We start from the raw sequence: 57,671 nt of genomic DNA on the forward strand, positions 1-57,671 counted from the left end.
GGGCGGGTGCGCGGCCGTCCCGGTCCCAGCCGGGGCACCCGGATGGCGGCCAGCAGCGGGCCGAACATCGGCGAGTCCCCGCCCTGCCCAGGCCCGATCAGCACGGCCAGAGGGCGGCCGTGACCGTCGACGGCCAGATGGGTCTTGGTCGACAACCCGCCGCGGGAGCGGCCCAGCCCGTGGTCAGCCGGCTCGGCCTTCTGGCCGGGTGGTGCCGTCCCCCGCTCGATCCGGGGCTCGGGCGGCGGTGGCGCCGTGCTGGTGCACCCGGGAGATCGAGGAGTCCACGCTCACCGTCCAGTCCAGCTCACCGGCGGCATCCGCGCGGGCCTGCAGCGCGGTGAGGATCCGGTCCCAGGTGCCATCGAGGCTGAACCGGTGGTGTCGTTTCCACACCGTCTGCCACGGACCGAACTCCACCGGCAGGTCCCGCCACGCGCAGCCGGTCCGGTAGCGGAACACGATGCCCTCGAGCACCTGCCGGTGATCTCGAAACGGCCGCCCGCGCATCCCGGCCGAGCTGGGCAACAACGGCTCCAGCCGAGCCCAATCCTCGTCAGACAGCACCGCCGAGCGAGCCATCTCCAAACGATCCACCCGCATCAGGCGGCCGTTGGGAGACACGCCCTAGTCACCGAAGGCATACCGCCGGTGAGCAGCCCGCGGTCGGCCGGCTTGAGGGTGGCAGGGCGATCGCCGGATTCCTGATGTCGTTCCCGTTGCGCCGTCGACGGCTACCACGTCCGCGCGCTCAAGGGGGGCACGTCAGCCCGTCGCCGGTCAACCATGGGCGGCCCGCTTCCAACCAGCATCTGATCTGCGACGCAGCGGCATCTCGCTGGCCGTCACCCCCGACCGGCGGCAACCGCAACGACATCGCCTAGCTGATCCCGCTGCCCGATGCTGTGCCGCCGATCCGCGGGCGCCGTGGCTGGCCACGACGACGACCGCGCGAACTCGTCGCCGACCGCGGCTACGACCACGACAAGTGCCGCCGACCGCTGCGCGCCCGTGGCATCACTCCGCGAATCACCCGCCGCGGGATCGCGCACGGCTCCGGCCTGGGTCGACACCGCTGGGTGGTCGAGCGCGGCTTCGCGCGGCCGCACGCCTTCAGCGCCTGCGGACCCGCGATGAGCACCGCGCCGACAGCCACCCAAAGCCACTCCAGCTGGCAAGCGCCCTGATCTGCTACCGCCAGCCGCCGGTCAATCTGCAATGACTTCGTACGGCCGTTCGCCTGCAGTTGTCCCCTGAACAGCTCTTTCTCCTGACCGAAGAGCTGACGGAGCAGCAGTGCTCATCCCCGACGGGGGCGCAGTGACGAGCCTCACTGCTAGCAATCCGCTTGCAGGAGTTAGCACCCGGCAATCGGGGGCATGGTGAAGACATGGCCGCCAACAGCAAGATCGTCAATCAGCTGCGCGCCCTCGTACTCCTCACGAAGACCGAGGAGCAGGTCGCACGGACCCGCATCTCGCAGGCCCGGACCGACGCCGTCCGCCGCGAGCTCACGCAGAACGCCGACAACGCCGCTGTGCGCACCATCGAGATCACCGAGGCGCTCCGTTCCCTCGGCGGTATCCCGGACGTCGTCACCCCGGCCCTCGGCCGGCTCAGCGCCGTCCTCAAGGCCACCTTCGAGCAGGCGGCCCCCTTTGAGGAGGCGCTGCTCACCGACCTGTCGCTCGAGCACCAGTTGCTCGACCGCGCCACCTACGTCAAGGTCCTCGCCGAGCAGGCCAAGGAAACCCGGGTGCGCCGGCTGGCCGAGAAGCTCATTAGCGCCCACGAGGCGACCGTCGACTGGCTGACCATCGTGCTCGCGGAGGAGGCCCTCGGTGGCCCCGCGGCACTCGTCCCGACCCCGGTCCAGAAGGTCGCCGGCGGCGTGGCCCGCGCGGTCAACGCCCCGGCTCGCTTCTGGGCGAACACGGTCAACAACACCATCGAGACCGTCAAGCACGCCGGTGAGAAGACCTCCGACCGGTTCTCCGCGGGCACCGACAAGGCTGCCGACCTGACCGGCGCCGTCAAAGAGACCCTGGCCGCCGGCCGCAGCGCCTCGCTGCGTCGCGCCGAGCAGATCGCCCGCCGCGAGGGCAACAAGGACGCCGCCAAGGCTGCCAAGTCCGCCCGCGAGGAGCTCGGTGACGTCTCCGCCGACGAGCTGCCGATCAAGAACTTCGACCAGCTCTCGGTCGGCGACGCGGTGAAGGCCATCAAGGACCTCAAGGAGTCGCACGACATCCGCGTCGTCATCCGCTACGAGGAGACCCACAAGGACCGGTCGAACGTGGTCAGCGCCGCGCAGACCGCCCTGGCCGAGCTGGCCAAGGACGCGGTCGGCATCTCCAGCTGACCTCGAGCCATCCCTTCGGAAGGCCCGCATCCCTCCTGGGTGCGGGCCTTCCGTGCGTTCGGACGTCGGCGTCCGGTGCGTCTCCGCGCCCCGACGACTGCGTCCAGCGCTGTTCCGCCTGCGTTGCGGCCGGGAGCCGCTGCTCGTGGTTTGGCCCTCGGGGCATGGCGGGGGGGGCTCCGGGCATGACGACGGCGGTCCGAGGACGCACGCGACGAACTTCCCGTTTGCCGCTAGCCCGAAGCCTTCACTTCGCATGAGCTGAGCGCTGTTCAGGAGCACTAAAGGCGCCTCTGGCCTGCAAGGATGTTGCTTGCTGAGGGCAATATCCGCACGGGCCAGGAAGCACCTTTCTGATGTGGAAGCGTGGCGGTCGATACCCGCGTCCGACCGTCGACGGGAACGGAAACAGCGTTGTTTCGAACGCCGGTGCGGTGCTGCTGCTGCGCACCGCGGAGGCCGTCGGTCTCGACCTCGCCCTCTCCCGGGGCGTGGCGTCGTGGCGGCGGCCGCTGGTGATCGACGAGGACGCCACCCCGGTCACCGCGCACTCCGAGAAGGAGTGCGCGGCGCCGACGTTCAAGGCCGGCTTCCATGCGCTGTGGGCGTTCCTCGACCACGGCCCGGAGGGCACCGGAGAGCCGCTGGCGTTCGGCCGGCGTCGCTCGATCTCCGACTGCACGGTCAACCGCCGGACCTCCCGGTCCAGCGCGCCGATCCGGGTGTGCAGGCGACTGACGTCGCTGCCGGCCGGCAGATTGAGCAGGTGCCAGGGGCCGGCTGTGACGCCCTCCGCCGAGCTACGGGCCAGGCTCTGCGCCCCGCCGCAACACGGCCACCCCCACGGCGAAGGCCTCGGTGCGCACCAGACGGTCCGCGCAGGGGGGTCACCTGGCGTTCCGCGGCGGCGAAGGCCTGCCGCTACAGCCGGCTGCCCAGTGCTGTCATCGCTGGCCTACCTGCCCGGGCACCTCGACCGCGCGGCGCAGGATCTTCCCGGTGGGACCCTTGGGCAGCGAGTCGACCAGCCAGACGTGCCGCGGGTACTTGTAGGCGGCCACCCGGGCCTTGGCGAACTCGCGGAGCTCGTCGACCTCGGCGGTAGCACCGGGCTTCAGCGCCACGGCCGCGGCGACCTCCTCGCCGAGCTCGGGGTGCGCGATCCCGATGCAAGCGACCTCGGCCACCGCCGGGTGCTCGTACAGCGCCTCCTCGATCTCCCGCGGGTACACGTTGAAGCCCCCGCGGATGATCATCTCCTTCTTGCGGTCGACGATGGAGTAGTAGCCGTCGTCGTCGACCCGGGCCAGGTCACCGGTGCGGAACCAGCCGTCCGGGATGGCCTTGGCGGTGTCCTCGGGGCGCTGCCAGTAGCCCTTCATCAGGTTCTCGCCGCGGATCGCGATCTCCCCTACCTCCCCCGGGGCGACGACGTTGCCGTCATCGTCGACCAGGCGCAGCTCCACCCCGCGGATGGGCGTGCCGATCGAGCCGGGCTTGCGCTCGGCGTGCGGGTGGTTGAAGGAGGCGACCGGCGAGGTCTCGGAGAGGCCGTAGCCCTCGAGCACGATGCAGCCGAAGGTCTTCTCGAACGACCGCATCACCTCTACCGGCAGGGCCGACCCGCCGGAGACGCACAGGCGCAGGCTGGACATGTCGTGGTCGTCCCGGTTAGGGGCATGCAGCATCGCGGAGAACATCGTCGGCACGCCCTGGAACACGGTCACTCTGTCGCGCTGCACCACCGACAGTGCCTTGCTGCCGTCGAAGCGGGGGATCAGCGTGAGGCAGGAGCCGGCGAGCACGCCCGCGTTGAGCGAGCAGGTGAGCCCGAAGACGTGAAACAGCGGCAGGCACCCCATGATGACGTCGTCCGGGGTGGCCTCCAGCAGGGTCTCCTGCGTGGTCCGGGCGTTGCTGCTCAGCCCGGCGTGGGTCAGCTCGGCGCCCTTGGGCTTCCCGGTGGTGCCGGAGGTGTAGAGGATCACCGCGGTGTCCTCATCGGCCCGTTCGACTGCGGCGGGCACCTCGCCGGCCGGGCCCATCAGCTCCTGGGGCAGCGCCGCGCCGACGGTCACCGCGTCGATGCCCACGGTGGCCGCGGCCTCGGCGGCCGGCTGAGCCGAGGGTTCCACGGCCACCACCAGCCGGGCGCCGGAGTCGGTCAGGTAGTACTCGATCTCCCGGGCCTTGAGCAGCGGGTTCATCGGCACGACGACCGCGCCGGCGAGCAGCGCGCCGTAGAAGACCACCGGGAACGACAGCACGTTCGGCAGCACCATCCCCACCCGGTCGCCGGGTTCCACGCCGCGGGCGCGCAGCCCGGCGGCGACCTGGCCGGCCACGTCGCGGAACTCGTCGTAGGTCAGGGACGCGTCGTCCATCCGCAGGGCCGGTCGTTCCCCGTACTTCTCCGCGGTGTCGAGCAGGTGCTGGGCCAGGTTGCTCATCGGCGAGCCTTCCCGTCGAGTGCTGGACCCTCGCCTACCCGGCCCGAGCGGTGATCTACCGCACATTGCCCGTTACGGTGCTGCCCACGGGTAGCGCCGTCCAGCAGCGGACCGGACGCCGTCGAAGGAGCTGGCACTGGTGGCGGACCCCGGTCCGTCCGCTACTTCGGCCGGTGGCTGACCGATCGCGGCGGCCGGCGACGCTGGACGTGCTCACCCGGCACGCCATCAGCGCCTGGCCGGCCGAGCGGGCCGAGACGTGCGAGCCCTCCACGGTGGGCACCCGGCTGCGCGGGATGCGCCGGTTCTGCCGGTGGCTGGTCACTGAAGGAGAGCAGGAGAAGGCCCCCACCGACGGCATCGAGATCCCCAGTCCGCCCGACAAGCCGATCCCGATCCTCACCGACGACGAGATCACCGCCCTGCTCAAGGCCTGCGCAGTAGGCCCCGGCCGGGCGGGCGTCTTCGACCGTGCCGTCTTCCTCGGCAGCCGGGACGAGGTGGTGCTGCGGCTGCTACTCGACCCCGGCGTGCGGGTGTCGGAGCTGTGCGTACTGGAGCTGACCGACCTCGACCTTGACCGAGAACTGGCCTACGTCACCGGCAAGGGCCCCCGACCCCGGGTTGTCCCGTTCGGCGCGAGGACCGCCCAGGCCGTCGACCGCTACCTGCAGGTGCGCGCCCTGCACCCCTACGCCCGCTCACCACGGCTGCTGCTCGGCCAGCACGGCCCCATGACGCCCGACGGCGCCCGCGACGTGCTGCACACCCGCGCCGCGCAGGCCGGCATCGCCGACATCCATCCGCACCGCTTCCGGCACACCTTCGCCCACCGGTGGCCGGCTGGAGGCGGACAGGAGCGGGACCTGATGATGCTGGCCGGCTGGCGCAGCGACGACATGCTGTCCCGCTACGCCGCTTCCACCGCGGTCGAGCGCGCCCACGACGCACACCGGCGCCTCGGCCTCGGTGATCGACTGTGATTCCGCGTAGGTGGGACCGAGCCTTCGATGCGGGGCTGGACGCCGAGCACGCCGAGGCCGAAGGGTTCACGCCCTCGCAGATGTGGACCCCACGCGTCGCGGCCGGGGATGACAGCGACCACCTGAGGAGCCCCAGGCGTACGCGGGCGTCCGCCTCGGTTCGTCGACTGCGTCGGTGCAGCTCGGGTAGCGACCTCGTCGGTACGGCCGTCCGCCGCCGGCACCGGCAGCAGGCCAGGACGGCCAGCGGCGCGTGCAGTCGGCCCGGGGTCGGCCGGCGGAGCCGGGAAGATCGTTCCGTCCGACGGCGGAGCCGAGTACCGCTGTGGCCCCTACGATCGGCGCGATGCCTGACCGCTCGCACGCCCAGGCCGCTCTCGGCCAGCAGCTATACGCCGTACTCGAGCAGTGCCGCAAGCCGGAGATCCTCTGGGCGAAGCTGGCCACGGGCAACTACGACTGGCTGGGCGTCCGACGCAACGGCAAGTACGTGCTGGGCCGGCCGCGGCTGTCCGCCGTCGTCCCGGAGGAGCCCGGTACGCCACCGAACGACACCCGGGAGCCGCACCGCATCGAGGCACTCGGGCCCCTGCAGCGGGTCCCGCGGTGGGAGGCCTACCCGACGCCCGAGGAGGCCCACGACACCTTCCGCCGGCTGGCGCGGGGGGATCCGATCACCCCGCTGCGGACGTCGGGTGTCTGGCGGGCCCGCCTGGTCCTCGACGGCCGGTCGGTCGAGGAGCGGCTCGTCGTCCGCCCGCTCCCGCGGCTCTTCTGACCCGGACGGCGGCGGTGCCCGCCACCCCGACGCACTGACAGGGAGGTCGACCGCCGCGGCGCCGGCACGTCCTGGTCGTCCACCCGCACGACGACCGCCGCTGGCGGAGGGAGGACCTTGCGCAAGCCGGGCGGTCCGCTCGTTTATTGGTCGTAGATTGGTCGTAGAGCCCGGCCCCACAACCACGCCAAGCCGCTGACCTGCGGTGTTGCTCCCCCGATTGGACTCGAACCAATAACCCTGCGATTAACAGTCGCATGCTCTGCCAATTGAGCTACGGGGGACGGGCGGGCGGGGCCCGCGCACCCGTCGAGAGTACCGCACGGCCCACGGCGTCCCGCGCAGGCTCCTCCGATCGCGGACGGTCACGTGTCGCCGTAGCGTGATCACCCGGTCTCACTCGTCCCAGACACGGAGGTCCTCGTGGCCAAGTTCTCCTTCCTCCTCGGCTTCGGCGCCGGTTACGTCCTCGGCGCGAAGGCCGGCCGCGAACGCTACGAGCAGATCCTCGGCCTGTGGTCCGACGCCAAGGACAACCCCCAGCTGCAGGGGCTGGCCGGCATCGCACAGGCCCGCGCCGACGACGTCCTCGACTCGGTGAAGTCGAAGATGGGCCGCGACACCGGCTCCGACCTCCCCGCGGCGCGGTCCACCGGCACGACGACGCTGCCCCCGGCGACGATCACCGAGTCCCCCGACCTGACCGCGCTGCCGGCCGACCCGCCGCCCGTCGTCTGAGCGGGCGCGCCCGGGCGGCTCAGCCGGGCTGCTCGGCGGCCAGCGCCTCCTCGAGCTTGGCCCGCGCCGCCGCGCGGGCCTCCGGGTCGGTGCGGTCGGCGTCGTCGTCGAACACGACGGTCCACTCGCGGGCGGGCTGACCGGGCACCCGCCGCGCGACCAGGAGCACCCCTCCCCCGCCGGGCAGCGGCGACCGGCGGCTGGCCACGACCGTCTGATCCACCCGCCGGCGCACCACGGCCGGCAGCTCACCGGCGTCGGTGAGCGCGTACCGCTCGGCCGGCTCACGGGCCTGCACCCCGGGCTCGACCTCGGTCAGCGCGGTCACGGTGAACGTCCCGCCGCCGTCGTTGGTCGCCGCCCAGCGCGCCGAGCCCACCTCGTGCCAGCGCAGCACGTCGACGTCGCCGGCGTCGGCGAGCGGCAGGTCGGCCGGTACCACGCGCAGCCCCTGGCTGGTGGCCACCAGCCAGCCGCGCCCTCGGGAGAGCTCCCCCCAGGCCAGGACCCGCTCGTCGGGGTCGGCCGAGCCCTGGACGACGGCCCGCACCGGCTCGGGCGGGCGGGCGAACCGGCGGCGCAGCAGCGCGGCGACCCTCACTCGCCCAGCCCGCCGATCGCCCGCTTGCGCAGCGAGATGGCCCGCTGCTCCAGCGCCATCAGCCGGGAGAACAGGCGCATGTACTCGTCGCCCTGCTCGACCGGGTTCATCCGCTGCAGCTTGCCCTTGACCCCCGCCACCTCCCGGTTGACGTGCAGCTCCTCCAGCCGGGCCAGCACCGCCGACACGTATCCGGCGTCGGCCTCGCCCACCGAGCGCAGCGGCTCCACCGCCAGCGCGGTCAGCTGGGCACGGGCGCTCTCCCGGTCGCAGTGCGCGGCCACCTCGTCCAGCCACGCCGGTCCGGTCACCCGCGCGGCGGCCGCTCCCCCGGCCTTCGCTACGGCCGCGGCGACGCCGGCGTGGTCGGGGTCGGTGTAGGCCTCCAGCGGGACGGCGTCGAACGACGGGCCGGCGATCTCGGGCGCCTGCAGCGCCGCCTTGACCGCCTCGCGCTCGACGGCGACCGCGGCGTCGTCCGGGGTGCGCTTGGGCGCCCGCGACCGCGACCGCGACGGGCGCCCGTCGTCACCGGTGATCCGGCGGACCCGCTCGAGCACCTCGCCCTCGTCGGTGTCCCCGATGAGGCCTGCGAGACGGCGGGCGTAGGCCGGGCGCAGCGCGTGGTCCTTGACCTGCGCGAGGAGCGGCGCGGTCTTGTCCAGCGCGGCCACCCGCCCCTCGACGGTGTCGAGGTCGTACCCGGCCAGCGTGGTGCGCAGGACGAACTCGATCAGCGGCGTCCGCCGTGCCACCAGGTCGCGGACGGCGGCGTCGCCGTGCGCCTGGCGCAGCTCGCAGGGGTCGCGGCCGTCGGGCTCCACGGCGACGAACGTCTGCGCGACGAAGCGCTGGTCCTCCTTGAACGTCTTCATGGCGGCGGCCTGCCCGGCGGCGTCGCCGTCGAAGGTGTAGACGACCTCCCCGCGGAACTCGTCCTGGTCCATGAGCAGCCGGCGCAGCACGCCGATGTGCTCGGCGCCGAACGCGGTGCCGCAGGAGGCCACCGCCGTCGTCACCCCGGCCAGGTGGCAGGCCATCACGTCGGTGTAGCCCTCGACGACGACGGCCTGGTGCCGCTTGGCGATGTCGCGCTTGGCCCGCTCGATGCCGTAGAGGACGGTGCTCTTCTTGTACAGCGGCGTCTCGGGGGTGTTGAGGTACTTCGGCCCCGGGTCGTCGTCCATGAGCTTGCGGGCGCCGAAGCCGATGACGTCGCCGGTGATGTCGCGGATCGGCCAGACCAGCCGGCGGTGGAAGCGGTCGATGAGCGTGCCGCGGGAGGACTCCTTGGCCAGCCCTGCGGTGACCAGCTCCTCCTGCGTGTAGCCCTTCGCGCGCAGGTGGCGGGTCAGGCCGTCCCACCCGCCGGGGGCGAACCCACAGCTGAAGTCGACGGCGACCTGCCGGTCGAAGCCGCGGTCGGCGAGGAACTGGCGGGCCGGCGCCGCCTCGGGGCTGCGCAGCTGCTCGGCGTAGAACTCCGCGGCAGCGGTGTTGGCCGCGACCAGCCGCGCGCGCTGCCCGGCGTGCGCCCGGTCGGGGGCGCCGGTGGGCCGGCCGCCGTCGTCCTCGTACTTCAGGTCGATGTTGGCCCGCGCCGCCAGCCGCTCGACGGCCTCGGTGAAGCTCAGGTGGTCGATCTGCTGCACGAAGCCGATGACGTCACCGCCCACGCCGCACCCGAAGCAGTTGCCCGTGAGGATGTTGTCCTCGAGCGTGAACGCGTGCGTGCCGGGCACCTCGGCGCAGAAGACCTCCTCGACGCGGTCGCTCCACTCGACCGACCGGACGACCCAGCGCTTGCGCTCGTACTCCTTGCGGTTCCCGAGGATGCGCTCACGGTGGTGCGTCAGCAGGAAGAAGGACTCGGGCAGCCCCTTCGTCATGAACCGGACGTCGTAGATGTCACTCATGAGGCCGTCGATGCCGAGACGGGTCTGCTTGGCCACCCCGTAGGTGCCGATGCCGAGTCGCGTGCACAGCGTGCGGACGTACTCCAGGTCGTCCACGCGGGCCGAGTTCAGGACCGCGTCGCCGTCGTCGGCGACGCAGCCGTCCGCAGCGAAGTAGCCCGCCAGCCAGCCGAGCAGGTAGGCAGCGTCCTCGTCGAGGCTCGGCCGCTCCTCTGTGAAGTAGGCCGGCAGTCCGTAGTAGCGGGTCCCTCGTTCGTCGGACCGACTGCGGCAGCCCTCGAAGAAGCCAGCGAGCTCAGCGTCCTTCTCGCCGTGGAGGACGGCGATCGAACCGGCCCCCGCGCGGGTGCCGTCGCCGTAGACCAGGCCCCGTGCGATGCCGAACGGAGAGGGCCTCGTGGCCGGGTTCATCACCCGGCTCATCGGGAAGGACGGCGAGAGCTGCTCACCTGGCCGGAGGTCCCTGGTCAGCTTCTCGCGACGGTCCTGCCGCAGCTTCCCGGACGGCACGAACCAGCGGTGCTCGTCGGTGGCGAAGAGCTCCTTCTCCCGCCCGTTCCTCGTGACGACGATCCGCATCAGACGCTGCACGCCGTAGGAGCGGAACGGCGCCTCGACCCACCCCCCATCGCCGTTCAGCACCCGGACGGTCCGTCCAGCGAGCTGGGCGATGGGCACGACCCCGTCCTCGGTGAGGACACCGGTCTCGCCCGCGAGGCAGTGGAAGAGGTTCCGCGACGGCGTGACGTGGAAGGACGGCGACTTCTCGTCGTGGAACGGGCACAGGCCCTTGAGGCTGCCACCCCCGGCGCGCTTGAGCTGCAGGTGCTCGCCGACCACCTCGTCGATCCGGCTGCGCTCGCGCACCAGCGCGATGTCCGCCGCTCGGATGCGTCCCCGGCCGGCCATGGGCCCCCTCCGTCGTGCTGCCACGCGGGACGCCCGCGCGTCCCGCACACCGATCATCCCTCCCCGGAGGACGGGGGTGGGGAGCAGGAGTCGGCCCGACTGCAGGGTCCGGCCGCGAGCCCGCGAGCGGTGGGTGGGAGGGCCCTCCTATCAGCTGCTCCCGGCCGCGGCGCCGCCGGCGACGGCAGCACCGATCGCGGCACCGTAGGTCCGCCGCTGCAGCACCAGGACCAGCCACAGGAGGAAGACCTGCGCGTCGAGGGCGAGGTCCTGGCCGCCGGTGAGCGTGGGCCGGGGCGACCAGCTCCCGGTGCTCCCGCTCTCGGCCACCGTCACGTCGCCCGCGGTGAACCGGTAGGTGCCCCGCCACAGCGAGGCGGGCGCGACGTCGACGACCACGCCGTCGAGGTCGGCCCGCCAGGTGCCCCGCCACGCCGACACCTGCTCGGCCCGGTACCGGGCGGCGTCCTCGGGGTCGGCGGCCCAGCGGCCCACCAGCGCGCCGCCCCTGCGTCGGCCGAGGACCCACTCGCGCTCACCGACGACGGCGACCGAGCCCTCCTGCCAGAAGTCCGTCGACCGCAGCCGGGCCACCGGCTCGCCGTCGCGCAGGACGGGGACCTCGCCGGCGCTCATCTTCCCCAGCTCCAGCACTCGTTCCTCCCGCGGGTCGTCAGCCGATGCCCGGCGCCCCGGCGACGCTCTCCCCGGTCACGCGGTAGAGCAGGTAGGCGGCGGTCTCCCTCAGGATGTACCGGAACTGCGTGGCGCGCGTCTGGACGGCCGGGCCCTGGCGGGTCGGGGAGCTTTCGGCGCTGACCCCGGCGTCCTCGGCCATCCGCTCGGCGCGCATCGCGTGCCACGGGTCGGTGACCAGCACGGCGCTGGACCAGCCGCGCTCGCCGTACGCGGCGCCGACGGCGCGCATGCTCTCGAGCGTGTCGACGCCCTCGGGCACCGCCAGCAGCGACTCCTCGGGCACGCCGGCGTCGCGGAGGTAGGCGTGCCCGGCCTCGGCCTCGGTGAACTGGTCACCGGCGGCCTTCCCCCCGACGGTGACGACGACCGGTGCGACGCCGTCCTCCCACAGCGCCAGCGCGTGCTCGAGCCGGGCTTCGAAGATCGACGACGGGACGCCGTTGTACTGCGCCGACCCGAGCACCACGATCGCGTCCGACGTCGGCCGGGAGTCCTGCCGCGCCGTCCACCAGATGGCCAGCGCGGTCGAGGCGACGAGCAGCAGGGCGGCGAGGACGGCAGCGCCGAACACCCGCGCCACCAGAGCCCCTCCCCGTGTCACCGGTCATGGATAACACGGGGTCTGCGCCGCCTGTGGCAGCCGGGACCGGTGTGGCGCGGGCCCGTCAGGAGCCGCTGAGCCCCCCGCCCAGCGCCGCCCGCCCGGCCTCCAGGCGGGCGATCGGCACCCGGAACGGCGAGCAGGAGACGTAGTCCAGCCCGACCTCGTGGAAGAAGTGCACCGAGTCGGGGTCGCCGCCGTGCTCACCGCAGACGCCGAGCTTGAGGTCCGGCCGGGCGGCGCGGCCGCGCTCCACGCCGATCTCGACGAGCCGGCCGACGCCGGGCCGGTCCAGCGACTCGAACGGCGAGACGCCGAAGATGCCCTTGTCCAGGTAGGCGTGGAAGAACGCCGCCTCGACGTCGTCACGGCTGAAACCCCACGTCATCTGGGTGAGGTCGTTGGTGCCGAAGGAGAAGAACTCGGCCGAGCCGGCGATCTGGTCGGCGGTCAGGGCCGCGCGCGGCACCTCGATCATCGTGCCGATCAGCGCCCGCACGTCGATGCCCTCGTCGGCGCAGACCTGCGCCAGCACCCGCTCGCTCTCCTCGCGGATGGCCTCGAGCTCCTGCACCGCCCCGACCAGCGGGATCATGATCTCCGGCCGCGGGTCGCCGCCGGCGCGGCGCCGCTCGCAGGCGGCCTCGGCGATCGCGCGCACCTGCATGGCGAACAGGCCCGGCACCACCAGGCCCAGCCGCACGCCGCGCAGGCCCAGCATCGGGTTCTGCTCGTGCAGCCGCTGGACGGCGGCCAGCAGCCGCAGGGTCCCCTCGTCGGCGCCGCCCTTGGCCTCGGCGACGGCCACCCGCACCGACAGCTCGGTGAGGTCGGGCAGGAACTCGTGCAGCGGTGGGTCGAGCAGCCGCACGGTCACCGGCATCCCGTCCATCGCCTCGAAGATCTCGAGGAAGTCCTGCTTCTGCAGCGGCTCCAGGGCGTCGAGCGCGCCCTGCCGCTCGTCGTCGCCGTCGGCGAGGATCAGCCGCTCGACGAGCTGGCGGCGGTCGCCGAGGAACATGTGCTCGGTCCGGCACAGCCCGATGCCGCGGGCGCCGAAGCGGCGGGCCCGGGCGGCGTCCTCGGGGGTGTCGGCGTTGGCCCGCACGCCGAGGCGCCGCTGCCCGTCGGCGTGGGTGAGGACGCGGTGCACGCTGCGCACCAGGTCGTCGGCGTCGGCGGACCCGGGGTCGATCTCCCCCTCGAAGTACCGCACGACGGCGGAGTCCTCGACCGGCACCTCCCCGAGCCACACCCGGCCGGTGGACCCGTCGATGGAGATGACGTCGCCCTCGGCCACGACGGCGCCGTCGGGCGCGGTGAACCGCCTGTTCTTGGTGTCGACCTGCAGCTCCTCGGCGCCGCACACGCAGGTCTTGCCCATCCCCCGGGCGACGACGGCGGCGTGCGAGGTCTTGCCGCCGCGGCTGGTGAGCACGCCCTGGGCGGCGATCATCCCGGAGAGGTCGTCGGGGTTGGTCTCCCGGCGGACGAGGACGACCCGCTCCCCGCGGTCGGCCCACCGGACGGCCTCCTCGGAGGAGAACACCGCCCGGCCGACGGCGGCGCCCGGCGAGGCGTTCATGCCCTGGGTGAGCTGCCGGGCGTCCCCGGAGGAGGTGAACCGCGGGAACATCAGCTGCGCGAGCTGGTCGCCGCTGACCCGCCGCACCGCCTCGTCCATGTCGATGAGGCCCTCGTCGACCAGCTGGGTGGCGATGACGAACGCCGCGGCGGCGGTCCGCTTGCCCACCCGGGTCTGCAGCATCCACAGCTTGCCGCGCTCGACGGTGAACTCGATGTCGCACAGGTCGCGGTAGTGCGACTCCAGCCGCGCCATCGTCTCCACCAGCTCGTCGTAGACGGCCGCGTCGATGCGCTGCAGGTCGGTGAGCGGCACGGTGTTGCGGATGCCGGCGACGACGTCCTCGCCCTGCGCGTTCTGCAGGTAGTCGCCGTACACGCCCTGCGCGCCGCTGCCGGGGTCGCGGGTGAACGCGACGCCGGTGCCGGAGTCCGCACCCAGGTTGCCGAACACCATCGAGCAGACGTTGACGGCGGTGCCGGCGTCGCCGGGGATGCGCTCGCGGCGGCGGTAGAGGATCGCGCGCGGGGAGTTCCAGGAGTCGAAGACGGCGTTGATCGCCAGGTCCATCTGCTCGCGCGGGTCCTGCGGGAAGTCGCGGCCGGTGGAGTCGCGGACGATGGCCTTGAACCGGTCGACGACGTCGCGCAGGTGGTCGGCGTCGAGGTCGAGGTCGAGGTCGGTGCCCTGCTCGCGCTTGGCCTCGTCGAGGGCGTCCTCGAAGGCCTCGCCGTCGATGTCGAGCACGGTCTTGCCGAACATCTGGATGAGCCGGCGGTAGGAGTCCCAGGCGAAGCGGTCGCTGCCGGACTGCGCGGCCAGGCCCTGCACGGAGTCGTCGTTGAGGCCGACGTTGAGGACGGTCTCCATCATCCCGGGCATCGACGCAGCGGCGCCGGAGCGCACCGACACCAGCAGCGGGTCGCCCGGGTCCCCGAGCATCTTGCCCATCGCCTTCTCCAGCGCCGTGAGGTGCTCGGTCACCTGGTCGGCGAGGTCGGGCGGGGTGGTGCCGTGCTCGAGGTAGTAGCGGCAGGCGTCGGTGGTGATCGTGAAGCCCGGCGGGACCGGCAGCCCCAGGTTGGTCATCTCGGCGAGGTTGGCCCCCTTGCCCCCGAGCAGGTCCTTCTGGTGCCTGCTGCCCTCGCTGAAGTCGTACACCCACGTGGTCGTGCCATCGACGCTGCCCACCGCGCACCTCCGTGCTCGTCCGCTGACCGGTCTCCGCCCACCGGGGGACGGCGCCGGGAACCCCCGAGACGCCTCCGGTGGGTCCGCTCCGACCACGGCGGTGTGCGCAGACGTCCAAGACGTCTTCTCGGGGCTGGACGAGCATCGTGGCGCACCGGGCGGGGACACGCCAGACCACGTCCGGAGGACACGGGGTGACGCGGCTCACGCCGACGGCGGGGCGTCCTGCGCGGCGCGGACCAGCGCGCGGACCTCCGCGGCGCCGGTCGCGGCCAGGCACCGCCGCGCCAGCTCGACGCACGCGCCGGAGTCGAGCCGCCGGACGGCGGCCTTCGTGCCGGCCACCGCCGACGGGGCGACGCTGAGCTCCTGCACGCCGAGGCCGACCAGGACGGGGACGGCCAGCGGGTCGGCGGCGACCTCGCCGCACACCGACACCGTCGCCCGGCCGGCCGCGCGGGACGCCGTCTCGCCGACCAGGCGCAGCACGGCCGGGTCGAGCGGGTCGGCCAGGGCGGCCAGGGCGGGGTGCCCGCGCTCGGCGGCCAGCGTGTACTGGGTGAGGTCGTTGGTGCCGATGCTCAGGAAGTCGACGTGGGGCAGGAACGCCTCGACGTTCAGGGCGACCGCCGGCACCTCGACCATCACGCCCACCCGCAGCCCGGCCGGCACCGGACCGGGGGCGGCGGCCTCGGTGAGCAGCCGGCGCACCGCGAGGACCTCCTCGACGACGGAGACCATCGGGACCATGACCCGCACCGGCCCGCGCGCCGCGGCGCGGCAGACGGCGGCCAGCTGGGTCCTCAGCAGGTCGGGCCGGGTGAGCGAGAGGCGCACGCCGCGGACGCCGAGGAACGGGTTGGCCTCCGGCGGCTGCGGGAGGTAGCGCAGCGGCTTGTCCCCTCCGACGTCGAGCGTGCGGATGGTCACCGGGCGTCCGGCGAAGGCGTCGAGCACCGCCAGGTACTCGCGCTCCTGCTCCTCGGCCGTCGGGGGCCGGTCCCGGTCGAGGAAGAGGATCTCGGTGCGCACGAGGCCCGCGCCGTCGGCACCGGCCGTGGCGGCCGCCCGGGCGTCGGCGACCGAGCCGACGTTGGCGCCCACCACCACGCGCCGGCCGTCGCGGGTGACCGCCTCGCGGGGCGCCTCGGCGGCGTCCCGGGCGCGCTCGTCGGCCAGCTCCCGCTGCCGGGTGCGGTAGCCCGCCACGACGCCGGTCGGGGGGTCGACGAGGACGCGCCCGGCGGTGCCGTCGACCACCAGCGGCGTGCCGTCGGGGACGTCGAGGAGGCCGGCACCGGCGGCGACGACGGCCGGGATGCCGAGGGAGCGCACCAGGATCGCGGCGTGCGAGGTGGGGCTGCCCCCGGCGAGCGCGACGCCGAGCACCCGCCCGGGGTCGAGCCCGCCGGCCTGCGCGGGCGTGAGGTCGTCGGCGAGCAGCACCCCGTCGACGTCGACGGCCTGCACCGGGGCCTCCCCCGCGAGGGCGCGCAGCACCTGGTCGCCCACCGCGCGCACGTCCGCGGCGCGGGCGCGCAGGTAGGGGTCGGGCAGGGCCGCCCACTGCGCCTCCAGCGCCGAGACGGCCCGCGCCCAGGCGCCGGCCGCGGACACCCCCGCCTCGATGCCCGTCCTGGCCGCGCCGGTGAGCTCGGCGTCGTCGAGCAGGAGCAGGTGCGCCTCGAAGACGCCGGCCTGCCCGGGGGCGGTGCGGTCGCGGGTCCGCTCGACGTCCCGCCGCACGGCGGCGAGCGCGTCGGTCAGCCGGCGCTCCTCCGCCTCCGGCGGACCGGCGGGGCGCTCGTCGACCCGGACGGGGGCGGTCGTCAGGCGCACGGCGGGGCCGACCGCGACGCCGGGTGAGGTCGCCACCGGTCCCGCGGAGGGCGTCGTCGCGGACTCATCCGCCGCGGGCCCGGGGACGGCGACCTCGTCGAAGGACCGGGCCGCCAGGGCGAGCACCCCGTCCACGGCCGCGCGGGCCTCGCGGCCGGTCGCCGAGACCTCGACCTCGTGGCCGCGCAGCGCGCCGAGGGTGGCGACCCGGCTGAGGCTGCCGGCCGGGACGGGTCCGGCGCCGGTGGTCAGGTTGCGCAGCGCGACGTCGGCGTCGCGCCGGCGCACCTCGGCGACCAGCCGGGCCGCGGGGCGGGCGTGCAGGCCGTGGGGGTTCGCGACCACGAAGGAGCCGGTCAGGTGCCCCTCCGCCGCGGGCGCCGGCTCCTCCGCCGGGACGGTGTCGAGCTGCGTGTCCTTGGCGAGCAGGGCGGCCCGGGCCTCCGCGGCGACCTCCGCGCGGTCGGCCCCGCCGGCGGCGACGACCGAGGCCACCAGCAGCCCCTCCACCAACGGTGCCGGGGAGAGCACCACCCGGTCGCGCACCTCGTCGGGCAGCAGCTCCAGCGCCATCTCGGCACTCAGCAGCGCGCTGCCCACGTCCATGAGCACCACGACGCCGTCGCCGTCGTCCACCTCCTCCACCGCGGCGGCGATCCGCACGGCGTCGGTGCCGAAGGTCGTCTCGTCCAGTCCGGCGGCCACCGCGATGCGCGCGTCCCGACCGGAGACCATCTCCGCGGCCAGCCCGACCGCGGCCTCGGCCAGCGCCCGGCTGTGCGACACCACGACGATCCCGACGCGGGCACCGGCGGCGCCCGTGTCGGTCACGTGCTCCCCGCTGCTCCGCGACCGAGGAGGGTCTCGGCGGCCGCGGCCAGCAGGAGCGCCGCGCTCGTGGCGCCCGGGTCTTGGTGCCCGGCGCTGCGCTCGCCGAGGTAGCTGGCCCGGCCCTTGCGGGCGACCATGGCGGTGGTGGCGTCCCGGCCGGCGGCGGCCGCCCCGGCGGCGGCGGTCAGCGCCTCGGTCCACGACCGGCCCGCGGCCAGCGCCTCCTCGGCGGCGGCGACGGCCGGCGTCAGGGCGTCGACCATCGTCTTGTCCCCGGCCTCGGCGCGCCCGCGGGCGACGACGCCCTCGATGCCGGCGCGCAGCGCGGCGACCACCTCGGCGGGCGTCGCGGTCGCCGCGTCCCCGAGGGCGGTGCCGACGCGCAGGAAGAACGTGCCGTACAGCGGGCCGCTGGCGCCGCCGACCGTGGACACCAGCGTCATGCCGACCTTCTTGGCCAGCGCCCCGGGCGAGGCGGGAGGCGCACCGTCGACGGCGGCGAGGGCCGCCGTCGTGCCCCGGTGCATGTTGGCGCCGTGGTCGGCGTCGCCGATGGCCGCGTCGAGCTCGGTGAGCGCCTCCCGGTTCTCCTCCACCAGGCGCGCGAAGGCCCGGACCCAGGCGAGGAGGTCGTCGGTCGAGACCTCGCCGGCCACCGTGTCGGCCACGCTCAGATCCCCCACCGCAGGGCGGGCGTGCGCACGGGCGCGTCCCACAGCGAGAGCAGCTCGTCGTCGACCCGCAGCAGCGTGACGGAGGTGCCGGCCATGTCGAGGGAGGTGATGTAGGGCCCGACCAGGGATCGGGCGACCTCCACGCCGGCGCCGCCGAGGATCCGCTGCACCTCGTTGTAGAAGACGTACAGCTCGATGAGCGGCGTGCCGCCGAGCCCGTTGACGAAGCACAGCACCCGGTCCCCGCGGCCGAACGGCAGGTCGGACAGGACCGGCTCGACGAGCATGGCCGCGATGTCGCGCGCCGGCGCGAGCGGCACCCGCTCGCGCCCGGGCTCGCCGTGGATCCCGACCCCGAGCTCCATCTCGTCCTCGCCGAGCTCGAACGTCGGGTGCCCGACGGCCGGCACCGTGCAGCTGGTCAGCGCCACGCCCATGCTCCGCCCGGCGGCGTTCACCCGGCGGGCCACGTCGGCGACCTCGTCGAGGGAACGGCCCTGCTCGGCGGCCGCGCCGGCGATCTTCTCCAGCAGCACCGTCACGCCGACCCCGCGGCGGCCGGCCGTCCAGGTGCTGTCCTGGACGGCGACGTCGTCGTCGGTCACCACCGACACCACGCGCGCGCCGGACTCGGCCGCGGCGAGCTCGGCGGCCATGTCGAAGTTCATGACGTCGCCGGTGTAGTTCTTCACCACGTGCAGGACGCCGGCGCCGCTGTCGGCGAGCTTGGTCGCGGCCAGCACCTGGTCGGGCACCGGGGAGGTGAACACCTCGCCCGCGATCGCGGCGTCGAGCATGCCGAGGCCGACGAAGCCGCCGTGCAGCGGCTCGTGCCCCGAGCCCCCGCCGGAGAGCAGGCCGACCTTGCCCGGCCGCGGCAGGTCCGCGCGGTACACGACCCGGTTGGCGTGGTCGACCCGCAGGTCGGGGTGGGCGGCCTCGATGCCCGCGAGGGCCTCGGGCACGACGTCCGCGGGGTCGTTGATCAGCTTCTTCATGACCGGGGCTCCTCGTCGAGTCGGATCAGGACGTGCTGGTGGCAGTGCTGGTGGCAGTGGACCTCCCGCCCGCCGTCGCGCGCACCCGTCCCGACGCCGGTCACCGGCCCCGCGCGGGGGCCCGGGCGGCCGGGCCCCCGTCAGGCGACGACGACGAACCCGACGACGGCGAACAGCAGCGTCAGCACGCAGACGAGGACGCCGACGTAGAGGGTCGTGTGGTTCGCCGGCGAGGGCGGCGGCGGGACGTAGTGCGGGAACCCGGTGGCCAGCGGTCCCTGGCGGGTCGCCGCGGCCTGCTGCGGCGAGGGCGCGAACTGCGGCTGCGGCGGCAGCGCCACCTGACCCGGGAAGGCGACCTGCGTGGGTGCCGCCTGCTGCGGAGCCGGCGGGGCGGCGGGCGCCGACGGCGCGACCGGAGCCGCGGACGGGCCGCCGGAGTAGGGGCCGGCCGGTGCGTAGGGCGCGGGCTGGGGGGACGGCTGCGACAACGGGGTTCCTCTCGAGCGGGCCGCGGCGGCTCCCCGCCGGGCGGCGCACATCGTGACAGCCCCGGGCGTGGCGGAGAAGGGGTCCCGTCGTCGCGCGCGGGGGCCCGCCGGGGTCAGCCGGAGGTGGAGGTCCCGCAGACGCGCGGGCCGTCCTCGAGCACCACGACGACGGTCGTCTCGGTGCTCTCACCGCCGTCGTCCCACCGGATGCGGACCTCCTGGGCGTCCTGCCCGTCGAGCTCGCCGGGCCGAACCGCGACCACCTCGCCGGTGCCGAACGGCGCGTACCCGGCGGCCCGCTCCCCCGCCTCGACGCCCTGCTCGTCGGCCGCGTCGCGCTCGGCCTGGCACAGCAGGTCGCCGGCGGTCTCGAGGTCGTCGGCGGCCAGCGCCGCGGTGAAGACGCCGACCACCTCGCGGGCCTGCTCCTCCCCCGTCCCGGTGACCAGGGGCAGGGCGACCACCATGCCGACGCCGACCAGCACGGTGCCGCCGAGGATGCCCAGGAGCAGGCCGTTGCTGCGCCGCGGCGTGCCGGTGTGCAGGTCCTCCGGGCCCTCGTCGTAGAGGTAGGGACCGCTCATCCGCCGCTCGTCTCCAGCTCGGCGCCCGCCGGGGGACGCGGGTCGTCGCGGTCGTCGAGCCAGCCCTCGGGCAGGGCCACCGGTCGCGGGCTGCTGGTGCGCCCGCGCGGCCCGCCGAGCACCGCCGTCGGGTAGGGCTGGTCCTCGATCCGGTCGAGCAGGCCGGCCAGCTCGTCGAGGGAGCCGACCATCGCCAGGGCGCGCCGGACGTCGGAGCCGACGGAGAAGCCCTTGAGGTACCAGGCCACGTGCTTGCGGAAGTCGGTGCAGCCGTGCAGCTCGCCCTGCTCGGCCGACAGCAGCTGCGCGTGCCGGAGCATCACCGCGGCCACCTCCCGCAGCGTCGGCAGCGCCCGCCGCGGGGACCCGGCGAAGGCGGCGGCGAGGTCGCCGAACAGCCAGGGCCGGCCCAGGCAGCCCCGTCCGACGACGACGCCGGCGCAGCCGGTCTCGCGCAGCAGCCGCAGGGCGTCGTCGGCCTCCCAGACGTCGCCGTTGCCGAGGACGGGGATGTCGACGGTCTCGACCAACCGGGCGATCGGCGCCCAGTCCGCGGTGCCGCTGTAGAGCTGGTCGGCGGTGCGCCCGTGCAGGGTGATCGCCGCGGCGCCCTCGTCCTGCGCGATGCGGCCGGCGTCGAGGTAGGTGACGTGGTCGGCGTCGATGCCGATGCGGGTCTTGACCGTGACCGGCACGTCGCGGGCGGCGGTGACCGCGGCCCGGACGATGTCGCGGAACAGCACGCGCCGCCACGGCAGCGCCGAGCCGCCGCCCTTGCGGGTCACCTTGGGCACCGGGCAGCCGAAGTTGAGGTCGACGTGCGCCGGTCGGGTGCCGGCGACGCCCTCGTCGACGAGCATCTCCACCGCCCGCCCCACGGTGGCCGGGTCGACGCCGTAGAGCTGGACGGAAAAGCCGGCCGCCGCCTCCTCCGGGGTGGCGCGGATCATCCGCAGCGTCTTCTCGTTGCGCTCCACCAGCGCCCGCGTGGTGATCATCTCGCAGACGTAGAGGCCGGCGCCGAACTCGCGGCACAGGGTGCGGAACGCCGGGTTGGTGATGCCGGCCATCGGCGCGAGCACGACCGCGGGGTCGACCGTGAGCGGCCCGAGGCGCAGCGGGGCGACCGCCGGCGCCAGGATGCTCGTCACGCCGTCCAGGGTAGGTGGCGCCGCCCGGTGGCCGGGGTCACCCGCGGGGACGCCGACAGGTCCAGGGGATCGTGCACGTTCCGATCGCGCCCCAGCGGGGCACTGGGTGCTCCCCACCCGAGGAGGATGCAGGTGTCCAGGTCGTCCCCCGCCCCGTGGCTGCCGGCGGCGCCGTGACTGCCGGCGGCGCCGTGACTGCCGGCGGCGCCGTGACCGCCGGCAGCGCTGTGACCGCCGGCAGCGCTGTGGTCCCCGGCGTCACCCGGATCGCCGTCCTGCGCGCCAACTTCCTCGGTGACCTGGTGCTCACCCTCCCGGCGCTGGCCGCCCTGCGGTCCGCCTACCCGGCTGCGGAGATCACGCTCCTCGGCGCGCCCCTGCACGCCGACCTGCTCGGGGGACGGCCGGGCCCGTGGGACCGCGTCGTCGTCGTCCCGCCGTGGCCGGGGGTCCGCGACGCGCCGGGTGCCGGGCGCGACACCCCGGAGGTGCGCCGCTTCCTCGTGCAGCAGCGGGCGGAGGGCTACGACCTGGCCCTGCAGCTGCACGGCGGTGGCGGCAACTCCAACCCGCTCGTCTCCGCGCTGGGCGCCCGGGTGACCGCCGGGGCACGGGACGCCGGCGCCCCGCCGCTGGACCGCTGGCTGCCCTACTCCTCCGACCAGCACGAGGTGTTCCGCTGCCTGGAGCTCGCCGGCCTGGTCGGCGCCGCGCCGGTGACGCTCGAGCCGCGGCTGGACCTCGTCCCGGCCGACGTCGCGGCCGCCGACGACGTCCTGCCGGCCGGCCCCGGGCCGCTGGTCGCGCTGCACCCCGGCGCGCGGGACCCCCGCCGCCGCTGGCCCGCCGCGTGCTTCGCCGCGCTCGCCGGTGAGCTCGCGACCGCGGGCGCGCAGGTGGTGCTGGTCGGCTCCGGCGACGACGACCGGCGCGCCGCCGACGCCATCCGGGCGGCGACGACGGCACCGCTGCTCGACCTGGTCGGCCGGCTCCCGCTGGGCGCGCTGGCCGGCGTCCTCGCGCGCTGCCGTGTGGTGGTGGCCAACGACTCCGGTCCGCGGCACCTGGCCGAGGCGGTCGGGACGGCGACCGTCGGCGTCTTCCTCGAGCACAACCTGCTCAACGCCGGACCGCTGACCCGGCGGCGGCACCGGGTGGCGGTGTCCACGCGGACCACCTGCCCCGCGTGCGGGGTCGACCAGGCCCGGTCGCGCTGCGGCCACGACCGGTCCCTGGTCGCCGACGTCCCGTTGGAGACGGTGCGGGCCGCCGCCCTCGACCTGCTCGGGGACGGCGGCCCGTCGGTGCACGCGGCCGCCGCCGCGCTCCCCGCGCCGGCTCGGCAGCCTCTCGGGCGGGTGGCCCGGTAGGGCGCCGGCTCAGGCGGCCTGCGGCTCCCGGAGCGCCGCGGGCAGCTCGCCGTCCGTGACGTGGGCCCGCACGACCTCGGCGAACAGGGCCGGCTGCTCGCCGTTCCACGCGTGCCCGACGCCGGGCACCAGGCGCGCCGCGCCCCGGGGGAACGCGGTAGAGAGGATCGGCAGCGAGCGCCGGATCAGCTCCTGCTCCCGCTCCCCCGCGACGGCCAGGACCCGGGACGACGACGTCGCGGCGGCCTCCGGCACCCGGTACTCCACCAGGTCGGCACCGACCCGCAGGAACGTCCCGGGTGCCATCGTCCGGGCCGCGGTGGCGTACCCGTCGAAGTCCTCCGGCGGCACGCCGAGCGCCCGCGCGTTGGCCCGCAGCAGCGGCGTGGTCGCCATGAGCGGGGACATCAGCCGGCCGGCGGCCCGCACGAGGCGCGGCCGCGGGAACGGCAGGACGTTGACCCCGCTGACCAGCGCGGTCGGCACCAGGTCGGGGTGCCGCGCGGCGAGCTCGGTGGCCACGTACCCGCCCAGCGACAGGCCGACCAGGTGCGCCCGGCCGTCGGGAGCGCGGTCGCCGATCACCTCGGCGACCGCCGCCACGGTGTCGTCGAGGGACACCCACGGCCGGGCCGCGCTGTCCCCGTGCCCGGGGAGGTCGACGACCAGCAGGTGGAGGTCCCCGCCGACGGCCTCGACGAGCCGGCGCCACATCCACCCGCTGGTGCCGACGCCGTGGAGGAGGACCACCGTGGGCCGGTCCGCCGGGCCGGCCTCGTGCAGGGACAGCGTCACGCGGCGCAGGATGTCAGCCGGCGGCACCGGTCCGGCCGCCGGCCGCTGCGCTCGGCGCGTCGCACGCCGGCACTGCGTGCACTTCCGCGGAAGTGCACGGGGCACATCCGCGGAAGTGCACGGAGGGTCAGCAGCCGGGCAGGCGCGCGGCGAGGTAGGACTCGACGGCGTCCAGGCCGATCCGCTCCTGGCTCATCGAGTCGCGCTCCCGCACGGTGACGGCGTCGTCGGTGAGGGTGTCGAAGTCGACGGTGAGGCAGAACGGCGTGCCGATCTCGTCCTGGCGGCGGTAGCGGCGGCCGATCGCGCCGGCGTCGTCGAAGTCGACGTTCCAGTTCCGGCGCAGCCGCGCGGCCAGGTCACGGGCCTTGGGCGAGAGGTCGGCGTTGCGCGACAGCGGCAGGACGGCGGCCTTGACCGGCGCCAGCCGCGGGTCCAGCCGCAGCACCGTGCGGGTGTCGACGCCGCCCTTGGCGTTGGGCGCCTCGTCCTCGGTGTAGGCCTCGACCAGGAAGGCCATCAGCGAGCGGGTGAGCCCCGCCGCCGGCTCGATGACGTACGGCGTCCAGCGGGTGTTGCTCGCCTGGTCGAAGTAGGACAGGTCGACGCCGGAGTGCTCGGTGTGGGTCGAGAGGTCGAAGTCGGTGCGGTTGGCGATGCCTTCGAGCTCGCCCCACTCCGAGCCCTGGAAGCCGAAGCGGTACTCGATGTCGACGGTGCGCTTCGAGTAGTGGCTCAGCTTCTCCTTCGGGTGCTCGAAGTGCCGCAGGTTGTCCGGCGAGATCCCGAGGTCGGTGTACCAGCGGGTCCGCTCGTCGATCCAGTACTGGTGCCACTCCTCGTCGCTGCCCGGCTCGACGAAGAACTCCATCTCCATCTGCTCGAACTCGCGGGTGCGGAAGACGAAGTTCCCCGGGGTGATCTCGTTGCGGAAGGACTTGCCGATCTGCCCGATGCCGAACGGCGGCTTCTTCCGCGCCGCGCCCATGACGTTGGCGAAGTTCACGAAGATGCCCTGCGCGGTCTCCGGGCGCAGGTAGTGCAGCCCGGACTCGTCCTCGACCGGGCCGAGGTACGTCTTGAGCATCATGTTGAAGTCGCGCGGCTCGGTCCACTGGCCGGTCACGCCGCAGTTCGGGCAGGTGATCTCGGTCAACCCCTCCGGCAGCCGGCCCTTCCTGGCCTCGAAGGCCTCCTCGAGGTGGTCGGCCCGGAAGCGCTTGTGGCAGTTCTGGCACTCGGTCAGCGGGTCGGTGAAGACGCCGACGTGACCGGAGGCGACCCACACCTGGCGCGGCAGGATCACCGAGGAGTCCAGGCCGACGACGTCGTCGCGGCTCTGCACGACGGTGCGCCACCACTGCTTCTTGATGTTGTCCTTGAGCTCCACGCCCAGGGGCCCGTAGTCCCAGGCGGAGCGGGTGCCGCCGTAGATCTCACCGGAGGGGAAGACGAACCCCCGGCGCTTGCAGAGGTTGACCACCTTGTCGAGGCGGGCGGGGTCGTGCGTGGTCGTGCTCACGGGGTGTGGTGCTCCATCCGGCTGGCGGTCGGCGGCTGACCCGCCCACGGTAGTCGCCGTCCCGCGCGCCCCCGGCCGCCGATCAGGCCTCGGTGTAGCCGCAGACGGTCGGCCGGCCCTCGTCGGCGACGGTGATCACGAACGAGACCTGGCTACCGGTGTCGAGCGTGACGTCGAAGGTGACCTCGTCGACGTCGCCCGCGGCTGCCGCGCCGGTGAGCGAACCCTCGGTGATCTGCCCGCCGAGGAAGGCGTCGAAGTCGGCCAGCAGCGCCGCGGCGTCGGGGAGCTGCGCCTGCCCGTCGGCGCACAGGTCGGCGTAGGCGGCCTCCGCGTCGCGGTCGGCGAGGGCCTCCACCCACGAGGTGGCGAAGTCCGGGCTGTCCGGGCGGTTGAGCTCCCCCGTCTCCCCGCCGCCGCCGCCGGTGGACGTGCCGGCACCTCCGCCAAAGCCGCCCTCGCCAGAGGGGTCGGCCGACGACGACGGTGCCGAGGAGGAGGACGAGGAGGACGAGGACGACGCGCTCGTCGACGTCCCCGGCGACGCGGTGGAGGGGCCGTCGTCGTCCCGGTTCAGCAGCAGCACGGCCAGGACTCCACCGCCGACGAGCAGGACGCCGAGCGCCACGAGCAGGGGGACCAGCGGGCCGCGCCTCCGCTTCGGCGGCTGCGGCGCCCCGAACCCGGGGCCGCCGTAGCCGGGGCCACCGTAGCCAGGGCCGCCGTAGCCGGGACCGCCGTAGCCGGGACCGCCGCCCGGGCCGTACTGCGGCGGGCCGTACCCGGGCGCACCGGGCGGCGCGTACGGCGGCTGCTGACCCCAGGAGGGCTGCTGCCCGTACGGCGGCTGCTGGGGCGGCGCCTGCGGGGACGGCGGCTGCCCGCCGAGCCGCAGCGTCGGGTCCCGCTGGTCGGGCGGCCCGCCGGGCAGCCGGTCGGTGGGCGGGTCGGGCACCGCGGGGCGTCCTGGCACCGGCGGGCGGCCGGGCACCGGGGGCAGGCGCACCTCGCGGGTGCGGTCGGGAGGCGTCCCGTCCTGCGGCGGCTGGGTCATCGCCCGTCCTCCCGTGCTCGTGCTGTCCGACGCAGGCTACGCACCGCGGCTGCCCGGGGACTCCTCCAGCGGGAGGAAGGCCCCGGGCTCGTCGACCGCGTGCAGCCAGACCGGCGCCCCGGCCATCTTGACCTCGGCGGCCGAGAGCGCGCGGCGGTACGCGCCGACGCCGTCCCAGCGGGTCACCAGCGCCCACAGCTCCGGGTCGTCGGCGCAGCGGCCGGACTCACCACCGAGGAAGCCCGGCCGTGCGGAGAGGGCCGCGAGCAGCCGGTCGAGGTCGGCGGGCAGGTCGCCCGCCGACCCTGGGGACACCCGCAACCGGGTCACGGCGAACACGCGCCCATGGTGCCGCAGAGCCGGAGGTGCAGACGCCGACGGCCGGCCCCCGCGCTGCGGGGACCGGCCGTCGGGTGCGCCGGTCAGCCGAAGTAGCAGACCAGCAGGTTCTCGTCGACGCCGACCTGCACGGTCTGCGTGGTGCCGTCGGCGAGGGTCAGCTCGAAGGTCGACCGGTCGATGCCGTTGGCCGCGTCGTGCTCCACGCTGACCAGGACGCCGTCGGTGATCGCCTGGCCGCCGAGGATCGCGCTGTAGAAGTACAGCGTCAGGTACTGGTCGGCCGTGTACTCGGTGCCGGCGGACTCCGCCACCGCGGCGTCCTGCAGGGCCGCGCAGGAGATGTTGTAGGCGGTGGCGTAGTCGAGCTCGTACACGGCCTGGACCCACGCGAGCGCGATGTCGGAGGAGCCGGGGATCTCGCCGGCGTCGGTGCCGCCACCGGTCTGCTCGGTCATCCCGCCGCCGGTGCCGCCGCCGGCACCACCACCGCTGCCACCGCCGCCGGGCGTACCCGCTCCGCCGGGGACCGAGACCGGGCCGCCCATGTCCATGCCCGTGCCGCCGGAGCCGGTGTCCGAGCCACCCTCGGCGCCCTCGTCGGAGCCCCCGTCCGAGCCCCCGTCCGAGCCCTCGTCCGAGCCCTCGCCGGAGTTCTCGCTGCCCGCGTCGGCCGACGACGAGCTCGAGGCCGCCGTGGCGGCCGGGGTGTCGTCGCCGCGGAGCAGGAAGAAGAGGAGGACGCCGACGCCGGCGGCCACGACGACCAGCGCGGTGATCACCCACGGCAGGATGCTCTTCTTCTGCGGCGGCCGGCCGTAGCCGCCGGGGCCGAAGCCGCCCGGCCCGCCGGGGCCACCCGGGCCGAAGCCGCCCGGGGCGCCGTACTGGCCGGGCGCGCCGTACTGGCCCGGGGCGCCGTACTGGCCGGGCTGGGCGTACTGGCTCGGGGCGCCGTACTGGCCGGGAGGCTGACTCATCGTGCTTCATCCGTTCGGAAGGGGGCGGGCCACCGGGCCCGAGAGCGAGTGCAAGGTAGTGACGCCCCGCCGTCCCGCCTACGGGTTCGTGCGCGCCGGTCGTCACGGCTCGATCACGGCTCCCCGGTCGGGTGACGGCCCCGTCAGGTGCCGCGCCGACGGTGCTGGTCGGGTCCGGTCGCCGTCCCTAGACTCCGCCGACGACCCCGCACCGGGCGCCGGATCCGGCGAGCGCCCCGGCCGCGGCACACGGAGGACGACCGGTGGAGTTGCAACAGTTCGGCCCCTATCGCATCGAGGCGCTGCTCGGGCGCGGCGGGATGGGCGAGGTCTACCGCGCCTTCGACACCGAGCACGACCGCACGGTCGCGCTCAAGGTCCTCTCCGAGCACCTCGCCGCCGACAGCGGCTACCGGGAGCGCTTCCGACGCGAGGCACACCTCGCCGCGCGGCTCAACGAGCCGCACATCGTGCCGATCCACCGCTACGGCGAGATCGACGGGCGACTGTTCCTCGACATGCGCCTGGTGCCCGGGCGCGACGTCGCCGCCGCACTGGCCGCCGACGGGCCGATGAGCCCCGAGCGGGCGGTGTCGATCGTCAGCCAGACCGCCCGGGCGCTCGACGCCGCGCACGCCGACGGCCTGGTGCACCGCGACGTCAAGCCGTCGAACGTGCTGCTCAGCGGCGCCGGTGACGACGAGTTCGTCTACCTGGTCGACTTCGGCATCGCCCGGTCGACGTCGGACGGGCAGGGCCCGTCGCTCACCCAGACCGGCGCGGCACTGGGGTCCTTCGACTACATGGCGCCCGAACGCTTCCTCGAGAAGCCGATCGACCAGCGCGTCGACGTCTACGCGCTGGCGTGCGTGCTGTTCGAGTGCCTGACCGCGCGCCGGCCGTTCAACGGCGACGGGCTGGCCATGCTGATGTACGCCCACCTCAACACCACGCCGCAGGCGCCGTCGGTGGTCCGCCCGGGCCTGCCGCGGGGCCTCGACGACGTCGTCCTCAAGGGCCTGGCCAAGGAGCCCGACGAGCGGTACTCCACCTGCGGCGAGCTGGCGGCGGCCGCGCGGGCGGCCCTGGCGTCCGCGGGCGTGGCCCCCCGGCCCGAGGCGGCGCCGCCGACGTCTGTGACACCGCTGCCCCTGCGCCCGCAGACCGTCGGGTTCTCCAACCCCGGCGCGCCCGCCGGCGCCTACGGCGCCCCGGCCGCGCTGTACGCGCCGCCCTCGAACCCCGGGATCCCCACCGGCTACGGGCCGCCGTCCAACCCCGGACCTCCCACCGGGTACGGCCCGCCGTCCAACCCCGGACCTCCCACCGGGTACGGGCCGCCGTCCAACCCCGGCGCACCCACCGGCTACGGCCCGCCGTCCAACCCCGGACCGCCCGGCTTCCCGCCGCCGGCCGGCCACTTCCCGAGCGGGGGCGCCTCACCCAGCGGCGGGCGGACGTCGAACCGGCTGCCGCTCGTGCTCGGCGGACTGGCGGCGCTGCTCGTCGCCGTGGTGGTCGGCGTGATCGCCCTGACCGGCGGCTTCGGCAGCGGCACCCCCACGGCCGACGACACCGACGTCTCCACCGGCGGCGGCACCGGCGGCGACACCGGGACCGGCACCGGGACCGACACCGGCACCGACACCGGCACCGACACCGGCACCGGGACCGGCACGGACACCGGCACGGGCACGGGGACGGACACCGGCGGCGGGACCACCGACCCGGCGCCCGAGGAGCAGCTGCTCGCCATCGTCCCGGGCGACTTCGACCCGTCGGTCTGCGAGGCCGGCGACCCGGCCGGTGACGGCGACATCGCCACGGTCAACTGCGGGGCCGCCGCCTCGCAGCCGGGTCCCGAGGCCTCCTCCTTCTACCTGTACGAGGACGCCGCGGCCGTGGACGAGGTCTTCCTCGCCGACATGGAGCGGGAGGGGGTCAGCCCGTTCACCGGTGATCCGTCCTGCGTCACGTCCGAGGGCTACGACGAGTACCGGGTCAACGGTCAGACGGCCGGGCGCCTGGCCTGCTTCATCGACGAGAACAACAACGCCGTCCTCTACTGGACGCAGGACGGGTTCGCCGCCGAGGGCATCGTCGCCATCGAGAACGGCGGGCAGGAGGGGTTGGCCACCCTCTACGAGTGGTGGCGCGACCCCACGCACAGCGACTTCGTCCAGCGCTGACCCCGCACACGACGAGGGCCCCGCTCCTCCCGGCCGGGAGGAGCGGGGCCCTCGTCGTGTGTCGCCCGGTCCGTCAGGCGCGCGTGGCCGCCGCGAGCGCGTCGAGCCGCTCGGCCACCTGCAGCGCGGTCGCCGGCCGCTGACCGATCGGGGCGAGGCACGAGGAGACCAGCGCGGCCTCGTCGTCGGTCAGCCCGGGGCTGATCGCCGGCTCGGCGCTCATGACGCGGCGGATCGCCAGCAGCGGCTCGCCGTCGGGCAGCTCGCCGTAGAGACCGGTGCCGGTGAGGGCCCGGTTGAGCGTGGCGCCGAGCGCGAACACCTCGGTGGCGCGCGAGGGCCGCTCCCCGCGCAGCAGCGCCGGGTCGAGGTACTCCACCGACGCGGCGCTGGCCATGCCGGTCAGCGTCACGCCCGGGGCCAGGTAGCGGGCCAGGCCGAGGTCGGAGAGCTTGCCGCCGTCCTCGGTGAGCAGGATGTTGGCCGGCTTGACGTCGCCGTGGGTGAGGCCCGCCTCGTGCAGCGCGTGCGCGGCGTGCGCGGCGTGGGCGACCGCGCGGAGCACCTCCCCGCGGCTGAGCGGGCGGGCCGGCGCGGCCAGGGAGCCGAGCGGGCAGTACTCCATCGCGTACAAGAAACTGTCCTGCAGGACGGCGTCGTAGACCCGCACCAAGTAGGGCGAGGCCACCTGGGCGAAGGCCCGCAGCTCGCGCACGCCGCGCTCGTAGGCCTGCTCGCTGTGCGTGCCGGTGAACACCTTCACGGCCACGTACTCGTCGGGCAGCCCCAGCCGCGCCGGCGGCCGGGCGAGGTAGAAGCGACCGTTGTTGCCCTCACCGAGCACCCGGACCACCGTGTAGTCCGCGATGGTGGCAGGCGCCGCGCCCACCAGGCCGACGGCATCCATCCTGAGTCCTCCTGACACGCTGTTCTCGCCCCCGGCGAGCCGGGACGCCGCCGGTGCGGCAGCGCGACAGTGTGCCTGCCGCACCGCTGTCCGGGAACCCGCTTCGTCCCGCCGGGAGGCTCCCGGCCCCCGTGCTCGGAACGACCCCACACCGGCCAGGGCGCCGTTACGCTCCGCGCCCGTCGCCGTCCGGGAGACCCCCGGCCGGCCCGCGACCGCACCGCTGTCGCGACCGTCCCGGGTGGCCCGCCACCCGTCACACGCCATCCGGAGATCTCGTGGAGCCGCGCCCCGTCGCAGAGATCATCGCCTACGTCTTCCTCGACCTGGCCGTGATCATGGTCCTCGCCCGCCTCATGGGCCGACTCGCCCGCAGGGTCGGTCAGCCGGCCGTGATCGGCGAGATCGTCGCCGGCATCCTGCTCGGGCCCACCCTGCTGGGCGCGCTGCCCGGCGACCTGGACACCCTGCTGTTCCCCCCGGACATCCGGCCCTTCCTCAACGTGCTGGCGCAGCTGGGCCTCGTCCTGTTCATGTTCCTGATCGGCCTCGAGGTCGACCTGTCGTTCATGCGCGGGCGGGAGAAGGTCGCCGTCTCGGTGTCGCTGGCCTCGATCCTGCTGCCGTTCGCGCTGGGCGTGCTGCTGGCCGCCTACCTGCACGGCCAGCACGACGTCTTCACCGGCGCGGACGGGTCGACGTCGCCGATCTCCTTCGCCGGGTTCGCACTGTTCCTGGGGGTGGCCATGTCGATCACCGCGTTCCCGGTGCTCGCCCGCATCCTCGCCGAGCGTCAGATGCACCGGGTCCCCACCGGCGCGCTCGCCCTCGCCTGCGCCGCGGTCGACGACGTCCTCGCGTGGTGCCTCCTGGCCGTCGTCGTGGCGATCGTCGCGGCGTCGTCGTTCGGCGGCGTGGTGCTGATCCTGAGCCTGTCGGTCGTCTTCGCGCTGGTGATGTTCCTCGTGGTCAAGCCGCTGCTGCGGGTGCTCGTGACCCAGTACGAGCGGCTGGGCCAGCTGACGCCGGAGATGCTCGCCGGCGTCCTCATCGGCATCCTGGCCAGCGCCTGGGTGGCCGAGGAGATCGGCATCCACTTCATCTTCGGCGCCTTCCTGTTCGGCGTGGTCATGCCCCGCAAGGGCGCCGCCCGGCTCAACCACGAGATCGTCGACCGCCTCGAGCAGGTCAGCGTGCTGCTCCTGCTCCCGGTGTTCTTCGTCGTCACCGGCCTCAACGTCGACGTCGGCGCCATCGACCTGACCGGCGTCGGAGAGCTGGCGCTGATCCTGCTGGTCGCCATCTCGGGCAAGTTCCTGGGCGCCTACGCCGCAGCCCGCGCGCAGAAGGTGCCCAAGCGCCAGGCCGGGGCCCTCGCGACGCTCATGAACACCCGCGGCCTCACCGAGCTGGTCATCCTCAACATCGGGGTGCAGCAGGGCGTGCTCGACGGCGAGATGTTCACGCTCATGGTGATCATGGCGCTGGTGACGACCGCCATGGCCTCCCCGCTGCTGGACCTCATCTACCCGCAGCGCGTCCTCGACCGGGACATCGCCGCGGCCGAACGCGCCGAGATGGGGCTCACCGACGCCTACACCGTCGTCGTCGTGGTGGACGACCTCGACCGCGACGCCGGCCTGGTCGACCTCGCCTGCGACCTCGTCGGGCGGGAGCGGCCGGCGCAGGTGGTGCTCACCCGCGTCGTGCGGCGGTCGCGGCCCAAGCCGGAGGTCTCCAGCGGCCTCGGCGCGGACCTCGAGCTCATGGCGACCGTGGCCGGTGAGCTGCGGACCCTGGCCCGCCAGGTCGAGGCCCGCGGTCTCACGGCGTCGGTGGCCTCGCGCTTCAGCGAGGACCCCTGGGCCGAGGTCGCCGATCTCGCCGGCAGCAGCGACGCCGACGTGGTGCTGGTGCGCAGCGGGTGGGGCCTGGCCGAGCACGCGCTGGTCGCGGACGGCGAGACCCCGTGGCCGGCGTCGCTGCACGGCTCGGTGGTCACCGTCTCCGGGGAGCTGGGGTCCGCGGCGCTGCAGCCGCAGGGCCCGGTCGCGGTCGTTCAGGACGGCAGCGCCGACGGGCGGGCCGCGCTGCGGCTGGCCGCGTCCACCTCGCTGGGCCGCACGGTCCCCCTCCAGCTGCGGGAGGCCGACGGCCGGCGCGGTCTCAAGCGCAGCGTCACCGACGGGCTGCGCAAGGCCGGCGTCCGGGTCGAGACGGGGACCACGACGCTGCCCTCGCTGCTGGTGGCGCCCGCGGGTGCCGGCCTCGTCCCGGCCGCGGACGACCTGACGCCGATCCTGCTGGTGCACGCCGGCCGGGCCGACAGCGACCGGGACATGGACGAGACCCTGGCCGGCATCGCCGGCCGGTCCGGGGCCGCCTGACCGGTCCGCTCCCCGCGCCGCGGAGCCCGCGTCCCTCCCGGACGCGGGCTCCGTCGCGTCCGGGGCCGCCCGCCCGAGGTTCTCCCTGCCCGCGTCCTCGTGCTCTGCTCCGCAACGGGGGCAGAGCACGACCGTCCGCCACACCTGTGCCGCCGGTCCTCGTGCTCTGCACACACCCGTGTGCAGAGCACGAGGACGCCCGGGACGACTCCCCTCGGCCCCCCTGGCCCCTGGACGCGACGGCGCCCGCCTCCCCGGAGGGAGACGGGCGCCGGGTGCCGTGCGCGGAGTCGTCGGTCGCGGAGTCGTCGGTCGCGGAGTCGTCGGTTGCGGGCTCGTCAGTTGCAGGGTCGTCAGTTGCGGAGGGGTCAGTAGCCGCCGTGCGGGGACTCGAAGGCGAACGTGCGGCCGCCCATGCGGACGGCCATGCCGGCGGTCAGCCGGACCGGCTGGTGCGGCACCAGCGAGGCCCAGCCCGGTGCTCCGCGCGGGGCGACGAGGGTGCCGTTGGCCGAGCCGATGTCGAGCAGCAGCACGTCCCACCCGTCGAGGCGGATCTCGGCGTGGTGCCGGCTGACACCGCCCGTCTGGTCGACGACCAGGAGCGGCCGCAGCTGTCCGGACCCGACCCGCTCGTCGGTCTCCGGCTCCCGGCCGAGCAGGTAGTCCACGTCCAGGCTGACGGTCGCGCCGTCGTCGAAGACGAGCAGCCCCAGCGGCGGACGGACCCCCTCCACCAGGACGGCGGTCTGCTGCGTGGTGCGGATGCCGCACAGGGCGCAGAACCCGGCGCGGGGGTCGTTGAGGTGTCCGTTCTTGCAGAGGATGCCCTTGACCCTGGCCCGCTCGTCCGCGGGCTCGGGCGCGGGGGCCGACGCGGGCTCCGCGCCCGGGATCGGCAGCGGCTCGCGCGCTGGCTCGGCCTCGGCGGGCTGCGCGAACAGCAGCGCCGACTTCTTCGGCGCCGGCAGCTCCACCGGCGGGGCGGGCGCGGCCGGGGCTGCGGCGACGGGCGCCGGCACGGCGTGCTCGTGGTGCTCGTGCCCGTGGCCCGCGGGCTCCGGCGCACCGGCCGGCGGGGTCGGGACGGCGGGCGGGCGGGGCGGCGGCGGGGGCAGCGGTGCGCGGCCGTTCGGCGAGGGCAGCCGCACCATCGTCGTCCCCGAGGGCGGCGGCGCGGGTGCAGCGGACGCCGCGGGGGCCGGGGCGAGCACCGCCGCGGCGCCGGGCACGATCCCGGCCTCGAGGTCGGCCAGCGGGTGCGGCGCGACGCCGGCGGGTGCGCCCGCCGACAGGTGCAGCGCCGCCGGCGGCCAGGTGACCAGCCGGTCGAGGACGAGCGTCCCGTTGCCGAGCGCCTCCCCCTGTGCGGGGGTCAGCCGCAGGCCGAGGTCGGGCACCTCGGCGGTGCCGTCGCCGGCCAGGACGAGCGCGAGCCCGTCCTCGGTGGCGGCGGCGACGGCGAACGACGGCGGGTCGCCCACCGTGCCCAGCCAGTCGCGCAGCTCCTCGTGCAGCCGCGTCCCGGGAGCCCGGCTGCCCGCGGCCGACACCCGGCGGCACAGCGCCACCAGCTCACCGACGTGCGCGTCACCGGCGGGCGCGGCGGCCGGCGCGGCGGGCACCGGGGCCGGTCCCCACCCGTCGAGCGCCGGCCGGGACGGCGGGGCGGCCGACGCGGCCGGGTGGTCCGGGACGCCGACGACGAGGAGCACCCCGGGCAGGCGGACGACGAGGTCGGGGCCCGGCGCGACGCGGACGGCGACCTGGTCGAAGGGCGGCACCGTGGCCGGTGCTCCGGTGGCGCCGGCCAGCGGAGGCGTGGCGCGTGTCATCAGATGAGCCGCCCGCCGTTGATCCGCCAGTGGATGAACGGCACCCGCATCGGGCCGTTGGCCACCAGCCACACGATCAGCCAGGTGCTGACGAAGTGGATGGCGAAGGCGGGGCCGGACAGCGAGTCGATCCACAGCGCACCGCCGGCGAAGAGGAACCACACCAGCAACCCCTCGGGGACGCCGGTGAGCAGGCCGAACAGCGTCGGCCAGTCCTTCTCCCACCGGAACTGCTGGAGGCCGTGGTAGACGAGCTCCCAGAGCACGCCGAGCACCAGGACGACGAGCAGCACGGAGAAGGTCGCCCCGTAGGACGCGCCCAGCGACGCGCCGGTGGGCAGGACAGGGGTGACGAGCAGGGTCCAGATCGAACCGACCACGGCCAGCAGGAAGACCCTGGTCTGGATGCGGCCGTTGAGGGTGGGCAGCACGGGATGTGTCTCTCTCGGTCGAGGGGGTCGGAGCGGGGGCCGGTCGGTCAGATCTGCTTGTTGCGGACCCACTTCCACCACTGGCTGGTCGACCGTCCCGGTCCCAGCTTCTGCGCGAAGCCCTGCCGGATGAGGTCGTCGGCGATCTCCTGGGCCGCGATCTGCAGGCCGAAGAACGTGTCGACGCCGGGGAACGGACCGCCCAGTGTGGCGCTGCCCGAGGCGTACATCTTGCCGCCGTTGCGGGTGCCGGTGACCTCGAAGTCGCGGCCGACGTCGAGCCGGCCGACGGGGTTGCGCGTGGCGTTGGAGTGGTCGAGCAGGTCGGCCAGGACGCGGTGCTCGCGGATGTCGGCCTCGAGGCCGGTGCAGTCGATGACGGCGTCGAAGGTGCCGACGTGCCGGCCCTGGTCGGGCGTGGAGACGGTGACCTCGACCAGGTCACCGGCCGGCCGGAACTCGTCGATCTGGCCGATCACGACGCGGTACCAGCCCTCGGCCCGGCCACGCCGGAGCTGCTCCTGCCAGTCCTTGCGGACGGGCGTGTTGGTGCCGCCCATCTCCTCGTACAGCCGCTTCCGCTCGGGGCCCTCGCTGTCGCGGACCTGCTGCTTGAGCTGGCCGCCCCACACCGACTTCGGGTAGTTGAAGCCCTGGTAGGCCCAGCCGTCGGCGCCCTTGCGGCGCTTGAGGATGCCGGTGCCGTGCGGGCGGTCCACGTAGGTGCGGAACAGGTGCACGATCTGGGTCTGCAGGCCCCGCTGGTCGCGGTCGTCGATGAGCCGCTGCAGCACGCGGGAGGCGACGATGCCGCCGCCGCGGACGAGGATCGTGCCCGGGCGCTGGTGCAGCCGCTCGTAGACGTGCTCGTGCCGCTCGTAGGCGTTCACGACCCTGGAGTAGTCGCCGTACCGGCTGCGGTAGCGCTGCAGGTCGGGGAGGAACTTCAGCCCCGGGTAGCCGATCGCGATGTGCACCCACTGGCTGCGGTAGGCGATCCGCCGGGTCGGCGTCGCGCCCTCCGGCGGGGTGAGGACGGTGAAGTACCCGCCGCCCGCGCGGCGCCGGACCATCCGGACCTGGCCGGTGACGACCATCTCCGGGTACCGGATCCGGTGCATCTCCTTCTCCATCGACTCGAACGCGTGCCCCGCCCTGGGGGTGTAGTAGTTCGCGAAGATCGGCTCGACGAGGACGTTCCAGGCCTGCTTGAGGTCGCCCTGCAGCGCCTCGCGGACGGCGTAGCTCGGGAAGCCCCAGATGTTGTCCGGGCAGGAGGAGGAATCGGACCGCAGCCGCTCGCCGCGCGGGATCTGGGAGACCGTCGTCAGGTACTCGTAGCTCTCCCACGGCGTCTTCAGCGGGGTGAGCACCCGCATGGCGCTGGTGGGGACGCCGCAGATGCGCAGGTAGTCCACGGTCACGAACGACCCGATGCCGCCGCCGACGGTGACGAACGGGACGTCGACGACGGGGATGCCCGCGTCGGCCAGCATCTGGTCGGTCCAGACGTCGGTGGCGACCAGGGAGTCGGTGAGGTCGCCGGGCTGCGCCGGGGTGGAGGCCTGCTGGGGCGCGATCGTGCTCTCGCTCACGGGAGTGGTGTCCGTCCTCTGTGGGGGAGCCGCCACTGTCGGTGGGCACCGTCGGGCTGTCAACGGATTCCGCTACGGGGCCCGGTGAACCGTGGCTCGCGGCCCGTCGCGCCCGGCGGGCCCCCGCGAGGACGCCGTCTAGGCCTTGCCGAAGCGGCGCTGGCGGGAGGCGTACTCCTCGCAGGCGGCCCACAGGTGCCGGCGGTCGAAGTCGGGCCAGAGCGTGTCGAGGAAGACGAACTCGGCGTAGGCCGACTGCCAGAGCAGGAAGTTGCTGGTCCGGTTCTCGCCGGAGCTGCGGACGAACAGGTCGACGTCGGCCATGTCGGGCTCGTCGAGGAACCGGGCGACGGTGCGCTCGTCGACCTTCGCCGGGTCGAGCCGGCCGGCGGCGGCCTCGCGGGCGATGGCCGCGGCGGCGTCGGCGATCTCGGCGCGGCCGCCGTAGTTGACGCACATGGTCAGCGTGAGGACGTCGTTGTCCTGGGTGAGCTCCTCGGCGACCTCGAGCTCCTTGATGACGCTGCGCCACAGCCGCGGCCGGCGTCCGGCCCAGCGCACCCGCACGCCCAGTTCGTGCATCTCGTCGCGGCGGCGGCGGATGACGTCGCGGTTGAAGCCCATGAGGAAGCGGACCTCCTCCGGGCTGCGCCGCCAGTTCTCGGTCGAGAAGGCGTAGGCGCTGATCGCCGTCACGCCGAGCTCGATGGCGCCCTCGACGCAGTCGAACAGCGAGGACTCCCCCGCCTCGTGGCCGGCCGTCCGGGGCAGGCCGCGCTCCTTGGCCCACCGGCCGTTGCCGTCCATGACGATGGCGACGTGGCCGGGCACGCGGTCGGCCGGGATCTGCGGCGGCCGCGCGCCCGACGGGTGCGGGTTCGGCGCCTTCACCTCGCGTCTCACGCGGCGGGCCCGCTCCCCGCCCGGGGCGCGACGTCGGAGCGGTCGACCAGCGGCAGCGACCGCAGGCCGCGCTCGAGGTGCCACTGCAGCAGCGCCGCGACCAGGCCACTGCCCTCGCGGCACTGCGCGTTCTCGCTCGCCTCGGCGGTCGCCCAGTCGCCGGACAGCAGCGCCTCCAGGTGCCCGATGGTGACCGGGCTGGGCATCGCCGAGCCGGTCGGGCGGCACTCGCGGCACACCGAGCCGCCCGCGGGGACGGAGAAGTGCCGGTGCGGACCCTCGACACCGCAGCGCGCGCAGTCGCCCAGCGCCGGCTCCCAGCCGGCCACCGACATGGCGCGCAGCAGGAAGGCGTCGAGCACCAGCCCGGCGGGGTGGGCGCGCTCGGACAGCGCCCGCAGCGCCCCGACGACGAGCAGGAAGAGCCGCAGCGACGGCTCCTTCTCCTCCGCCGTGAGCCGGTCGGCGGTCTCGAGCACCGCGGTGCCGGCGGTGTAGGCCGGGTAGTCGGTCACGATCGCCGGGCCGTAGGAGCGGATGGACTCCGCCTGGCTGACGATGTCGAGGTTGCGGCCGGTGTAGAGCTGCAGGTCGACGTGGCTGAAGGGCTCCAGCCGGGCGCCGAACTTGCTCTTGGTGCGGCGCACGCCCTTGGCGACCGCGCGCACCTTGCCGGTGCGGCGGGTGAGGACCGTGACGATCCGGTCGGCCTCGCCCAGCTTCTGGGTGCGCAGGACGATGCCCTCGTCGCGGTACAGCGACTTCGGTGTGGTGCTCAATAGCCGAGCCTGTTCAGCTTCTTGGGGTCGTCCTGCCACTCGCCGAGGACGGTGACGTGCAGGTCGAGGTGGACCCGCGCGCCGAGCAGCTCCTCGAGGCCGGCGCGGGCCTCGGTGCCGATCGCCTTGATGATCGACCCGCCCTTGCCCAGCAGCATCGGCTTCTGGCTGGGGCGCTCGCAGTGCAGCAGCGCGTGCACCTCGACCAGCTCCGCGCCCTCCCGCTTGGGGTCGGGCCGGCGGTTCAGCTCCTCGACGGTGACCGCGAGGGAGTGCGGCACCTCCTGGAACACCTTCTCCAGCGCGGCCTCGCGGATGAGCTCGGCGATCTGCCGGTCGGTGTCCTCGTCGGTGGTCTGCTCGTCGGGGTAGAGCGGCGGCCCCTCGGGCAGCAGGCCGACGAGCAGGTCCTCGAGCAGGTCGACCTGCTCTCCCCGCACCGCGCTCACCGGGACCACCTCGGCGGCCTCGACGAGTCCGCTGGCGGCCACCAGCTGCTCGGCGACCTGCTTCTTCGACGCGGCGTCGGTCTTGGTGACGACGACGACCACCGGCGCGCTCACCTCGCGCAGCTGGCGGGCGATGAACCGGTCACCGGTGCCCACCGGCTGGTCGGCGGGGACGCAGAAGACGACGACGTCGACCTCGGAGAGGGTGTCGCGGACGACGTCGTTGAGGCGACGGCCGAGCAGGCTCTTCGGCTTGTGCAGGCCCGGGGTGTCGACCAGGACGAGCTGCCCGCCGGGCCGGTGCACGACGCCGCGGATGGCGTGCCGGGTGGTCTGTGGCCGGTTGCTGACGATGCCGACCTTCTCGCCGACCATCGCGTTGGTCAGCGTCGTCTTGCCCGCGTTCGGGCGGCCCACCAGACAGGCGAAGCCGCTGCGGTACGGCTGGTCCGGCGTGCTCACCGGTCCAGTCTCCCACTGCGGGGCGACAACCCCGGCCAGGCGGCACACCTCACAGGCGGTGGTGCACCCACACGTTCGGCTCGACGTAGACCGCCGCGTCGTGCTCGGCCGAGACGTGCACGGGGACCAGCGCACCGGGCACCTCGGCCGGCCCGGACCGGTCCAGCGGCAGCCCGGTCCACTCCCGCCACTCGGCGAGGGTGCCCGGGATGGTCATCGACACCGGGCACACCCGGACCACCCGCCCGCCCAGCCGGACGTGGACCCGCAGCCACGGGTCCTCGGGCAGTCCGTCGTCGCGGGTGCGGGTGACGTAGGCGTGCATCGGGGTGTGCGGCTCGAGGTGCTTCCCCGTCGGCCGGACGGGGCCGAACAGGTCGTCGTACCCGAGCCGGCGCACCGCGGCCCGGGCCGCCTGCAGCAGCGCCGCGGACAGGCCCCGGCCCTGCCGGTCGGGGACGACCCGGGCCTCCAGCAGCGACACCGCCGTGGGCTACTCGCCCCGCTCGCGGTCGCGGGAGCCGCGCTGCAGGACGCCGTCCCAGCCGAGGTCGGGCAGGTCGTCGTCCTGTCCGGTCCACACGAACGGGATGGTGTTGACCCGCCCGACGAGCTCACCGCCGTCGTCGAGGGCGAGCAGCTGGTACTCCGGGAAGTCGACGGCGATCCGCCGGTAGAGCACCTCGGCGACGAGGTCCTGCAGCATGAACCGCGGCCAGGAGCTCGGCATCGACCACATGGCCGCGGTGAGGTCGGGCCGCTCGGCCAGCGAGACGACCTCGAGGGTCACGCCGTCCCCCGGACCGCCCCGTCGGGGCCGGCGAGGAAGACCGGTGCCGACGCGGTCAGGTCGTGCACCGCGGCCAGCCCGTCCGCCTCGACGGCGCCGGCGTCGGACACCACGGCGGCGGCCTCCAGCCCCGTGACCCCGCTGGAGACGGCGGCGGCGACGGCGGCCTGCAGCGCCGACAGCGTGAGCGAGGGCAGCGCGACCGACGCGGCGACGTAGGTGCGCCCGTCGGTGTCGCGGACCGCGGCGCCCTCCGGCGCGCCGGTGCGGCCGCGCGCGGAGCGGGCGAGGGTGACGAGCTTGGCGTCCTCGGGCTGCAGGTCGGGCACCGGCCAAGTCTCCTACCGTTGGATCCGGCCCTCCCGCAGGGGCCCGGCGCGAGCCTGCGAGCGGTGGGGGGCGGGAGGGTCCTTCCTCAGCTGTCGGCCGTGGCCGGCACCTCCGCGCGGGTGGCTCCCGACTGGTGCTCGGGATCGGTGTCGGGCAGCCGCGACACGAGGATGGTGTCGATGCGGTTGCGCCGCCCGCCGGTGCTCTCGGCGACCAGTCGCAGGCCCGCGACCTCGGCCGCCGACCCCTCGATCGGCACCAGCCCGAGCTCGCGGGCGAGCAGCCCGCCGACGGTCTCGACGTCGTCGTCGCCGGGCAGCTCGACGTCGAAGAGCTCGGCGAGGTCCTCGACCGGCAGGCGGGCGGTGATCCGCACCGAGCCGTCGTCGAGGTGCTCGACCGGGGGCCGCTGCACGGCGTCGTGCTCGTCGGCGATCTCGCCGACGATCTCCTCGAGGATGTCCTCGATGGTCACCAGGCCGGCGAACCCGCCGTACTCGTCGACGACGATCGCGATGTGGATGCGGCGGGCCTGCATGTCGCGCAGCAGCTCGTCGACCGGCTTGGACTCGGGCACGAACGCCGGCGGGCGCATGAGCTCCTCCACCCGCGGCCCGCGGCCCTCGCCGAGGTTCTGCGAGCGGCGCACCAGGTCCTTGAGGTAGACGACGCCCACGACGTCGTCGACGTTCTCCCCGATCACCGGGATGCGGCTGAAGCCGCTGCGCAGGGCCAGGGCGAGGGCCTGCCGGACGGTCTTGGTGCGCTCGATCCAGACGACGTCGGTGCGCGGCACCATGACCTCGCGGGCGATCGTGTCGCCCAGCTCGAACACCGAGTGGATCATGTTGCGCTCACCGGACTCGACGACGCCGCGCTCCTCGGCGAGGTCGACCAGTTCCCGCAGCTCGACCTCGGTGGAGAACGGGCCGTCGCGGTAGCCGCGGCCGGGGGTGATGGCGTTGCCGATCAGGATGAGCAGCGTCGCGACCGGTCCGAGGACCCGCACCAGCAGCCGCACCAGCCCGGCGCTGGCCAGCGCGATCGGGTAGGCGTGCTGGCGGCCGAGGGTGCGCGGGCCGACGCCGACCAGCACGTAGCTGACGACGGTCATGACCGCGGCCGCGGCGAGCACCGCCTGCCACGTCGTGCCCAGGGTGCCGACCACGACGACGGCGACGAGCACCGCCGCCACCATCTCGCAGACGATCCGCAGCAGGAGCAGCAGGGCGACCGCGCGGGCGCGCTCCTCCAGCACCTGCTCGAGGCCCGCGGCACGCCGGACGCCGTCGCGGCGCAGCTCCTCGACGCGGGCGAGCGACACCCGCTGCAACGCGGCGTCCATGGCGCCGAAGGCGCCCGCCAGCGGCACCAGGCAGATCGCGACGACCAGCAGGGTCACCGCGCCGGCGCTCATCGGGTCCCGGGCCCCCGTTCGGCGGGCTCGCCGGTGACCGGCTGCCGCGGCGCGGACCGCCAGCCCTCGAGCAGGCGGTTCTGCAGGCCGAACATCTCCCGCTCCTCCTCGGGCTCCATGTGGTCGTAGCCGAGCAGGTGCAGCACGCCGTGGGTGGCCAGCAGCAGCAGCTCGTCGTCCATGGTGTGCCCGGCGGCGCGGGCCTGCCGGACCGCGACCGAGGGACAGAGCACGACGTCGCCGAGCAGCGCGGGGCCCGGCTCGGGGTCGTCGGGCCGGGCGGTGTCGAGCTCGTCCATGGGGAAGGCGAGGACGTCGGTCGGGCCCTTCTCCCCCATCCAGCGCTCGTGCAGCACCGACATGTAGTCCGGGTCGACGCACAGCACCGACAGCTCGGCCATCGGGTTGACGCCCATCTCGGCGAGGACGAAGCGGCAGATGCCGGTCAGCTCCGCCTCGTCGACGGCGATCTCGGACTCGTTGGCGACCTCGACGGGCACGCCGCTCAGCTCCCCTGCCGACGCGTCGGCCGGGCCGGCCGGGCGGGCGTCGCGGGCCGGCCGGCACCCTGCTGGTGGGAGGCGTCCCAGCGCTCGTAGGCGTCGACGATGTCGCCGACCAGCCGGTGGCGGACGACGTCGGAGCTGGTCAGGTTGGCGAAGTGCACGTCGTCGATCCCGTCGAGGATCTCCCGCACCACCTTCAGGCCGCTCTGCGCGCCGCCGGGGAGGTCGACCTGCGTGACGTCGCCGGTGACGACGATCTTCGAGCCGAACCCGAGCCGGGTGAGGAACATCTTCATCTGCTCGGCGGTGGTGTTCTGCGCCTCGTCGAGGATGACGAACGCGTCGTTCAGGGTCCGCCCGCGCATGTAGGCCAGCGGGGCGACCTCGATGGTGCCCGACTGCATCAGCCGCGGGATGGACTCCGGGTCCACCATGTCGTGCAGCGCGTCGTAGAGCGGCCGCAGGTAGGGGTCGATCTTCTCGCTGAGCGTGCCGGGCAGGTAGCCCAGCCGCTCGCCGGCCTCGACCGCGGGCCGGGTGAGGATGATCCGGTTCACCTGCTTGGTCTGCAGCGCCTGCACGGCCTTGGCCATGGCGAGGTAGGTCTTGCCGGTGCCGGCGGGGCCGATGCCGAAGACGACGGTGTGCGCGTCGATCGCGTCGACGTAGCGCTTCTGGTTCAGCGTCTTGGGCCGGATGGTGCGGCCCCGGCGGCTGATGATGTCGAGGCTGAGGACGTCGGCCGGGCGCTCGGAGCCGCCGCTGCGCAGCATCCCGATGACGCGGCGCACCGAGTCCGGGCGCAGCGCCTGGCCGGTGCCCAGCAGCGCGATCAGCTCGTCGAAGACGCGCACGGCGAAGGCGTTGTCGGCCGGCTGGCCGGTCACGGCGATCTCGTTGCCGCGCACGTGCACGTCGGCGGCGAGCTCGCTCTCGACCAGCCGCAGCAGCTCGTCGCCGGATCCGAGCAGGGCCACCATCGACACCTGGTCCGGAACGGTGATGGTGGTGCGGACGGCGGCGGGCGGGGGAGTCGCGAGGGTGCCGGCGTTGTCGGCGGCGGCGGCCTGGGCCGACGCCTCACGCGACGTGGGGGCGCCCTGCACGGGGACGTTCGGGGAGGTGTCGGGCAAGAACCCTCGACCCTGCCTTCCTGGCACGGGGATCGGACCGGTCGAGTCTACCCGCGCCGGGCGAGCGGGAATCGCGCCCGGAACGGAGCTCAGCGGCCCTCGTAGGTGGCCTTCCCGGGCCCCTCGTCGAGGAAGGAGGTGACGGCGCCGCGGAGGTCGGCGGTGGCGAACAGCGGCCCGGAGACCTGCGGCGTGATGTCGTCGGCGGCCCGCGCGCCGTGCCGCACCGCGGTGGCCACCAGCCGCTTGGTGGCCGCGTGGGCGACCGTGGGCCCGGCGGCGACCCGGCGCGCGTACTGGCGGGCGGCCTCGGCGAAGCCGTCGTCGGGCAGCACCCGGTTGACCACGTTCCAGCGCTCCAGCACCTCGGCCGGGTAGCGCTCGCCGGTGAAGACCAGCTCCTTGGCCCGCGCCGGGCCGGCCCGCTCGGCCAGCCGCTGCGGCCCGCCCATCGACGGGGTCAGCCCGACGACGATCTCGACCAGCCCGAACGACGCCCGCTCCGCGGCCAGCAGCACGTCGCAGGCCAGCGCCAGCTCGAAGGCGGCGGTGAGGGTCAGGCCGTGCGCGGCGAACACCGTGGGGACGGGGAGGTCCTCGATCGTCTGCGCCACGCGGAGCAGCCGCGCCCACAGCGCGGTGCCCCGCTGCGCCGGGTCCGGGCCCTCGGCGACGTCGCGGAACTCGGTGACGTCGACGCCGCCCGAGACCACCCTGCCCCTCGCCTCGACCAGCACCGCGCGGGCGCGGCCGGGGCGCCCGGGTGCGGTCAGCGCGGCCAGCTCGGCGGCCACCTGCTCCAGCGCGGCGAAAACCGACTCGTCGAAGAGGTTCAGCGGCGGCCGGTCCAGCACGACGACGGCGACATCGCCGTCCCGCTCGATCCGGACGGGGGCGGGGCTGCCGGCGTCGGTCATGCCCGCCACCCTGCCACCGCCCGCCGGGGGCTCAGCCGGGGGGCCAGGCCATCGGGCGGCCGCCGAGGACGTGCAGGTGCAGGTGGTGCACCGTCTGCCCCGCGGCCGGACCGGAGTTGGCGACCAGCCGGTAGCCCGGCTCGGGCGCCTCCTCGGTGGCCAGCCCCTCCTGGACGGCGACGGCGTGCGCCGCGGCCACCACGTCGGCGAGCAGGCCGGGGTCGGCGCCCACCAGCAGCCCCGCCGTCGCGTGGTGGTCCTTGGGGATGACCAGCACGTGCGTGGGGGCCTGCGGGTTCACGTCCCGGAAGGCCAGCGTGCGGTCGGTCTCGTGCACGACGTCGGCCGGGATCTCCCGGGCCACGATCCGGCAGAACAGGCAGTCGCTCACCCGCCCGACCCTAGGGCGCGCGACCGGGGGGCGCGGGTCAGGATGGCGCGGTCGCCGTCCCCACCCGCAGGAGGTCCCCCGTGCCCGTCCCCCGCCCCGGCAGGACGTAGTGGCCCACCGCAGCGCTCTCCGGTCGGGGAGCCCCGTGCAGGACCGGTCCCGCCGTGCGTTCCTCGCCGGCACCGCGCTCGCCCTGGCCACCGCGGCCTGCGGCCGCTCCTCCCCCGTCGGCAGTCCCCCCACCGCCGCGGGCACGCTGCGGATCGGCGCCATCCCCGACCAGGACCCCGAGGTGCTACAGCGCCAGCACGGCACCGTCGCCGACGCGATGGCCGCCGCGCTCGACCTCGACGTCGTCTACTCCCCGGTCACCGACTACGCCGCCGCCGTCTCCCTCTTCCGCACCGGCGACCTCGACCTCGTCTGGTTCGGCGGGCTCACCGGCGTGCAGGCCCGGCTGCAGGCACCCGGCGCGCAGCCGATCGCGCAGCGCGACATCGACCGCGAGTTCCACTCGGTCTTCGTCGTCGACGGCGCCACCGGGCTCGCCCCCTCCGACGACCTCCGCCCACTGGCCGGGCTGCGGTTCACCTACGGCAGCGAGACCTCGACGTCGGGCCGGCTGATGCCCGCGTGGTTCCTGCAGCAGGCCGGCGTCGACCCGCAGGGCTTCCCCGGCGGGCCGGGGTTCTCCGGCTCGCACGACGCGACCATCGCGCTGGTCGCCTCGGGCAGCTACCAGGCCGGGGTCCTCAACGAGCAGGTGTGGCGGTCACGGCTGGAGGAGGGCGCGGTCGACCCCGCCGCCGTCGTCGAGTACGCCCGGACCCCGCCCTACGCCGACTACCACTGGCTGCTCGGCCCCGGGGTGGCCGAGCGGCTCGGCGCCGACGACCTCGCCGAGCGGCTGACCGGCTGGTTCACCGGCCTCTCGGCCGACGACCCCGCCGACGCCGGGGTCCTCGAGCTCTTCGGTGCGGGGTCGTTCGTGCCGGCCCGCGCGACGGACTACGACCGGATCGAGGAGATCGGCCGCGCCCTGGGGCTGGTCACCTGACCGCGGTCCTGCGGCTGACCGGGATCACCGTCCGCTTCGGGACGGCGACCGCGCTCGACGACGTCGACCTCGTGGTCGGCCCCGGTGAGCGGGTCGCCGTCGTCGGGGCCTCGGGTGCCGGGAAGTCGACGCTGCTCGCCGTGGCCAACGGCGCGGTGCCGCCGTCGTCCGGGTCGGTGGAGGTGCTGGGGCGCGACCCCTCCGCGCTGCGCGGCCGGGCGCTGCGCCGGCTGCGCGCCCGGGTGGGGACGGTGCACCAGCACCTGGAGCTGGTCGGCCCGCTGCGGGTGCTGCACAACGTGAACGCCGGCCGGCTGGGCTCCTGGCCGGCGGCGCGGGCGGCGTGGTCGCTGCTGCGGCCGCAGGGGGTGCCGGAGGTGGTCGGGGCGCTGGAGCGGGTCGGCCTGGCCGACCGGGTGTTCGACCGCACCGACACCCTCTCGGGCGGGCAGCGGCAGCGGGTGGCCGTGGCGCGGCTGCTGGTGCAGGACCCCGACCTCGTGCTCGCCGACGAGCCGGCGTCGGCGCTGGACCCCGTGCTCGCCGACGCGGTGCTCGGGCTGCTCGCCGCGCCGGCGTCCCGGGGCGGTGCGCTGCTGGTCGCGCTGCACGACCCGGTGCTGGCGCTGCGGCACTGCGACCGGGTGGTCGGGCTGGCCGCGGGGCGGGTAGTGCTCGACGCCCCGGCCGCGGCACTCACCGTCCCCGACCTGGCCGCGTTCTACGGGGCGCGGGCGTGACCGCGGTACTCGCCCGGCCGGCGGCGCCCGTGCTCCGGCGGGACCGGCGCCGCTGGGCATGGGGGCTGGCCGCGCTGGTCGTCGTCGGCTGGTCCCTGGCCGCCGCCCTCGGCGGCGACGTCCTCAACCCCGCGGGCGGCGCGCAGGTCGGCCGGTTCGCCGCCGCCGCGCTCTCCCCCGACCTGGACGGCGCGTTCCTCGGGATGCTGGGCACCGCGGCGCTGGTGACGCTGGCCTACGCCGTCCTCGGCACGGCGCTGGCACTGGCGCTGGGGGCGGCCGGTGCGGTGGCGGCCGCGCGCACCACGTGGGGACGGCGCGGCACGGGCTGGGCGGCGGCCCGCGGCGTGCTCGCCGTCCCGCGCGGGCTCCACGAGGCGGTGTGGGGGCTGCTGCTGCTCAACGTGCTCGGTCTCGACCCGTGGGTCGGCGTCCTGGCGATCGGCCTGCCCTACGGCGCGGTCACCGCGACGGTGTTCGCCGGCCTGCTCGACGAGGTCCCGCGCGGCCCGTACGAGGCGCTGCTCGCGCAGGGGTCGGGCCGGGTTGCGGCGGCGCTGTACGGCCTGCTGCCCCTCGCGGCCGGCGGGCTGCTGTCGTACGCGTTCTACCGGCTGGAGTGCGCGGTCCGCTCCGCCGTGGTGCTCGGCCTGATCGGTGCCGGCGGACTGGGCTACCAGCTCGCGCTGTCGTTCACGTCGCTGCGCTGGCCGCAGGTGTGGAGCGCCGTGTACGCCCTCGCGCTGCTGTGCCTGGCGGCCGACGTCGCCGGGCGGGCGGTGCGCCGCCGGCTGGCCGCGCCGCGCCGGCGGGCCGGGGTGCTCGCGCGCGACCGCGTGCTGACCGCCGCCGTCCTCGGGACGGGCGCCGCGGTCGTGTGGGCGTGGTGGTTCCTGGCGCTGTCGCCGGCGTCGCTGGTGTCGGCGCGCGCCCGCGGGCAGCTCGGCCACGTCCTGGGCGCGGCCCTCCCACCGGCCGGGGACGGCGCCCTGCTGCGCGAGGTCGGCGCCCAGGCGGTGGTCACGCTGCAGATGTCGGTGCTCGCCGTCGCGGTGGCGGTGGCCGGGTCGGCGCTGCTGGCGCCGGGAGCCGCGCGGCCGCCCGGTGCGGGGCCGGGGCGGCGGCTGGCGGGGGCGCCGGTGCGCGCGGCACTGCTGGTGCTGCGCGCGGTGCCGGCGCCGGTGTGGGCGCTGGTCCTGCTGTTCGTGCTGCTGCCCGGGGTCCTGCCCGGCGCGCTCGCCCTCGGCCTCACCACCCTCGGGGTGCTCGGGCGGCTCGCGGCCGAGGCGGTCGAGGAGGCCGACCCGCGGCCGCGCGCGGCGCTCACCGCGCTGGGGGCGCGGCCGGTGGGGGCCTGGCTCTACGGCGTCCTGCCGCCGGCCGCCGGGCCGGTGTTGGCGCTCGCGCTGTACCGCTGGGAGGTCGCCGTCCGGGACACGCTGCTGGTGGGACTGCTGGGCGCCGGCGGGCTGGGCGCGCTGCTCGCCTCCCGGCTGGCCGTCTTCGACTGGCCGGCGGTCACCACGGTGCTCGCCGCGACGGTCGCGCTGACCCTCGCGGTCGACCTGGTGAGCGACCGCGCCCGCCGCGTCCTGCGCTGAGCGCCGTCCCCCCGCACCGCACGCGTCCCGGGTCACCGCAGCACGTCCCGGCTCACCGCAGCACGTCCTGGCTCACCGCAGCACGTCCTGGGTCACCGCAACGCGTCCTGGGTCACCGCAACGCGTCCTGGGTCACCGTGGGCGGTGAGCCAGGACGCAGCACGATCAGGTCACCTGATCGTGCGCGGGACGCCCTCAGGCCCAGCGCGTACGGACCGACAGCGCGGCGAGGGCGGCGGCACCGGCGGTCGAGGTGCGCAGCACCTCCGGCCCGAGCCGCACGGCCTGCGCACCGGCCGCGCGCAGCGCGACCACCTCGCCGTCGGTGAGCCCGCCCTCGGGCCCGACGACGACGGCGACCGTGCCGCTGCCCGGGACGTCCAGCCCGGACAGCGGGCGGCGGGCCTGCTCGTGCAGCACCACCGCGAGGTCGACGTCGGCCAGCTCGCCGCACACCTGGCGGGTGGTCATGAGGTCGCCGACCTCGGGCACCCGCGGCCGCCGCGACTGCTTGGCCGCCGCCCGTGCCGCCGCCCGCCACTTCGCCAGGCCCTTCTCCACGCGGTCCTCGCGCCAGCGGGTGACGCAGCGGGCGGCGGCCCACGGGACGATCCGGTCGACGCCGAGCTCGGTGGCCAGCTCGACCGCCAGCTGGCCGCGGTCGCCCTTGGGCAGCGCCTGCACGAGCACGAACTCCGGCTGGGGCTCGGGCACCTCGTGCCGGGCGGTCACCTGGACGCGCAGGCCGCGCGGGCCGGCGTCGAGGACCGTGCCCTCGACCACCGTGCCGGCGCCGTCGCCGACCCGCACCGGCTCCCCGGCGGTCAGCCGGAGCACGTCGACGGCGTGCCGCCCCTCAGCGCCGTCGACGAGCAGCTCGGCGGCGTCGGGGAGCGTGTCGAGCAGGAACAGCGGCGAGCCGTCCTGCACCGGGTGGTGGTCGTCGGTCGCCGGGGCGGTCACCGGAAGGGCTTCCGGACCCGCGAGAACAACCCCCCGTGGCTCTCGCCGGCCGCCGGCTCCCGGCGGTCCTCGCCGCGCAGGGCGGCCAGCTCGCGCAGCAGCTTCTCCTGCTCGGCGTCCAGGCGGGTCGGCGTCTGCACGTCGACGTGCACCAGCAGGTTGCCGCGGCCGGTGGACCGCAGCCGCGGCGCGCCCTGGCCGCGCAGCGTCAGGACCGTCCCCGACTGCGTGCCCGGCCGGACGTCGACGTCGGTGTCCTCGCCGTCGAGCAGGGTCAGCGGGAGGGTGGTGCCCAGCGCCGCCGAGGTCATCGGCAGGGTGACGTGGCAGTGCAGGTCCTCGCCGTCGCGGGTGAACACCTCGTGCGGGCGCTCGACGATCTCGACGTAGAGGTCGCCGGCCGGGCCGCCACCGGGGCCGACCTCGCCGCGGCCGGTGAGCCGGATCCGCATGCCGTCCTCGACACCGGCGGGCACCTTCACCGGGATGGTCCGGCGGGCGCGCACGCGGCCCTCGCTGCCGCACTCGGGGCACGGCTCGGGGATGACCTGGCCGGTGCCGGCGCAGCTCGGGCAGGGCCGGCTGGACACGACCTGGCCGAGGAAGGAGCGCTGCACGCTCTGCACCTCGCCGCGACCCGAGCAGGTGGTGCAGGTGACCGGGTGGGTGCCCGGTGCGGTGCCCGCGCCGCTGCAGGTGCCGCACAGGACGGCGGTGTCGACGGTGATCTCCTCGGTGGTGCCGAAGACCGTCTGCTCCAGGTCGAGCTCGATGCGGATGAGCGCGTCGTCGCCGGCGCGGACGCGGCTGCGCGGGCCGCGCCCGCCCATCGTCCCGCCGCCGAAGAAGGCGTCCATGATGTCGCCGAGCCCGCCGAAGCCGGCCTGGCCGAACGGTGAGCCGCCCGCGGCACCGGCGCCGCTGTCGAAGGGGTCACCGCCGAGGTCGACGATGCGGCGCTTGTCCGGGTCGGTCAGCGCCTGGTAGGCGCGGCTGACCTCCTGGAAGCGCTCCTTGGCCTCGGGATCGGGGTTGACGTCGGGGTGCAGGTCGCGCGCCAGCCGCCGGTAGGCCTTCTTGATGTCGGCGTCGGACGCGCCCCGGGACAGCCCGAGGACGCCGTAGTAGTCGGTTGCCATCTGGTGTACGAACCTCAGCTCTCGGCCAGCAGCTGGCCGACGTAGCGGGCCACGGCGCGGACCGCGGCCATGTTGCCCGGGTAGTCCATGCGGGTCGGGCCCACGATGCCCAGTCCGCCCAGCGCCCGGTCGCCGGTGCCGTACCCCACGGACACCACCGACGCACCGGCCAGTGCCTCGTGGGCGTTCTCCTCGCCGATGCGCACGAGGACCGCCCCGCCGCTGTCGACCTCGCTGATCAGCTTGAGCACCACGACCTGCTCCTCGAGCGCCTCGAGCAGCGGCCGCAGGCTGCCGGGGAAGTCGACGGCGACGCGCGCGAGGTTCGCCGTCCCGCCCACGACCAGACGGTCCTCCCCGGGCTCGACCAGCGTCTCGACCAGCGCGGCGCTGACCGTGGCGACCAGCGCGCGCAGGTGCGGCGGCGCGGTGTCGACCAGGTCGGGGACCTTGCCGCCGGCGTCGGCGAGCCGGGCCCCGGTGAAGGCGGAGCCCAGCAGTGCGCGCAGGTCGGCGACGTCGTCGCGGGCGACGTCGGACGGGCACTCGACGACCCGCTGCTCGACCCGGCCGGTGTCGGTGATGAGCACCAGCAGCAGCCGCGAGGCCGACAGCTGGACGACCTCGAGGTGGCGGACGGCGCTGCGCGAGAGCGTCGGGTACTGGACGACGGCGACCTGGTGGGTCAGCTGGGCCAGCAGGCGCACCGTGCGGCCGAGGACGTCGTGCAGGTCGACGGCGCCGTCGAGGAACCGCTCGATCGCCTTGCGCTCGGCGCCCGACAGCGGCTTGACCGAGGAGAGCCGGTCGACGAAGAGGCGGTAGCCCTTGTCGGTGGGCACCCGGCCGGCGCTGGTGTGCGGCTGGGCGATGTAGCCCTGCTCCTCCAGCACCGCCATGTCGTTGCGGATGGTGGCCGGCGAGACCCCGAGGTCGTGCCGCTCGGCCAGGGCCTTGCTGCCCACGGGGTCGTTGGTGGAGACGAAGTCCTGGACGATGGCCCGCAGGACCTGCAGGCGGCGTTCGTCGTGCGCCACGGTGACACCTCCCCGTACCGGTCGGCGACGTCGTGCGGGCGGTCCCGGGCCGCGGCGGGCGGGGTGCGCCGGCCGCGCGGCGGGCTGGCACTCGCACGGACGGAGTGCCAGCCCAGCATACGCGAAGGACCCCGTCCCCCTCCCCGCTCGCAAGCTCGCGGCGAGCCTCTGGACGGGGCCGGACGGGCCAGGGACGAGCGGTGGATAGGCTGGCGTCCGGTGCACGGAGCGGGGCGGGAGCGGACGGAGGGCGGGTCCTGATCTTCAAAGCGGTGCGCAACGGCCGCCCCTATCCCGAGCACGGCCTGTCCACCAAGGACTGGGCGATGATCCCGCCCCGCCAGATCCGGCTGGACACGCTGGTCACCACCAAGCGCGAGCTGGCGCTGGACGCCCTGCTCGCCGACGACTCGACCTTCTACGGGGACCTGTTCCCGCACGCGGTCCAGTGGCACGGCGACCTCTACCTCGAGGACGGCCTGCACCGGGCCCTGCGCGCGGCGCTGCAGCAGCGCACCGTCATCCACGTGCGGGTGCTGGACCTCGACGCCCTCATGCCCGCCGACCCGGCGAGGTGACCGCGCCGCTCGCCGACCTCGGCGGCGGCGTCGTCCTCCGCCGGGCCGTCGTCGCCGACCTGCCGGCGGTGGTCGCCCTGCTGACCGACGACCCGCTGGGTGCGACGCGCGAGGCGGCCGGCCCGGAGCCGTACGAGCGTGCGTTCGCCGCCGTCGACGCCGACCCCGCCCACCTGCTCGTCGTCGCCGACGACGGCGGCATGGTGATCGGCACGCTGCAGCTGTCGTTCCTGCCGGGGCTGTCCCGCGGCGGGGCGCTGCGCGCCCAGGTGGAGGGCGTGCGGGTGGCCGCCGCGGCCCGCGGTCGGGGGCTGGGCGAGGCGATGCTGCGCTGGTGCGCGGACGAGGCCCGCCGTCGCGGCGCCGCGCTGGTGCAGCTCACCACCGACACGCGCCGCGCCGACGCGCACCGCTTCTACGAGCGGCTCGGCTACGTCGCCTCGCACGTCGGGATGAAGCTGGAGCTGTAGGCCGGCTCCGCGGATCACGTGCGCCGCGTCGTCCTCCCGAGACGTCCCGGCAGCCGGACGGTGTGCGCTCACGGGCAGCCCCTGGGCCGAGGAGTGCACCTGTCCGCACATCGTCCGTCGGAGCCCTGTCCCAGGGGCCGCCCTCGGGGACGCGGGGTGCGTAGGAGATCCGCAGGACGGGGACTCGTCGGCAGGACGGCCCGCTGCGGCTACAGCCAGCCCTTGTCGGCGGCGACGCGGGCGGCCTCGACCCTCGTGCGGGCGCCGGTCTTGCCGATCGCCGAGGACAGGTAGTTGCGCACCGTGCCCTCCGACAGGAACAGCCGGCGGGCGATGTCGGCGACGGTGGCGCCGTCGGCGGCCTCGCGCAGCGCGTCGGCCTCCCGCGCCGACAGCGGGGTGGCGCCGATCGCCAGCGCGGCGGCGGCGAGGTCGCGGTCGATCACCCGCTCCCCCGCGACGACGGCGCGGATCGCCTTGGCCAGCTCGGCCACCGGCGCGTCCTTGACCAGGAAGCCGGCGGCGCCGACCTCCATGGCACGGCGCAGGAACCCGGGCCGGCCGAAGGTGGTGAGCACGACCGCACGGACGGCGGGCAGCTCGGCGGCCAGCTCGCGGGCGGCCTCCAGGCCGTCGCGGCCGGGCATCTCGATGTCGAGCAGCGCGACGTCGGGCGCGTGCTCCCGGGCGGCGGCGAGAACCTGGTCGCCGCGGCCGACCTCGGCGACGACGGTGATGTCCTCCTCGAGCTCGAGGAGCGCCCGCAGCGCCCCGCGGACCATCGACTGGTCCTCGGCCACGAGCACCCGGATCACCGGGACACCGCCTCGGGGACCGGGGCCGGGACCAGCGGCAGGACCGCGCGCAGCTCGTAGCCGCCGTCGGGGCCGGCGCCGCCGGTGAGCGCGCCGCCGAGCTTGCCGACCCGCTCCGCCAGGCCGGCCAGCCCCGACCCCGGCTCGGTGTCCTCGCTGGGCCCGCGGCCGTCGTCGGTGACGGTCAGCACCGCCTCGGCGCCGTCCTCGGTGAGGGTGACGGCGACCGAGCGTGCGCCGCTGTGCCGCAGCACGTTCGTGGTCGCCTCGCGCACCACCCAGCCGAGGGCGGCGTCGACCGGGCCGGGCAGGACGGGCACCCGGGCGGGCAGCCGGACGGCGATCCCCGCGCCGGACAGCGCCGAGCGCGCCTCGGCCAGCGCCTGGGCGGAGCTCACCTGCCGGTAGCCGCTGACGGCGTCACGGACCTCGGCCAGCGCGCGGCGGGCGACGGCCTCGACGTCGGCCATCTCCGTGCGGGCCCGGGCGGGGTCGGCCTCGGCCAGCCGCCCGGCGAGCTCGCTCTTGAGCGCGATCAGCGACAGGCTGTGGCCGAGCAGGTCGTGCAGGTCGCGGGCGAAGCGCAGCCGCTCCTCGGCGACGGCGTTGCGGGCCAGCTCCTCGCGCGCCTCCGCCAGCTCGTTGTTCACCGCGACCAGGTGCCGGGTGCCGCGCAGGCCGAACGCGGTGAGCACGCACAGCACCGGGAGCACGAACAGGTTGTCCAGCTCGCCGTGCGCCCCCACCGCGAGGACGCACACGGCCGCGGCCGCCGCGACGGCCGGCCACACCCAGCGCTCCGGCAGGGCCGCGGCCGCCGCCGCCGACACGTAGATCATCAGGCCGGCCCAGGAGGGGCCCATCCACAGCGCCAGGACCACGCCGAGGACGGCGACGAGGGCCAGCCGGGACAGCGCCGGGGGGCCGAAGCAGCCGCCGCCGAAGGCGCGCCGGAAGACGTCGAGGTAGACGACCGTGAAGGCCAGCAGGAGCAGCCCGGCGACGACCCGGACGGGCAGCGGCCGGTCGGTGGTGACCAGGTCGGTGACCGGGAAGAACTGGAACAGCAGCCACGGCAGCGACCAGCCGACGCGCTGCCACCGCGTGCGGGTGTCCACGCCCGACCGTAGCCCGGTCAGCCCGCGACCGCGGTGAGCGGCCGGCGGCGCGCGACCACGACGGTGAGCGCGGCGAACAGGGCGGCGAACCCCGCCAGGACCAACAGCGGCAGGAGCTCCGGCCCGCTGCCGGCGGCGGCCTCGCGGCCGGCCTCGGCGTACCAGTACGAGGGCAGCGCGTGCGCGACCACACGCAGGCCGGACGGGAAGAGCTCGACCGGCACCCACAGCCCGCCGAGCAGGGCCAGGACGGTCCCCACGATGCCGATCGCGCCACCGGCCGCCTTCTCCTCCAGCGCCCAGCCCAGCAGCAGCCCCAGCGCCACGAACACAGCCGACGCCAGCCACAGGACGGTGACCAGGCCCACCCACTGCCCCGCCTCCAGCCGCACCCCGTTGACGAACCGGCCGACCGCGGCCACCACGAGCAGGGGCGGCAGGGTGAGCAGCATCCCGACGGCGACGTCGACGGCGACCACCGACGTCTGCGGCACCGGCGTCACCCGCAGCTGGCGCAGCCAGCCCGACGCGCGGTCGAAGGAGAGCCGGACGGTCGCGCCGAGGGCCGCCCCCAGGGCCCCGTAGGCCATCATCGAGACCATCGTGGCGGCGGCCTGCTCCTGGCTGATCCCGCCCGGCGCCCCGGCGAACACCTTGGTGAAGAAGACGCTGAACGCCGCCGGCATGAGCACGGTGAAGAACAGGAACTGGCGGTTGCGGCCGAGCCGGCGCAGCTGGAAGGCGAGCAGGGTGCTCATCGGGTCGCTCCGGAGGTCGTGAGGGACAGGACGGCGTCCTCGAGGCTGGCGCCGCGCACGTCGAGGTCGGTGAGCGGGACGCCGGCGTCGAGCAGGGCGCGGAGGGTGGCCTCGACGTCCCCGGTGGCCAGCGCGACGGTGGCGCCCTGCCGGGTCACCGAGGTGACGCCGGGCAGGTCCCCGGGGAGCCGGTCGGCGGTGAGGCGGACGGTGCGCCCGGAGACCGCCGAGCGGACCGCGGCGGCGGACCCGTCGGCGACCAGCCGACCGCCGGCCAGGACCACAACCCGGTCGGCGACCGCGTCGGCCTCCTCCAGGTGGTGGGTGGCGAACACGACCGTCGTGCCGCGGGCGGCGAGCCCGCGCATCGTCGTCCAGAAGGCGCGGCGGCCCTCGACGTCCATGGCCGAGGTCGGCTCGTCGAGGAGCAGCAGCGGCGGCCGCCCGGCCAGCGCGAGCGCGAGCAGCACCCGCTGGCGCTGGCCGCCGGAGAGCGCGTCGACCGGCCGGCCGAGCAGCCCGTCGATGCCGGTGGTGGCGGCCAGGTCGGCCGTCGGCCAGGGGTCGGCGTAGCTGCTCCGCACGAGGTGCACCACCTCGCCGACGCGCGCCTCGCCGGGCAGCCCGCCGTGCTGCAGCATCGCGCCGACGCACCCGGCCCGGACGGCGTCGGAGGGCGTGCGGCCGAGCACGCGGACGGCCCCGGCCGACGGGCGCAGCAGGCCGAGGACGGCCGAGACGGTGGAGGACTTGCCGGCGCCGTTGGGGCCGAGCAGCGCGACGGTCTCGCCCTGGCCGATGCGCAGGTCGAGGTCGTCGACGGCGAGGACGTCGCCGTGGCGGACGGTCAGGCCGGAGATGTCGAGCGCGGGGACGTCGAGGGCGAGGGCGGGCACGGTCCGAGCCTGTCGGGCACCGGGGTGTGCGCAGTAGTGCGGGACGTCGTCGTCCCGGCCTGACATCCGTCAGGTCGAGAGCGGGGTCACCCGCGGCGGTCGAGGGCCCACACGACGGCGGCGTGCGGGAACGTCAGCGCGAGCAGGACGCTGACCTGCGCCTGCAGGCCCGCGACGTCACCGAGTCCCCACAGCACCGCCACGGCCGCCAGGGCGACGGCGCTGGGCAGCGCGCCGGCCCGGGCCAGCCGGCGCGCGGCCGCGCCCCAGCCGCTCGCGCCCCCGGCGGCGCGGGCGAGGTCGAGCAGCCGGCCGGTATGCCGGACGGCGTGCCACAGGCCGAAGTACACGCCGAACGCGGCCAGCGGCGGCACGACGGCGAAGACCGCGGCGACCAGCACGAGCTCGGCGGCGTCCCGCACCCGACCGCGGGCGAGCAGCCGGGCCACGGCCGCCGCGACGGTGACCGCGACCAGGACGAGCCCCGCGGTGCGGCTCCCGAGGGCGGCGTCGGCGATGCCGGGCGACAGCGCCCGGACCCACGGGTCGGTCGTGGCGGGGTCGCGCCACAGCAGCAGCCCGACGACGGCGAGGCCGTGCGCCGTGCACGGCAGCAGGTCGGCCGCCGGGCCCGGCACGGGACGGCCCGCGCGCTCGGCCCAGGCGACCACCTCCCCGCGGCCGAAGTGCACCGCGGAGAGGACCAGCGCCGCCGCGAGCGCCGGTGTCGGCACCAGCAGCAGGGCGGCTGCGGCGGCTGTGGCCGCCGCCGCGTAGCCGGCGACGACGAGGGCGAGCAGCCTGCGGGGGGCGTGCCGGCCGCCCGACCACCACCAGGGGACGAGGTGGTCCACGGCGCCGTGCGGCACGCCCAGGACGGCACCGACGACGGCCACGGGCAGCGCGGCCGCGGCGACCGCACCCGGTGCGAGCACGCTGAGCGCGAGAGCGGCGACGAGGACCGCGACCGGCAGCCGGGTGAGCACGGGCAGCTCGCGCAGCGCCCGCCCGTGCCCGGCCACCGGCGGGCCGGAGGACGGGCGGACCGCCGCCGCGCGGTGCGCGGCGGCGGTCCGTGGTGCAACGGTCACGACGACCGCCCCGGGTCAGACCGCGACGGTGTCACGACCCGGCGTGGGCCGGGCGGGGGTGCCGTCCGCAGGCCCGGTGACGGCGTGGTCGTCGTCGTAGGCCGGGTCCTCCAGTGCGCTCTTCACCCGGGCGACCTTGTAGATCACCAGGCCGAAGGCCGCCTTGGCGAGGATGTCGGCGATGCTGTAGCCGGCCTGCCGGAGCACGAAGCCGTCGGCGCCGCCGAAGAAGTCCCCGCCGATGACCGGGAACAGGTAGGCGATCGGGTAGACGCCCCACAGGCCCACGAGCGCCAGCCGGAGCATCTTGATCGTGTGCTGCACCTCGGGCGGCTGCCGGTCGATGGACTTGGTCAGCTCGACGAAGAGCACCCACAGCAGGTAGATGAACGGGAGCGTCGACAGGGTGCCCCACAGCAGCCGCGGGCCGATCTCGCTGGTGATCTCGCCCGGGTACCCGAGGACGATCATCAGCGCGGACGCCGGTACCAGCTTCCACAGCAGCCGGCGGGCGTCGCTCTTCGCCAGGGCCATGACCGCGACCGT

The 57,671-nt window shown here is 75.2% G+C and carries 54 protein-coding genes, 1 tRNA gene and 2 pseudogenes (1 of these 57 running past the window's edge); 13 read left to right on the forward strand and 44 right to left on the reverse strand.

The window, feature by feature from the left end:
* Both BM165_RS26375 and BM165_RS25295 read right to left on the reverse strand, forming a co-directional pair.
* Positions 1–179, reverse strand: a pseudogene (locus BM165_RS26375) (IS5/IS1182 family transposase); the annotation flags it as partial.
* A 4-nt stretch (positions 180–183) separates the two neighbouring features.
* Positions 184–624 (reverse strand): IS5 family transposase, encoded by a 441-nt coding sequence (locus BM165_RS25295; RefSeq protein WP_208976845.1) that lies wholly within the window; start codon positions 622–624, stop codon positions 184–186.
* A gap of 93 nt (positions 625–717) precedes the next feature.
* On the opposite strand from BM165_RS25295, the pseudogene BM165_RS22595 reads away from it, so the two are divergent.
* A pseudogene (locus BM165_RS22595) lies at positions 718–1,222 on the forward strand (transposase); the annotation flags it as partial.
* 168 nt (positions 1,223–1,390) lie between these two features.
* Positions 1,391–2,362 carry a hypothetical protein gene (locus tag BM165_RS22600; protein ID WP_075015797.1) on the forward strand — a complete coding sequence of 324 codons (972 nt, stop codon included), beginning with the start codon at positions 1,391–1,393 and terminating at the stop codon, positions 2,360–2,362.
* Between the two features lie 944 nt (positions 2,363–3,306).
* Here BM165_RS22600 and BM165_RS22605 read toward each other — a convergent pair.
* Positions 3,307–4,812: a long-chain-fatty-acid--CoA ligase gene (locus BM165_RS22605; protein ID WP_075015798.1), complete on the reverse strand. Its 1,506-nt coding sequence runs from the start codon at positions 4,810–4,812 to the stop codon at positions 3,307–3,309.
* A 173-nt stretch (positions 4,813–4,985) separates the two neighbouring features.
* Between BM165_RS22605 and BM165_RS22610 the strand changes: the two genes are divergently transcribed.
* Both BM165_RS22610 and BM165_RS22615 read left to right on the forward strand, forming a co-directional pair.
* The gene (locus BM165_RS22610; protein ID WP_075015799.1) at positions 4,986–5,795 is read left to right on the forward strand and encodes a tyrosine-type recombinase/integrase; all 810 of its coding nucleotides are present in this window, start codon (positions 4,986–4,988) and stop codon (positions 5,793–5,795) included.
* A gap of 346 nt (positions 5,796–6,141) precedes the next feature.
* Entirely contained in the window at positions 6,142–6,573 is a 432-nt protein-coding gene (locus BM165_RS22615) for a hypothetical protein (RefSeq protein ID WP_075015800.1), read from the forward strand.
* 211 nt (positions 6,574–6,784) lie between these two features.
* On the opposite strand, the gene BM165_RS22620 is transcribed toward BM165_RS22615, so the two are convergent.
* Positions 6,785–6,857 (reverse strand) — tRNA-Asn (locus BM165_RS22620).
* 139 nt (positions 6,858–6,996) lie between these two features.
* Between BM165_RS22620 and BM165_RS22625 the strand changes: the two genes are divergently transcribed.
* On the forward strand, positions 6,997–7,311 hold the full coding sequence (locus BM165_RS22625) for a hypothetical protein (RefSeq protein WP_075015801.1): 315 nt from the start codon (positions 6,997–6,999) through the stop codon (positions 7,309–7,311).
* A 19-nt stretch (positions 7,312–7,330) separates the two neighbouring features.
* On the opposite strand, the gene BM165_RS22630 is transcribed toward BM165_RS22625, so the two are convergent.
* From BM165_RS22630 to dusB, 11 genes are all read right to left on the reverse strand, one after another.
* Entirely contained in the window at positions 7,331–7,912 is a 582-nt protein-coding gene (locus tag BM165_RS22630; protein ID WP_075015802.1) for a hypothetical protein, read from the reverse strand.
* On the reverse strand, positions 7,909–10,737 hold the full coding sequence (gene dnaG / locus BM165_RS25900; protein WP_075015803.1) for a DNA primase: 2,829 nt from the start codon (positions 10,735–10,737) through the stop codon (positions 7,909–7,911). The genes BM165_RS22630 and dnaG overlap by 4 nt, the downstream gene beginning before the upstream one ends.
* Positions 10,738–10,887: 150 nt before the next feature.
* Positions 10,888–11,391 carry a hypothetical protein gene (locus BM165_RS22640; RefSeq protein WP_075015804.1) on the reverse strand — a complete coding sequence of 168 codons (504 nt, stop codon included), beginning with the start codon at positions 11,389–11,391 and terminating at the stop codon, positions 10,888–10,890.
* A gap of 19 nt (positions 11,392–11,410) precedes the next feature.
* Complete coding sequence (locus tag BM165_RS22645) at positions 11,411–12,037, reverse strand: YdcF family protein (protein ID WP_083427628.1); 627 nt, start codon at positions 12,035–12,037, stop codon at positions 11,411–11,413.
* A gap of 64 nt (positions 12,038–12,101) precedes the next feature.
* The gene (gene ppdK / locus BM165_RS22650) at positions 12,102–14,813 is read right to left on the reverse strand and encodes a pyruvate, phosphate dikinase (RefSeq protein WP_075015805.1); all 2,712 of its coding nucleotides are present in this window, start codon (positions 14,811–14,813) and stop codon (positions 12,102–12,104) included.
* A gap of 204 nt (positions 14,814–15,017) precedes the next feature.
* Positions 15,018–17,483 (reverse strand): phosphoenolpyruvate--protein phosphotransferase, encoded by a 2,466-nt coding sequence (gene ptsP, locus BM165_RS22655; RefSeq protein WP_075015806.1) that lies wholly within the window; start codon positions 17,481–17,483, stop codon positions 15,018–15,020.
* A complete protein-coding gene (gene dhaL, locus BM165_RS22660; protein ID WP_083427629.1) occupies positions 17,480–18,151 on the reverse strand; it encodes a dihydroxyacetone kinase subunit DhaL in 672 nt (223 codons plus the stop codon). Before dhaL ends, ptsP begins: the two co-directional genes overlap by 4 nt.
* 2 nt (positions 18,152–18,153) lie before the next feature.
* Positions 18,154–19,155 (reverse strand): dihydroxyacetone kinase subunit DhaK, encoded by a 1,002-nt coding sequence (gene dhaK, locus BM165_RS22665; protein WP_075015807.1) that lies wholly within the window; start codon positions 19,153–19,155, stop codon positions 18,154–18,156.
* 140 nt (positions 19,156–19,295) lie between these two features.
* On the reverse strand, positions 19,296–19,646 hold the full coding sequence (locus tag BM165_RS22670; protein WP_075015808.1) for a hypothetical protein: 351 nt from the start codon (positions 19,644–19,646) through the stop codon (positions 19,296–19,298).
* A gap of 113 nt (positions 19,647–19,759) precedes the next feature.
* Positions 19,760–20,230: an Rv0361 family membrane protein gene (locus BM165_RS22675; RefSeq protein WP_075015809.1), complete on the reverse strand. Its 471-nt coding sequence runs from the start codon at positions 20,228–20,230 to the stop codon at positions 19,760–19,762.
* Entirely contained in the window at positions 20,227–21,381 is a 1,155-nt protein-coding gene (dusB, locus tag BM165_RS22680) for a tRNA dihydrouridine synthase DusB (protein WP_083427630.1), read from the reverse strand. The genes BM165_RS22675 and dusB overlap by 4 nt, the downstream gene beginning before the upstream one ends.
* Positions 21,382–21,590: 209 nt before the next feature.
* Between dusB and BM165_RS22685 the strand changes: the two genes are divergently transcribed.
* A complete protein-coding gene (locus BM165_RS22685) occupies positions 21,591–22,751 on the forward strand; it encodes a glycosyltransferase family 9 protein (RefSeq protein ID WP_083427638.1) in 1,161 nt (386 codons plus the stop codon).
* Between the two features lie 9 nt (positions 22,752–22,760).
* Here BM165_RS22685 and BM165_RS22690 read toward each other — a convergent pair whose 3' ends face one another.
* The 5 genes from BM165_RS22690 to BM165_RS25010 all read right to left on the reverse strand — a co-directional run bounded on the left by BM165_RS22690 (position 22,761) and on the right by BM165_RS25010 (position 27,441).
* Positions 22,761–23,546 (reverse strand): alpha/beta fold hydrolase, encoded by a 786-nt coding sequence (locus BM165_RS22690; protein WP_143108299.1) that lies wholly within the window; start codon positions 23,544–23,546, stop codon positions 22,761–22,763.
* 127 nt (positions 23,547–23,673) lie between these two features.
* Entirely contained in the window at positions 23,674–25,068 is a 1,395-nt protein-coding gene (locus BM165_RS22695) for a glycine--tRNA ligase (protein ID WP_075015812.1), read from the reverse strand.
* An 82-nt stretch (positions 25,069–25,150) separates the two neighbouring features.
* Positions 25,151–26,122, reverse strand: coding sequence for a hypothetical protein (locus BM165_RS22700; RefSeq protein ID WP_075015813.1), 972 nt, complete (start codon positions 26,120–26,122; stop codon positions 25,151–25,153).
* 36 nt (positions 26,123–26,158) lie between these two features.
* On the reverse strand, positions 26,159–26,461 hold the full coding sequence (locus tag BM165_RS25905) for an antibiotic biosynthesis monooxygenase family protein (RefSeq protein ID WP_083427631.1): 303 nt from the start codon (positions 26,459–26,461) through the stop codon (positions 26,159–26,161).
* 83 nt (positions 26,462–26,544) lie between these two features.
* Positions 26,545–27,441, reverse strand: coding sequence for a hypothetical protein (locus BM165_RS25010; protein WP_075015814.1), 897 nt, complete (start codon positions 27,439–27,441; stop codon positions 26,545–26,547).
* A 263-nt stretch (positions 27,442–27,704) separates the two neighbouring features.
* On the opposite strand from BM165_RS25010, the gene BM165_RS25015 reads away from it, so the two are divergent.
* Positions 27,705–29,630: a serine/threonine-protein kinase gene (locus tag BM165_RS25015; protein WP_075015815.1), complete on the forward strand. Its 1,926-nt coding sequence runs from the start codon at positions 27,705–27,707 to the stop codon at positions 29,628–29,630.
* A gap of 73 nt (positions 29,631–29,703) precedes the next feature.
* Here BM165_RS25015 and BM165_RS22720 read toward each other — a convergent pair whose 3' ends face one another.
* The gene (locus BM165_RS22720; RefSeq protein WP_075015816.1) at positions 29,704–30,537 is read right to left on the reverse strand and encodes a protein kinase domain-containing protein; all 834 of its coding nucleotides are present in this window, start codon (positions 30,535–30,537) and stop codon (positions 29,704–29,706) included.
* Positions 30,538–30,815: 278 nt separating this feature from the next.
* Here BM165_RS22720 and BM165_RS22725 point away from each other — a divergent pair, with 278 nt between their 5' ends.
* Entirely contained in the window at positions 30,816–32,924 is a 2,109-nt protein-coding gene (locus BM165_RS22725) for a cation:proton antiporter (protein ID WP_208976846.1), read from the forward strand.
* 368 nt (positions 32,925–33,292) lie between these two features.
* On the opposite strand, the gene BM165_RS22730 is transcribed toward BM165_RS22725, so the two are convergent.
* From BM165_RS22730 to BM165_RS25020, 14 genes are all read right to left on the reverse strand, one after another.
* The gene (locus BM165_RS22730) at positions 33,293–34,759 is read right to left on the reverse strand and encodes an FHA domain-containing protein (protein WP_075015817.1); all 1,467 of its coding nucleotides are present in this window, start codon (positions 34,757–34,759) and stop codon (positions 33,293–33,295) included.
* The gene (locus tag BM165_RS22735) at positions 34,759–35,190 is read right to left on the reverse strand and encodes a hypothetical protein (protein WP_075015818.1); all 432 of its coding nucleotides are present in this window, start codon (positions 35,188–35,190) and stop codon (positions 34,759–34,761) included. Before BM165_RS22735 ends, BM165_RS22730 begins: the two co-directional genes overlap by 1 nt.
* Before the next feature lie 47 nt (positions 35,191–35,237).
* Positions 35,238–36,785 (reverse strand): hypothetical protein, encoded by a 1,548-nt coding sequence (locus tag BM165_RS22740; protein WP_075015819.1) that lies wholly within the window; start codon positions 36,783–36,785, stop codon positions 35,238–35,240.
* A 138-nt stretch (positions 36,786–36,923) separates the two neighbouring features.
* On the reverse strand, positions 36,924–37,688 hold the full coding sequence (locus BM165_RS22745) for an isoprenyl transferase (RefSeq protein WP_083427634.1): 765 nt from the start codon (positions 37,686–37,688) through the stop codon (positions 36,924–36,926).
* On the reverse strand, positions 37,685–38,467 hold the full coding sequence (gene recO, locus BM165_RS22750) for a DNA repair protein RecO (RefSeq protein ID WP_075015821.1): 783 nt from the start codon (positions 38,465–38,467) through the stop codon (positions 37,685–37,687). The genes BM165_RS22745 and recO overlap by 4 nt, the downstream gene beginning before the upstream one ends.
* A complete protein-coding gene (gene era, locus BM165_RS22755) occupies positions 38,464–39,378 on the reverse strand; it encodes a GTPase Era (protein WP_075015822.1) in 915 nt (304 codons plus the stop codon). Before era ends, recO begins: the two co-directional genes overlap by 4 nt.
* 49 nt (positions 39,379–39,427) lie before the next feature.
* The gene (locus BM165_RS25315) at positions 39,428–39,862 is read right to left on the reverse strand and encodes a hypothetical protein (protein WP_208976847.1); all 435 of its coding nucleotides are present in this window, start codon (positions 39,860–39,862) and stop codon (positions 39,428–39,430) included.
* Between the two features lie 9 nt (positions 39,863–39,871).
* Positions 39,872–40,168 (reverse strand): hypothetical protein, encoded by a 297-nt coding sequence (locus tag BM165_RS25320; protein WP_208976848.1) that lies wholly within the window; start codon positions 40,166–40,168, stop codon positions 39,872–39,874.
* Positions 40,165–40,497 (reverse strand): cytidine deaminase, encoded by a 333-nt coding sequence (locus BM165_RS22765; protein WP_075015823.1) that lies wholly within the window; start codon positions 40,495–40,497, stop codon positions 40,165–40,167. Before BM165_RS22765 ends, BM165_RS25320 begins: the two co-directional genes overlap by 4 nt.
* Positions 40,498–40,583: 86 nt before the next feature.
* Positions 40,584–41,915, reverse strand: coding sequence for a hemolysin family protein (locus BM165_RS22770; protein WP_075015824.1), 1,332 nt, complete (start codon positions 41,913–41,915; stop codon positions 40,584–40,586).
* Positions 41,912–42,415 (reverse strand): rRNA maturation RNase YbeY, encoded by a 504-nt coding sequence (gene ybeY, locus BM165_RS22775; RefSeq protein WP_075015825.1) that lies wholly within the window; start codon positions 42,413–42,415, stop codon positions 41,912–41,914. Before ybeY ends, BM165_RS22770 begins: the two co-directional genes overlap by 4 nt.
* A 5-nt stretch (positions 42,416–42,420) precedes the next feature.
* Positions 42,421–43,554: a PhoH family protein gene (locus BM165_RS22780; protein ID WP_244274422.1), complete on the reverse strand. Its 1,134-nt coding sequence runs from the start codon at positions 43,552–43,554 to the stop codon at positions 42,421–42,423.
* Between the two features lie 89 nt (positions 43,555–43,643).
* Entirely contained in the window at positions 43,644–44,471 is an 828-nt protein-coding gene (locus tag BM165_RS22785) for an enoyl-CoA hydratase/isomerase family protein (protein ID WP_075015856.1), read from the reverse strand.
* A 31-nt stretch (positions 44,472–44,502) separates the two neighbouring features.
* Positions 44,503–44,862, reverse strand: coding sequence for a histidine triad nucleotide-binding protein (locus BM165_RS25020; protein ID WP_075015826.1), 360 nt, complete (start codon positions 44,860–44,862; stop codon positions 44,503–44,505).
* 145 nt (positions 44,863–45,007) lie between these two features.
* On the opposite strand from BM165_RS25020, the gene BM165_RS22795 reads away from it, so the two are divergent.
* The 3 genes from BM165_RS22795 to BM165_RS22805 are packed head-to-tail and all read left to right on the forward strand — an operon-like array spanning position 45,008 to position 48,260.
* Positions 45,008–45,919 carry a putative selenate ABC transporter substrate-binding protein gene (locus BM165_RS22795; RefSeq protein WP_075015827.1) on the forward strand — a complete coding sequence of 304 codons (912 nt, stop codon included), beginning with the start codon at positions 45,008–45,010 and terminating at the stop codon, positions 45,917–45,919.
* Positions 45,920–45,942: 23 nt separating this feature from the next.
* Positions 45,943–46,659 (forward strand): phosphonate ABC transporter ATP-binding protein, encoded by a 717-nt coding sequence (locus BM165_RS22800; protein WP_280140754.1) that lies wholly within the window; start codon positions 45,943–45,945, stop codon positions 46,657–46,659.
* Entirely contained in the window at positions 46,656–48,260 is a 1,605-nt protein-coding gene (locus BM165_RS22805; RefSeq protein ID WP_075015828.1) for a PhnE/PtxC family ABC transporter permease, read from the forward strand. The genes BM165_RS22800 and BM165_RS22805 overlap by 4 nt, the downstream gene beginning before the upstream one ends.
* Before the next feature lie 195 nt (positions 48,261–48,455).
* Here the strand turns inward: BM165_RS22805 and BM165_RS22810 are convergent, their stop codons facing one another.
* From BM165_RS22810 to hrcA, 3 genes are read right to left on the reverse strand one after another with little or no spacing between them, the layout of a single operon-like run.
* Entirely contained in the window at positions 48,456–49,223 is a 768-nt protein-coding gene (locus BM165_RS22810; RefSeq protein ID WP_075015829.1) for a 16S rRNA (uracil(1498)-N(3))-methyltransferase, read from the reverse strand.
* A complete protein-coding gene (gene dnaJ, locus BM165_RS22815) occupies positions 49,220–50,362 on the reverse strand; it encodes a molecular chaperone DnaJ (RefSeq protein ID WP_075015830.1) in 1,143 nt (380 codons plus the stop codon). The genes BM165_RS22810 and dnaJ overlap by 4 nt, the downstream gene beginning before the upstream one ends.
* A 14-nt stretch (positions 50,363–50,376) precedes the next feature.
* Positions 50,377–51,399 (reverse strand): heat-inducible transcriptional repressor HrcA, encoded by a 1,023-nt coding sequence (gene hrcA, locus BM165_RS22820; protein WP_075015831.1) that lies wholly within the window; start codon positions 51,397–51,399, stop codon positions 50,377–50,379.
* A gap of 200 nt (positions 51,400–51,599) precedes the next feature.
* On the opposite strand from hrcA, the gene BM165_RS22825 reads away from it, so the two are divergent.
* Together BM165_RS22825 and BM165_RS22830 are read left to right on the forward strand one after the other, a co-directional pair.
* Complete coding sequence (locus BM165_RS22825) at positions 51,600–51,977, forward strand: type II toxin-antitoxin system VapB family antitoxin (RefSeq protein WP_432276826.1); 378 nt, start codon at positions 51,600–51,602, stop codon at positions 51,975–51,977.
* Positions 51,974–52,447, forward strand: coding sequence for a GNAT family N-acetyltransferase (locus tag BM165_RS22830; protein WP_075015832.1), 474 nt, complete (start codon positions 51,974–51,976; stop codon positions 52,445–52,447). Before BM165_RS22825 ends, BM165_RS22830 begins: the two co-directional genes overlap by 4 nt.
* A gap of 209 nt (positions 52,448–52,656) precedes the next feature.
* Here BM165_RS22830 and BM165_RS22835 read toward each other — a convergent pair whose 3' ends face one another.
* The 6 genes from BM165_RS22835 to BM165_RS22860 form a co-directional block, all read right to left on the reverse strand.
* Entirely contained in the window at positions 52,657–53,262 is a 606-nt protein-coding gene (locus BM165_RS22835) for a response regulator transcription factor (RefSeq protein ID WP_075015833.1), read from the reverse strand.
* Positions 53,259–54,380 carry a sensor histidine kinase gene (locus BM165_RS22840; protein WP_075015834.1) on the reverse strand — a complete coding sequence of 374 codons (1,122 nt, stop codon included), beginning with the start codon at positions 54,378–54,380 and terminating at the stop codon, positions 53,259–53,261. Before BM165_RS22840 ends, BM165_RS22835 begins: the two co-directional genes overlap by 4 nt.
* 17 nt (positions 54,381–54,397) lie before the next feature.
* Positions 54,398–55,138: an ABC transporter permease gene (locus BM165_RS22845; protein WP_075015835.1), complete on the reverse strand. Its 741-nt coding sequence runs from the start codon at positions 55,136–55,138 to the stop codon at positions 54,398–54,400.
* The gene (locus tag BM165_RS22850) at positions 55,135–56,034 is read right to left on the reverse strand and encodes an ABC transporter ATP-binding protein (RefSeq protein WP_075015836.1); all 900 of its coding nucleotides are present in this window, start codon (positions 56,032–56,034) and stop codon (positions 55,135–55,137) included. Before BM165_RS22850 ends, BM165_RS22845 begins: the two co-directional genes overlap by 4 nt.
* 86 nt (positions 56,035–56,120) lie before the next feature.
* Complete coding sequence (locus BM165_RS22855) at positions 56,121–57,125, reverse strand: beta-carotene 15,15'-dioxygenase, Brp/Blh family (RefSeq protein WP_075015837.1); 1,005 nt, start codon at positions 57,123–57,125, stop codon at positions 56,121–56,123.
* 15 nt (positions 57,126–57,140) lie between these two features.
* On the reverse strand, positions 57,141–57,671 hold the 3' portion of the coding sequence (locus tag BM165_RS22860) for a bacteriorhodopsin-like (protein WP_075015838.1). Its footprint extends 342 nt past the window's final position; the window shows 531 of its 873 coding nt (coding positions 343–873); the start codon falls outside the window, past its right edge; its stop codon occupies positions 57,141–57,143.

Source organism: Geodermatophilus obscurus, from assembly GCF_900115395.1.
Classification (GTDB): domain Bacteria; phylum Actinomycetota; class Actinomycetes; order Mycobacteriales; family Geodermatophilaceae; genus Geodermatophilus; species Geodermatophilus obscurus_B.

Coding starts and splice junctions, on each gene's coding strand:
- BM165_RS22600 (WP_075015797.1), top strand. CDS start 1,391: ATGGCCGCCAACAGCAAGATCGTCAATCAGCTGCGCGCCCTCGTACTC.
- BM165_RS22605 (WP_075015798.1), bottom strand. CDS start 4,812: ATGAGCAACCTGGCCCAGCACCTGCTCGACACCGCGGAGAAGTACGGG.
- BM165_RS22615 (WP_075015800.1), top strand. CDS start 6,142: ATGCCTGACCGCTCGCACGCCCAGGCCGCTCTCGGCCAGCAGCTATAC.
- dnaG (WP_075015803.1), bottom strand. CDS start 10,737: ATGGCCGGCCGGGGACGCATCCGAGCGGCGGACATCGCGCTGGTGCGC.
- dhaK (WP_075015807.1), bottom strand. CDS start 19,155: ATGAAGAAGCTGATCAACGACCCCGCGGACGTCGTGCCCGAGGCCCTC.
- BM165_RS22675 (WP_075015809.1), bottom strand. CDS start 20,230: ATGAGCGGTCCCTACCTCTACGACGAGGGCCCGGAGGACCTGCACACC.
- BM165_RS22700 (WP_075015813.1), bottom strand. CDS start 26,122: ATGACCCAGCCGCCGCAGGACGGGACGCCTCCCGACCGCACCCGCGAG.
- BM165_RS25010 (WP_075015814.1), bottom strand. CDS start 27,441: ATGAGTCAGCCTCCCGGCCAGTACGGCGCCCCGAGCCAGTACGCCCAG.
- BM165_RS22720 (WP_075015816.1), bottom strand. CDS start 30,537: ATGGATGCCGTCGGCCTGGTGGGCGCGGCGCCTGCCACCATCGCGGAC.
- BM165_RS22730 (WP_075015817.1), bottom strand. CDS start 34,759: ATGACACGCGCCACGCCTCCGCTGGCCGGCGCCACCGGAGCACCGGCC.
- BM165_RS22770 (WP_075015824.1), bottom strand. CDS start 41,915: ATGAGCGCCGGCGCGGTGACCCTGCTGGTCGTCGCGATCTGCCTGGTG.
- BM165_RS22785 (WP_075015856.1), bottom strand. CDS start 44,471: ATGACCGACGCCGGCAGCCCCGCCCCCGTCCGGATCGAGCGGGACGGC.
- dnaJ (WP_075015830.1), bottom strand. CDS start 50,362: ATGGCAACCGACTACTACGGCGTCCTCGGGCTGTCCCGGGGCGCGTCC.
- BM165_RS22845 (WP_075015835.1), bottom strand. CDS start 55,138: ATGAGCACCCTGCTCGCCTTCCAGCTGCGCCGGCTCGGCCGCAACCGC.